Source organism: Enterococcus sp. CWB-B31 (assembly GCF_020567645.1).
Classification (GTDB): domain Bacteria; phylum Bacillota; class Bacilli; order Lactobacillales; family Enterococcaceae; genus Enterococcus_L.
Genome location: NZ_JAJDJW010000002.1, coordinates 115343 through 173013 on the forward strand (window position 1 = coordinate 115343; position 57671 = coordinate 173013).

The following is a 57671-nucleotide window of genomic DNA, read 5'->3' on the forward strand; positions in this document are numbered from 1 at the left end:
CTGGAAAAAGTTCAGGGTTCGAAATTTCACTGATTTTAAAGCGGGCATTTCTGCTAAAGGAGAAGGCCTGCTGACTAACTAAATTCACATAAAAAAATACTGTTCGTCCCTGCTTAATAATATTTTTATCCTGTGTTGAAAAGTAGGTAGTACTTTCAAAGGTAACTGTCTCTGACTTATCCAGATATTCCGAACCCCTGCCTCCTATCGTTAGATTCCTGCTGCCCAACAGGCGTTGACCGTTAATTGAGCCAGAAACTAGCTGATCCTGTTTGGAGGAAAGATTAGCGGATATCGTATCATCGACAATAATAATATAGTCGCCAGCAGTTAAAACCTCCTGTTTTCCATTACAGGCTGCTTTATCCGCTGCAGTTACATGGCTTTCTTCATTATTCATGTGAGTAGTTACTTTCTGACTGTCGGCAGCTGAAATAATATTTCCTGAAATGATATTATTTTCTCCTGCATTCAATTTTTCCTGCTTAAGATCCCATTCTGCTTTTTTCTCATCTGTTATATGCACACTAGAATCACTAAGATGCTCATCAAATTCAGCTTTCAATTCTTCGATGCCTAAATCTACTTGCAGTTCCGTCCGATCAAGATTTACCTGAACATTATGTGTGCCGCTTCCTGAAATCTTAATATACCCGTCATTGTTTCGGATGAGTGTTGGCTGACCGTTTCCGCTTCCACCTCCATTCAACTAAATCATTCCGTTTCCTTCATGATTTAGAACCCAGATAGATTCGTCCGGTGAAATATATGCGTGGTCACGGTTGACTTCTTTAACTTCTGCCAAACTGGTTACAGGTACCTCCCAGTAACTATCCTCACAATATTCAGGCAGCACCGGATTTTTCGAATTTAAATCACATATTACTGGTTTTACCATCATTAACTTCTTCCTTCTACTCATTCAAGAACTTTCGGCTTCTTCTTATTTTTTACACTAAAATCAATGGTCGTTCCTTCAGAATATCTGCAAAACAAGCAGCACACTCCGTCACTTCCACACCTAAAAATTTGGCGACTGAACGGATAAACAAATTATTCTTAGTTAAATAACCGGATAGCAGCGATTCATCCTCATCACTCACTTGCCAAGCTTCAAACGCCGTCATCATAGCAATTCCCAAATGCTTCATTGTGCACCACTGCTCTTTATCGCCAACCGCCCCATACAGATTAAATAAATACAACATGTCCTCACGACGAAGTGTCGCAAGTACCTGAATTTCTTCTTTCAATTCACTGATTTTGACAAACTGCTGCTCCAGAATTTCTTCCTTCTCAAGCGCAATAAGTCCATTTTCCAATTCCGAAATCCGTTTTTCCAGTAATGTCTTCGTGTGCATCTCCGCACTGGCAATCTGCACAAAGCTGCGGATAATATCTTCTGCAATCCCATCTGTGCTGTGCTTATTTTCCATTGGTTTCACCAGCCTTCCTGTATCTGGCAATTTCACGCTGCATTAACAGCTGTTTCTGCCTTTGTTCATATGCAATTGCTTCACTTTCCACCTTAAACAGCTGGATGATTGTCTGATAATCTTTCGGATGAGCGGTCAAGTGGACCTTCATCTTTCCGGCTTTTTCCTTGTACCTGTTCATTCCATCACCTGTTTACATGGGAGTATTTTAAATAATTGACAAGTGTCGTATTAAATACCCCCTGTCCTTTCAATTCTACTTTTTTGTAGCCGGTCGCAAGAATTTTTCCCCTCTGCCAGGCAGGTAAATAACCGGCTATTTTAAGAAGATCAAAATTCGTCAGTCCATCACTTGGATAAACACCTTCCCCATCAATCCATGATTCGGGATAGACTGCCTGAAAATAAGGAGTTAAATTAATTCCCTCAACCCAAATTTCAAAATCAGAGACACTGCTTGTAAACATTGAAATACCTGCATCCAGCGAATGATTATGCGGAACGGTTGAATGACTGTGCGGATTAGGTGAAATGGTGTTTTGATTCACTGTTAAGCCCGTATCTTTCACCTGTACAGCGGTTGAACCAGTCGCACCCCCGCCGCCAATCGGCATTGCAAACGGCTGAATAATAATTTTGAACTCAAATCGCTCGTAATAAATCAGATCCGGACTGACAGAGATATAAAAAGAAGCAGGATGATTGGTATCACCCTGCCGCGTAAATTCCATGCCGTAAACATCCACCACCTGATTTCTCCGCTGAAACTGATTTTGTCTGCTTTCAGCTGTTCGATCACCCACACGTTCAGCCAGCTGATTGAGGGCTCTATCATACGTCATATTCATTGTTGATCACTCTCCCTGTCAATTTTCAGGTATTTCTCCAGCGTCACTGTGTTGGTTTCCATGCCGCTTTGATCCATCTGATAACTGATTCCTGTCAGATAATACCAATCATCCATTTTCAATATCTTCTTCATATAACTTGAGCATTCTTCAAGAATCAGCTGCTGATTATCATAAAACAGCCGGACTCTATCCCCAACGTTTAAATCAGCGGGCAATTCCTCCACTTCAAATTCAATTTTATAAGAACGGCGGGATTGCTTCAGTTTATTCACTGCCGCATCATACGCCATTTTTGCAGCTTTAGCACGATCTTCATCAGTAATTTCTTCGCCATCAGTATTAAATGGAGCCAGATCATTAAACCCAAATGAGCCCTCAATTACTTTGCCAGATTCCAATGCGATACTCTCGGTATCAATCACTGTATATTCAATCTCATCATTAGGCGCCAGCTTGGTAAACTTGATATAGTCATACCCTCGCTCATTATTAATGGTATTTCTCAAAATATACACTGGAAAATTCGGGTCCTGAGCGCCTTCTTCCTCATAAATTTCCCGAAGACTCATACTGGACATACCGGAATCCGATTTTTCTCCATAGACAGTCACAACATTAATCACATTCCCAAAATCATGGGTAATCGAAGGTTCAGTAAGAATGCGGATGTTCTGTCTGCCTGTTGGCTTTGTGGAAAAAATATACGGCTTCTGTTCTCCAAATGTCCCAATCTCCAATGCTCTGCCAAATTGAAACCCTACCCGCCAAAACAAATCAGGCGTCAGCTCACACGTTTTTGTGAGCCCCGCCAGTTTATCCTGCCGACTGTAGACATAATCAATGACACGAGTCGCAGTGTTCTGCAGATAATTCATATTCCAGCCAGGATAACGAAAATCCAACGTACTGTAGATATCATTGACGGTTCTGTTTTTAGCCGCCAAATTCGTGGAAACCTGTCTGTATTCCCATTCAGAAATCACATGAGTAAGATCCACATCCAGCGTTTCATTGATTTTATCCAGACTATATCCTGTAACGATACCGTGAAACACTTTATTGTTAATATACAGCTTCATTTCTTCACGTCCATTGATCCATTCGATATATTCAATAGGCAACGTAATCTGAGTGGAAGGAACATACATCAGCTCATTGCTCCAGCTTAGAGTATTTAAAATCTTTGTTCCCCGCTTAATCACCTTGCCGCCTTCCAGTATTTCAAAAAAGAACGTTGTATTCCCGCGTGCAAAGGGATCAATTTCTATGTCAAATGCCTGCTCATAAATAATAATCTTGTCAAAAATCAGTTCATCTGTTGCCGAGCCATTTGTCCGTATTCCTTTAATGTACACAGCTGTTTCGTTCGGTACTTCAAAGGTCACACTAAAGCCTGATTTTTCCACTCCAATGACATTTGGATAGGCTTCTTTCACATCCGGACGATCAATCGCCGGTGCTTCCACCCTGTCCAGCTCCTCATCTGTTTCTGCATTGATACACGCAATATATTCAGTTCCCTTGTCCGAACTGAAATGCCAGCCGGACGCATAAATTTTTCCTGCCTTAATCCCCAGAAAGTCCAAGGAGCCAACATTAGTCATTGTTTCAAAGCTTTCCAATTCATCAAAATCGGAAGGCAAATCCATTAAAAAGCTGTACCAGCGATTGGCCGCGTCGATTCTTCTTTGCTGATGCTCGGTCCCTGCACGTTCAAAATTTTTCAGAAAAGCAAATGCAGCCTGTTCCACATCTCCGACATTTTTAAACCCTTCGACTGATTTTGGTTCTACCGCACCAATCCACTGACCATTAAACATGCACCAGTCAATTAGCCGAGTTTGAACCTCAGCATTTCGGTAATCCCCTGCGATTCCGGCATGACTGAGCAGGCGCTGAACGTATTCACGACCATTCCAAGTTGCTCCACCTACAAGAGGATATGCTGAACCGTCCCATTGCACCAGACCATACGCTGGTCCGCCGGCCATTTGATCAGTATCCGGATTCATGCTGGACGCTGTTTCAACATCAATATTTCCAAGGATGCCGGCAATCGCCATTTTGTTATAGCCCGCTTTATTTAGGATTTGTGCGATTGACCAGGATCGCCGTTCTTCAGCTGTTGTTAAATTAGGCGTTCCGCTTGCTCCTGATGCATTCCTGTAAATAACCGCCGGCGGGTTATGGTTGTAACTCAGGCTGCCAGAATAATTGTTCGCCGTAATCCCATCTGTATTGCAGTGAATGATAGTACTGTTATCTATAAAAATTCCTGTATGCCCTGCCGCTCCACCAGAGGCACCGCGAATTCCCCAGATAAAAATATCTCCTCGCTGCGGCGTATTCGCACTTTGCCAACCGGCATTTTCCAGATGACCAAACAGAGAATCTGTATTTCCCATTGTACCGGCAGCAAGAAAACCGCCGGCAATCAATGCAAAATAAACAGCAGAGCTGCAGTCATAGCTGTTTGGTCCCAGTCTGGCTGCCATACTGTAGGAAACTTTCCCTTTTCGCTGATCCATCCAGTTAATCATTGTTTCAATACTTGCCATTTTTTTCACCTACTTTCCAGTTTTAGATATACGGTGGTACAGATGTCTGATTTGCATTGACAAATTGGATCTGTACATTAGCAAGGTCATCCATAGTCGTTGCTACGTTGTCATTGAATACTTCAAAAAATTGTATCCAGCCACTATCCTGACCAGGAACTAAAGCGCCGTTCAATCCAAGTGGAACTGTTTTGTTGATAGTATCAGTAAAGGTAGTCATAGCTCTATGTGTGCGCTGATAAATCAGCTGTTCTCCACTGTTTTTCACAAATAAGTTAATGACAAACGTATTCACGTCACTTATTCCATCTGAAGTATAACTGCAAGTATTGATAGTAACACTTCTAATCTGCCACTTCGCATTCAAACCGTTTTCCTGTCCCATCCCAAAGTTAACAGTTCCAGTAACAGAACCTCTTCCAAGACGTTGTGTGAAAGCTCCGTCCAACCAGTCAGACCAATTAAACACGAAATTTCCAGTACTTCTGTCAATTGAAACATTCATCCCCGGTGTTGAATATTCTATATTATATCGAGCATTCACTTCCCAATTTTGAGCTGCCAAACCATCAAGTGCAGACTCAACTTGAGCCATTTTTTTCCATAATTTTTCAATTGAATCCTCTAATTCATGAATTTTTACCCACTGCCCGCATTCGCTGCAGATCATTGCCTTATTAACCAGCAGTAAATTTGTCATAAGCTGCTCCATAAACTCTTTCCAGTCGCAGACGTCATAAGAAGCTAAAGTATCTCCTAGTGCCCCAATCAGACAGTCGTTCAAATCATTTAAATCCTCACAATTTGTATGAAGAACAGATAAATCTGGATTCAATCCTGTATCTTTTTGCAGGCTACTGCATTCTTTTCCTGTTATTCCATTTATAATAAAATTTGCTGCATACTCCTTTAAATTCTCACAAGCTAAACAATAATCAGCCATTTATTCCAACTCCTCTTATTTATTGAAAGCAGCCATTTGTCCAATCGTCTGGAGAAATAGCTACTTTATTTTTTTTTATGAATAGTAGATATGAGCACATTTGAACCTACGATTATTCGACGTATAAAGTAACTGTATCAAGGTTCACAGTGAATAATTTAAGCATTATGCTTTTTCTCGAGTAATCGCCAATCAGTATGCATAAAATCGCAGATACAAATAGCGATTAATAATACAGTTCCTCTGTATTGTGAACCTGGGCAAACCAAACCCTGTAGATATAAAAAGACATTGATTTACTTATTCTGTATTCCTATTTGTTTGCGACTTCCTTCTTAACCTTTCAGCTTCTTCCACTAACTATTTCACTTTTTTGCGTCCAACAACGATAAAGGTTACCGGTACGCTATAAGGATATTGTGAATCAATTATCCCTTCAATTTCATACGTATCGAAGTTCACCTGATAGTTATCTCCGATCTTTACAGAACTCTGAATAGCTACTGTTACTGCATGAACCCGGTTTCCAACTACCTGCGGCTGAGCAACAACTGTATCAACAATGTCCATTTCTGATACTGGAATGTTAATGTAGGATTCACCCATATTTGGTGATCCCGACCAATAAATCTCATTTCCTCCGCCTGTAGTGATAAATTTATCAACTGGGACTGTATGACTGTACGTTTTCGTTACAGTCACGTAGCCTTCTCTATCTATAATAATTTTTTCAAGAGCTTCAATTCGCTTCAACAGCTCCCAGATCATCGCCCACTGTCCGCATGCATTGCAAACCATCGCTTTTTGGAATGTCTCCATATTTGTCATGTAGATTTCCATAAATTCTTTCCAATCACAAACATCAAAAGCAGGCAGCTTATCTTTGGGTACGCCCAATAAACAAGCCAGCATATCATTCAGATCCTCACAATTATTATGAAGAACCGATAAATTAGGATTTAATCCTGTATCCTTCTGCAGACTCTGACATTCTTTATCTGTTATTCCATTCGCAACAAAATTCGGTGCATATTCTTTCAAATTTGCACACGCTGAACAGTTTTCAGCCATTTATTCCAACTCCTTCTAGTTTTTTTACTAAATTAATTTCATCCTAATGCTACAAAGAAGAGCATAAACCAATTCTCAGTTTATGCCCTTCTTCTCTCATTTAAATTGTTACATTATCCTCTTTTACATAAATACAAGTCATATCGCAGCAATTGTTTGTTTCCACGATGATTCCGTTTGTTCCCTGATGAACAGTAAAGCCAAAGGTTGAACCTTCCGGAATTATCAAGTTATTAATATCAATCACCATTTCCTTGCAGCATTCATCTTCCAAATAGTAGATTTCTCCGCTGGCTGTCAATGTTAATTTGCCAGTGTACTCGCCTAAAATCTGCATCGTATTTCCATTTAATGTAATTAACGGGTCCTTCATTGAACCAATCAACGTAATGATGATATTTTCGGTATCTACGAGTGTATGACTGTAAAACTGCCCGGCAATAATATTTTTGCAGTTGTCTGACTTACAGATTTTATGCCCCAGCATTTTTTCTTCACCCCAGATTTTTTTTCCGGCTTCACAATTGTAGATTATTTTGTAGCTGTCTCCGCACTGACTATAAAAGTGTTGGGTAATTTCCTTCTTTAAACCACAGAGAGAAAACTCTTCCAACAGAAAATCACACTCACAAAGACACTTTGCACAGGACTGCTTCATTGGCTTCACGCAAGAAGCACAGCAATCTGTACACTCATCCTCTTCTCTGAAATCCAGACATTCCACAAAATTACAGGCCTGATACGGCTTCAAAAATACTTTTCTCGGATCAGCTTTGTGCCATATTCCTTCATAAAGAACCAGATCAATATCAATAGTGACACTGTACTTTTCCACTGCATATGTCTCACTAAAATCTTTGACGAAAGCATTTGTCCATAAAAGCTGTTCTCCTTCAATTGCCCAAAGCTTGCCCGGTTTCAGTATATTCAGAAAGATATAGTCCTTATAAAACTTCTGTTGTTCACAGCTTATTTTTCTTGTATCCAGTTTCAATGACATACTTAATGACTGCTCTGCCGAAAGATGCTGGCGCGCTTTAAACACAGCATAGCTTCCATGCCCATGACTGTAATCAGCCGTGGTCGCTTTAAAACTGCCGCTCAAATCCGCCGACTGCAGCATATCATAATTATCAATCACCAGATCATTGAACTGAATATATTTCCTCGTTAGTATTGTCATAATCGCCCTCCTTATATATTATATTTAAGGTTTTAATCTTCCGATTGTTGGAGGAGAACCTTATGAACCTGTGTTATTTTTATTGGTATTTCCTCAAATTCTTTGAGAAAATATACATGATGGATTGAGCGGTTGGATTATCTGCTCCTTGAGTCGTAGAACTTGTAATCGAAAGACTGATCCCTCTTTCTTAAAGAAGCAGCTATTTTATTTATTGAAAAATCAGGAAAATTCACCAAATTTAATCATTTATCAGCCTTTTGTTCCTATGGTAAAAATTGGAAGCTACCCAATTTTAGTCGACAAAAAAACAAGAGCTTGGATGGGCTCTTGTTCTGATTTTACATATTCTTTTCGTAATACCAATGGGCAAATTCCAATATTTCTTGATCTGAAAAATTTAAGCTTTCAAGGGTTTTAGCAATTTTTGTAATATCAGTAGCATATAAATTTGATTCAACTATTTTTTATCATAACACCATTGAGCAAACTCTAACATTTCTTGATCTGAGTAGTCTATACTTTCCAAAACTTCTGCTAATGCATTGATATCTGTATTGAGATGTGGATCCTCAACAATTCTTCCCATACTTAATTCATAATATAAAGTATCCTTTTTTTCACCATCTATATTGCCTTTCAAATAAAGTCTGATATCAAAAATTTCATTACTTTCAATGTCAAACACTAAATCCAATTCAAAGTAATCATAGTCTATACTTTTTTCTCTACTAAAAGTTATATGGTGGACAGAACCATAATCTTCTAAATTAACAAAGACAATTTCAACTCCCTTATCTTCTAAATCTTTTTGCATGGCTTCCATCTTTTTTGTTTCGTTAGCAGTTTTATCTTCAGTACTTTGTTTCGTTGATACTGCTGCTCCATCTTTCTCTTCTGACGAACCACAACCTGTAAAACCTAATACAGTGACCATTGCCAATAAAAATAATCCTATTTTTTTCATTTTGTTCTCCTCCAACCATTATAAAACGTAACTATTTGTAGTTTATCATAGTTTGTTCTTTGGAAGATATACAATTTTGGAATTTGAACTATACAAAAAAACAAGAGGCTCATTATCTCCTGTTCTTCGTAGAATACTTATTTGTTGTTTTCGTAGTACCATTGGGCAAATTCTAAGAGTTCTTTATCTGAATAACCTATGCTTTCAAGGACTTCAGCCAATGCATCAATATCTGTATCACGAATAGATGATTCTACTATTCTACCTTGACTTACCTCATAGTACAAATCATCTTTCTTATTCCCATCAATATTTCCTTTCAGTCCGAGAGTGATTTGAAAAATTTCATCTTCACTGAATTTAAAAATCATTTCAAAATAATCATAATCTATACTTTTCTCTCTTGTTACCCATAAATATCCATCATAATAATCAAACTTAACTCCTTTATCTGCTAAATCTTCTTCCATTTTTTTCATATTCTTATCTTCTTTTGACACAGTATCTTCCGTACTTTCTTTAACTAAACTAGATGCTGTTTCTTTAGTCCCTTCATTTGTACTTGTTCCACATCCAGATAAACCAAAAAATACTCCGAATACTAACAAACTTAACGCTAATTTTTTCATTTTATTTCCTCCTAAATCAAATAACTACGTCTAGCTTAACATAGTTTTCTCCTTGGAAGATATATTATTTTGGGTTATATTAAAAGAACAAGAGATGTTTTTTCTCTTGCCTTTAATTAATGAATTATTTGTTGTTTTCGAAATACCACCAAGCAAATTCAACAAGCTCTTTATCAGAGTATTCTATACTTTCAAGAACTTCAGCAAGAACAACAATATTACTTTTTAATTGTAATTCAATATCTAAAATTTCTAATGGACTATCACTAAATAGAAAAGTCATCTTAAAATATTCACAGTCAATCCCCTTCTCCCTAGTAAAGGTTAGTTCTCTGCGATCATAAATAACCTCTACACTTTCTTCACCTAACGAGTCTTCCAACTTTTTCATTTCATCTTCTTTTTTTTATTTCTTCTTCAATTGAAGTATCCTCAGTGATCGTTTCTAAAGAAACTGTCGTTGATGAGTCCTCCATTTTATTCCCACTTGAATTGGGTTAGATAACAAATAAAAAGACGGCTACTATTAATTACTTTTATTGTACCATAGAGCAAATTTAATCATATCCGTATCAGAATAATTAATACTTTCTAAAGTCTCTGCCAATAAATCAATATCTGTATTATAGACAGTAGATTCTACCATTCTTCCTTGCTTCACTTCGTAATACAAAGTGTCCTTCTTTTCTCCATCAATACTACCTTTGAGTTGAAGTCTTATCTCTCTGATTTCCGAAACATCTCTAAAATTGAAAACTAGCCAAAAATAATCATAGTCAATCCCTTTTTCCCTAGTAAATTCTATATCTTGATTAGCAGTATTTCTTCTAATTTCAACTCCCTTATCTTCTAAATCTTTTTGCATGGCTTCCATCTTTTTTGTTTCGTTAGCAGTTTTATCTTCAGTACTTTGTTTCGTTGATACTGCTGCCCCATCTTTATCTTCTGACGAACCACAACCTGTAAAACCTAATACAGTGACCATTGCCAATAAAAATAATCCTATTTTTTTCATTTTGTTCTCCTCCAAATATAATAATCACAACTATTTGTAGTTTATCACAAAACATTTGGTTGGAGAAAACTATTTTTGATGAAAATGAATAGAAGTAATAGTTATAAGCTTACACCCTTCAAAAAAACACACAAAAAGTCTATATTAGCTAGTGCCTGTAAACAATAGATTTAAAAATACAATTTTGGAAAGAATAAAGAACAAGAATCAAAAATAGACTCTTGTTCTCAAAAAAAATATTTTCTAATTATTTCCATGATACCATTGGGCAAACTCTAACATTTCTTGATCTGAGTAATCCAAACTTTCCAATACTTCTGCTAATGCATTGATATCTGTATTATCCAAGGAATGCTCAACAATTCGTCCTTTACTAACACTATAATACAATGACTCCTTATCCTGCCCATCAATATTTCCTTTTAACTCAAGCCCTACTTTAAAAATTTCTTGACCATCAAACTCAAATCGCATTAGAAAATAATCATAGTCTATACTTTTCTCTCTCTTAAAAGTTAGAAAATTCCCGTATTCATTGTATTCAATACTCACACCTTTTTCTTCAAGGTCTTCTGCCATATCTCTCATCTTCTCATCTTCTTTTGCAGAACTATCTTCCGTACTCTCTTTTGTACTTTGTTCTGTTGTTGAAGCTGAAGTTTTTTCTCCATTCGATCCGCAAGCTGAAAGTCCTACCGTTAGTCCTACAGCTAATATTGTTAACATCATTTTCTTCATTTCATTTCCTCCAAATACAATAATCACAACTATTTGTAGTTTATCATAGTTTGTTCTTTGGAAGATATACAATTTTGGATATCTTCCAAAGAACAAGAGAATTATCTCCTGCTCTTCATCCATTATTTGTTATTTTCGTAGTACCACAATGCAAACTCTACAAATTCCTGATCTGAATATCCTAGACTTTCAAGTACTTCTGCCATAGCTGTTATATCTGTATTTGAATAAGGGGCTTCCACAATTCTATTTTGGCTTATTCTATAATACAAACTATCCTTTTCTTTTCCATCTATATTTCCTTTAAGAGTAAGAGTAATTTCTAGTATTTCTTTATTCTTAGAATCAATAATGATAGTCATATCAAAATAATCATAATCTATTCCTTTTTCTCTATTTAACTTCAAAAAATCGCTAAATCTAGCTACTTTGACCCCTTTTTCTTCTAAATCAGCCATCATGTCTTCCATTTTCTTATCCTCTATAGAAGAAGAATCTTCTGTACTCTCAATAGTACTCGTTATAGCTGTTTCATTCGTAGAAGATGAGATATCAGTTTTATCTTCACTTGAATTACACGCCGCAAGACTAGCTACTGACCCAAATGCTAAAAAGCTCAGTATTATTTTTTTCATTTCATTTCCTCCAAACACAATAATTACAACTATTTGTATTTTATCATAAATTATTCTTTAGAAAAACTAACTTCTGAATCTTATAGACTGGTTCATAATCTTTTTTCAATACCCGACTACCTCAAATATCGGCTTGCTCGCTTCATCATATAATCAGGATTCCCTCCCACAACATTTTGCGTTACCCGATTCGCATTGTTTGTTGTGTGATTGACATTATTCACAATACTTGAAACAGCATGTGTTAGCATTCCTGATGTATTAAATCTGCCTGTCAGCGCATTGAATGCGCCACGGACATCAAGACTATTCACACGCTTCATAAAATCAAGCCCAAAGGTATTTACCGCTGCTTTTCGTTGTACAAACTCGCCCGGTGTCAGCATAGCAGGTACTGTATCAGTTCCTCTTTTCTTAAAAATACTCGCCAACCCGCCGGAAGCCAAATAGCTAGGAACTAATAGACGGTATATAATTCGGGTCATTGAAAAAGAACAGGAGAATAATATTCCTGTTCTTTATACAATTACTTGTTATTATCGTAATACCATTGAGCGAATTCCAATATTTCTTTATCAGAGTAACCAAGACTTTCAAGAACTTCTGCCAGTTCATTAATATTAGTATTAGAATATGCAGCTTCAACAATTCTTCCTTGGCTTATGTCAAAGTATAATAAATCTTTTTTTTCACCATCTATATTTCCTTTCAGTTCAAGTATAGTTCTAATAATTTTATCAGTCTTTTCGCTAAAAAGAAATCTCATCTCAAAGTAGTCATAATCTATGCTTTTTTCCCGATTAAAATACAGATAACCATGAGAACCAAACACCTTAAATATTACTCCTTTTTCTTCAAGATCTCTTTCCATTTCTCTCATTTTCTCATCTTCTTTAGCAGAAGAATCAACTGTACTTACAATTGTACTTGTTTCTTTTGTTGATGATAAGATGTTTGCTTTATCTTCACTTGAATTACACGCTGCAAGACTAACTACTGCCCCAAATACTAAAAAGCTCAGTATTATTTTTTTCATTTCATTTCCTCCAAACACAATAATTACAACTATTTGTATTTTATCATACATTATTCTTTAGAGAAACTAACTTCTGAATCTTATAGACTGGTTCATAATCTTTTTTCAATACCCAACTACCTCAAATATCGGCTTGCTCGTTTCATCATATAATCTGGATTACCCCCAACTACGGAAGATATACAATTTTGGAATTTGAACTATACAAAAAAACAAGAGACTCATTATCTCCTGTTCTTCGTAGAATACTTATTTGTTGTTTTCATAGTACCATTGGGCAAATTCTAAGAGTTCTTTATCTGAATAATCCATGCTTTCGAGGACTTCTGCAATTTTTGTGATATCCGTATTATATAAATTTGATTCAACTATTCTACTTTTACTAACTTCATAATATAAAAGATCTTTCTTCTCCCCATCTATATTACCTTTCAATTCAAGTGTAATTTCAAAAAGACCCTTCGAACCAAATTTAAATGTCATTTGAAAATACTCATAGTCTATTCCTCTTTCTCTAGTTAACCTCAAATAGCCATCATAGTAAGTGATATTTACTCCCTTTTCTTCCAAATCTTTCTGCATGGCTTCCATCTTTTTTGTTTTGTTAGCAGCTTTATCTTCAGTACTTTGTTTCGTTGATACTGCTGCTCCATCTTTATCTTCTGACGAACCACAACCTGCGAAACTTAACACAGTGACCATTGCCAATATAAATAATCCTATTTTTTTCATTTTGTTCTCCTCCAACCATTATAAAACGTAACTATTTGTAGTTTATCACAATTTAAAGATTTGAGGAATTGAATTTTCAACAAGTATTTTTTATTCTTCTATTTGTACTTCACTTAATAATTTTCTTTACTGATGTGTCTATCTTTTTATCTCAAATAACGACTTGCTCGCTTCATCATATAATCAGGATTCCCTCCCACAACATTTTGCGTTACCCGATTCGCATTGTTTGTTGTGTGATTGACATTATTCACAATACTTGAAACAGCAGGCGTTAGCATTCCTGAGGTATTAAATCTGCCTGTCAGCGCATTGAATGCACCACGGACATCAAGACTATTCACACGCTTCATAAAATCAAGCCCAAAGGTATTTACCGCTGCTTTCCGTTGTACAAATTCACCTGGTGTCAGCATTGCTGGCACAGTATCCGTACCTTTTTTCCTGAAAATACTCGCCAACCCGCCGGAAGCCAAATAGCTTGGAACAAGTCCACCAGTTGCAAAACCAACACTGTTTATAATATCAGACCCACTTCCATTAGTAGCACTTACCCTAACATACAAACTTTTTATCGCCAACTTGAACACAGCAACCAAGGCATTTCCAAGGGAGGCATCTACAGCTTTAAAGTTTGATATAGAGAATATATATTTTTTTAGTTAAACTAAAAGAACAAGAGTTGAATTCTCTCCTGTTCTTCATAGAATACCTATTTGTTGTTTTCGTAGTACCATTTGGCGAATTCTAATAGTTCTTTATCTGAATAGTCTATGCTTTCAAGAACCTCAGCTACATTTGATATATCCGAATCGGAAATTACAGAAGATTCCACTATTCTACCACTACTAATATCATAATATTGAGTATCTTTTTCTTTTCCATCAATATTCCCTTTTTGTACAAGTTCCACTTCGTATACTTCATCGGTATCATTGTTAAATACAAATCTCATCTCAAAGTAGTCATAATCTAAACTTTTTTCTCTATTAAAGTAAAGATATCCATATGAACTGCTTAAACTAAATTCAACTCCCTTATCTTCTAAATCTTTTTGCATGGCTTCCATCTTTTTTGTTTCGTTAGCAGTTTTATCTTCAGTACTTTGTTTCGTTGATACTGCTGCTCCATCTTCTGACGAACCACAACCTGCGAAACTTAATACAGTGACCACTGCCAATAAAAATAATCCTATTTTTTTCATTTTGTTCTCCTCCAACCATTATAAAACGTAACTATTTGTAGTTTATCACAATTTAAGGATTTGAGGAATTGAATTTTTAACAAGTATTTTTTGTTCTTCTATTTGTACTTCACCTAATAATTTTCTTTAGCGATGTGTCTATCTTTTTATCTCAAATACCGACTTGCCCGTTTCATCATATAATCCGGATTTCCTCCGACTACATTTTGCGTCACTCGATTCGCATTATTTGTGGTGTGATTAATATTATTCACAATACTTGAAACAGCTGGCGTCAACATCCCCTGAGTATTGAACCTTCCTGTCAACGCAGTGAATGTCCCTCGAATATCAAGGTTGTTCACACGTCTCATGAACTCAAGTCCAAAGGTGCTTACTGCCGCTTTCCGTTGTACAAACTCGCCCGGTGTCAGCATAGCAGGTACTGTATCAGTTCCTCTTTTCTTGAAAATACTCGCCAACCCGCCGGAAGCCAAATAGCTTGGAACTAGTCCACCAGTTGCAAAACCGATATCATTTATAATATCAGACCCGCTTCCATTTGTAGCACCTACTTTGACGTACAATCCGTCTACTGCCGATTTAAACCCTGCCACCAATGCATTCCCAAGGGTAGTTCCCATTGACCTAAAAATTGTGTTGGTCGAAGATCCGCTTAAATTCGTTTGAACAGCGTTGGCTGCCTCACCCAATCTTGAAGAAATTTCTTTTAAGGCTTCACTAAAACCTTCCTGAAGTTTATTCCCATAGAATTTTCCAACTTCATAGAATTGTGTCGAAACGGATCCGCCTCTAAGAAATAGTGCTAAAGCAATCAGTTTAACTGTAAGTACTGCTGGTATACCGACACTGTCAAATCCTTGAAGCAGTGCTGTGGCATAGTTTGTTCCAACAGTTTTGAACTCTTCTAAAAGTCCGTTAATCGCTTCAGTCATAAGTTTGATCTTATTAATTCCTTCACTGATCAAATCAAGCTCTCCAATTTCCGGTGCTTCTGTAATAAATTCCTGAATTGAAGCTAAACATTGGGTTATATTACTCAATGCTGTTCCGAATGTTTCTGGGGCAATCGCATTATCAGTTATTTTTTTTAATTCAGCTTGAAGTTCAACTATTTTTTTTATTTTATTAATAGTGTTACTAACTTTTGATTTAAAACCCTCATTATTCGCTTTTGTACTAGATGACTGAATATTAGCTTCTGGCAGTAAATTATCACCTAAGAGAGGTGCTGCCCATTCAGTAGATTCATTACTGTTTCCCGTATCTGCAAACATATCCATATTCAAGTCAAAATTTGTAACCATTTGATACGCACTTTTCAATTGTCCCAATGTCATTTTGAACTTTTCGATATCAAAATCAAAGTTCAAATTTTCATCTAATTGTTTACCTAGGTTATTCAACTCTGTCAATTTATCGATTGCATCTAAAATAGGCTGCTTAATCTCTTCCCAATTGTCAAACTCAAGTTTATTTCCATCTGAATCTTCTGGAGCAAAATTTGTTGTCAGAACTTCCCGCATAACATCTTTTATTAGTTTTATAGTAGTTTGAAAAGCAGTTAAATTGTCAGCGTTAAATTTAAATTGAAGTGCATTTGAAATTTGTGTTCCCAATAGATTCAGCTCTGTAAGTTTTTCAATTGCTTCATCTACTTTAGCCTTCATTGCTTTCCAACTAGGAATTTTAATTTCTTTTCCATTATTTTCTTTAGGAACAAAATCCGCAGTCAATATTTCTTTAATGGCTATAGCTACATTTTTCATTGTTTCCTTGAATTTATCCAATGCTCCTGCATCAAATGTAAAGTTCAATGCCGTTTCAAGATGATTGATTAGATCATTTACAAGTCCAGCTTTCGTAACTGCATCATTGAGTGAGTCGCTGTCTAGATCCATTTTAAGATCAATTTTTGCAAATTCTTTTACAATATCCTGAATGTTTTGAAGCTTTGTTTTAACATCGCCAAAAATAAGTTCCGCATCTTGAATTTTCGCCAATTCTCCCGCAATCGCCGCCAGATTAGTCACATATTCTTTGGCTGTTTTTACAAGCCCAGTGTCTATACTGTTTTCACCTGTAAATAACGACTTGAATCGATCTACAATATTCCCTTTTTCCAAAAATAAGTCAAAAACGCTTTGAATACCTTCAATTTTTGTTTTTACAGTATTTATATTAAATTCCGCATTTTCTAATTTTTCGAATGACGTTGCGATATCCGCTATTGATTTGACATAATTCTTCGCATCTTTGGCAACACCAGTACCAATGTTTCCACCCTCAAAAAACTCTTTAAAATTAGTTTTCAAGCCTTTAGTCTTTTCAAACATACCAAAGAGACCTTGAATTCCCTGAATTGTTCCATCAACATTTTCCAGTTCATCCATATTCACTCCAGTAAGCTTCTTGGCTGCTTCCGCTACGTCAACTAGGTTACTGATTGCCTGAGAAGCTTTGTCTCCGATCTTAGTATCAATTCCTCCACCATTGAAAAATTGATTCAGTTCGCCAATCAGACCGACACCCTTTTTCAGATAGCCAAAAACATCCTGAATTGCATTAATTTTCGCTTCTACATTTTCTGGTATAGTGATTCCATCAAGCTTCTCTAATTCCAGTCCAACTTCTACCAGCTTCTTGATTCCTTCAGCTGCTACTGCGGTATTTAAAGCTCCGACTGCATTTTCTAATAAGTCCAGAACCCCGCCAAGATCGGCTGCTGTGAAATAGCCTACAGCTTCGGCAATGCCTTCAATCTTTTCTTTTACTCCAGTCATCTCTTCTGGTACATTTTGATCCATCTCTTTAATTGCCTCTGATATGTGAATTAATTCTTCAGCTACCAGATAAACTGTTGCCAGCCCTGCTCCGGCAATTAATGCACCTATTCCAGAAGCCACTAAAGCTCCAACGACTCCGACTAAAACACTCATACCGCCAATCGCAATCCCAATATTTGCCAGCTTAGATGCCACTTTGTCGATATTCCCAGGAACTTTTTTGTCAATCTGTTTCATTGCTTCTGCTGATTCCATTAGCAGTCCAATTACTTCGTCAACAACAAATAAACCAGCAACTGCTGCTGCAGGATTACTCTCAGAAAACTTACCGACAATTAGCACCAGAGCACTCATACCTCCAATAGCTATACCCATACTTGCCAGCTTAGATGTCATGGCACCTAAATCTGATGGTACTTTTTTATTAATCTGCCCCAGTGCATTCGCAGCATCCAATAGTAAAACATTAACCTCACTAATCATTGCCAGACCGGCTTTTGTTTCTTTAGAAAATTTCTTATTCACAGCTCCGGCAATAACTACTAGGGCTCCCATACCAACAATAGCAATCCCCATGCTCGCAAGGCGGGAACTCATCGCTCCTAAATCTGACGGGATTTTCTGGGCGATTTGACCCATTGTTTCTGCTGCCTCTTGCAACAAAATATTGATATCAAGAATCATATCCAAGCCGGCTTTTGCTTCTTCCGGCGCTTTCTTTGCAAAAGCTCCTGCAATTCCTACTAAAACTCCCATACCCAGAATTGCTATACCCATGCTTGCCAATCTGGAACTCATCGCTCCTAAATCTGACGGGATTTTCTGGGCGATTTGACCCATTGTTTCTGCTGTCTCTTGCAACAAAATATTGATATCAAGAATCATATCCAAGCCAGCTTTTGCTTCTTCCGGTGCTTTCTTTGCAAAGGCTCCAGCGATGCCTACTAAAATACCCATTCCCAGAATTGCTATACCCATACTTGCCAATCTGGAACTCATCGCTCCTAAATCTGACGGGATTTTCTGTGCTATTTGTTCCATTGTTTCAGCCGTTTCCTGTAAAACAATGTTAATATCTAAGATTTTACTAAAACCTTCTTTGGCTTCTTCTGGGAACTCTGTCGCTAATTTTCCGGCTATACCTACTAATGCGCCCATTCCTAAAATTGCAATTCCCATACTTGCTAATCTGGAGCTCATTTCACCTAGATTAGATGGAATCTTTTGTGCTATTTGTTCCATTGTTTCAGCAGTTTCCTGTAAAACAATATTGATATCTAAGATTTTACTAAAACCTTCTTTGGCTTCTTCTGGGAACTCTGTCGCTAATTTTCCAGCTATGCCCACTAATGCGCCCATCCCTAAAATTGCAATTCCCATGCTTGCCAATCTGGAACTCATTTCACCTAGATTAGACGGAATCTTTTGTGCTATTTGTTCCATTGTTTCTGCTGTTTCCTGTAAAACAATGTTGATATCTAAAATCTTACTAAATCCTTCTTTGGCTTCTTTCGGGAATTCAATTGCTGCTTTTCCAGCAATTCCTACTAACAACCCCATACCACCGATAGCAATACCCATACTTGCCATTTTTGACGCCACTTCACCAAAGTTTGATGGTACCTTAGTTGCCACTTCACCAAGAGCTTCTGCAGATTCGATCATCACTTTACTGATTTCACTTATTGTTTTAAAGCCTGCTTTCGCTTCTTTCGGAAACTTCGTTGCAGCGGCTCCAGCAATTCCTGCTAACAACCCCATACCACCAATCGCAATGCCCATGCTTGTCATTTTAGCTGCAACATCACCGAAATCTGATGGTAGTCTCCCTGAGATTTCTTCTATTACCTCAACAGATTCAACCAAGGCTTTACCGATTTCTCGGATCATTTTAAATCCAGTTTTTGCTTCCTTAGGAAACTCAGTTGCAGCGGCTCCAGCAATTCCTGCTAACAACCCCATACCACCAATCGCAATGCCCATGCTTGTCATTTTAGCTGCGACTTCACCGAAATCTGATGGTAGTTTCCCTGAGATTTCTTCTATTACCTCAGCAGATTCAACTAAAACTTTACCGATTTCTCGAATCATTTTAAATCCAGTTTTTGCCTCTTTTGGAAACTCAGTCGCTGCCGCACCTGCTGCTCCAACCAACACGCCCATTCCTACGATAGCTGCCCCCATGGCTGTCAACTTAGGGATAATTGAATCTATATCTGCCGGCAGCTTATCGCTGGCAGTTTGTAGAGCTGCAGCACCTTCTTCAATAACTGCAGTAATATTTTTAATCAGCTTAAGCCCCTGATCCTGCAATTCACTACCAATATTCTCCATATTTAAATCAACATCACTTAAACGAATCGAGATATCTGTCTGAATTTGAATACTACTTAGTTGTTGGATATTCTTGTGCAGTTTCCCCAGTGCATTTGCAGCTTCATTGATGTCTCCAGTATCGACTTCAATGATCGCTTTTTTTATGGATAGTCCACTTAGCTTTGTATTCAACTTGTCTAGTTTCTTTTCTGCAGCATCCAATTTCTTTGTATCTAATCGAATATTTATTTTTTCTTTTTCCAGCTTTTTGATTTGAGAATTGATTTTGGCGAGTTCTTTTTCCACTTCTTTTGCGTTACTTCTTATATCTATTGATATTTTTTCAATTGCCACTCTGCCGCCTCCTTTCTTTCTTTGTAATCAATGTGCAGCTATTTTCCTGCACTCCGCTGTTTCAGATAATAAAAAAAGCATGAGTGAAAACTCATACTTTTATCTATACTTATTTAGATAGAAATAATTATTCATTCCCCTTGTACCACTGGGCAAATCCTAACATTTCTTTGTCATCATATCCTATACTATCCAACACTTCAGCAATTCCGCTTATATCATGTCTATATAATGACGACTAAACTATCTTTCCTTCGCTTACATCATAACATAAAGTGTCCTTCATCTTACCATCGCTGTTCCCTTTTAGTTGAAGATTTACTTGTGAGACCTCGTTTATTTCACGATCAAACTGAAATTTCATTTCAAAATAATCATAGTCGATACCTTTTTCTCCCAAAGCTTCTTCCATTTTTTTATATTCTTTTGCTGATTTTTGCTCTGTTGACGTTTTACCACTTGAAGTATCCCCATTTGATCCACACCCAGCTAATTCTATTGTTACTATTGACAGCAAACATACCATCTATACTTTTTTCACTTTTTTTCCTCCTAAAATACTATTACATTACTAATTTCAATTTAACATAACTTACTATATAAGGGAAATACATACTTAGATAATTTATCTCACAGAAAACTGAAAAGACAGATGCTGCCAATTGTTTCAGTAAAAACTACTCCTTTTTAAAAGTAAGAAAAAAATTATGATATTTTTATGTTATACTATATCTGATTTTACAAACAACTATCACAATATTCAACTAAGGAGTATTTCACATGAAAAAAATAACGTTATTGGTACTTTCTATCATTTTTTTATCTGCCTGTAATTCACAAACTGCATCAACAACAAATTCTTCAAGCAGCCAGCCATCTTCAGAACAGAATGCAAACTCTTCGACAACAAATACTGCTGTAAAAACATTGACAGGTGATCTTACAGTAGGTAAAGACATCATGCCAGGAATTTATAATATCAAGGCAATTGGTGATGGCTATGGAACTGTAAGTTTGCTTTCTGCTGATGGTGAAGAAATGCCGTTTCGTGAATATATGGCCTCTACTGAAGGAAAAGAAAGACTTCAAAAATTCCCTGAAGCTGGTGATCCTGAAAATTACAGTGAGGAAATTCTTGGATTAACATTACGTGATGGTGAAACAATTAAGATTCGTGAACTTTCAATCAGTTTTTCAAGCGTTCAATATTCTGAAACTGACAAAACAAAAATACTAACAAGTAACCTATCAGTTGGAGAAAATGGTGATTTAACTCCAGGTACTTATGACCTTAAAGCAGTTGGTGATGGTTATGGCACTGTTAGTGTACTTTCTGCTGATGGTGAAGAAATGCCGTTTCGTGAATACATGGCCTCTCCTGAAGGAAAAGAACGTGTTAAAGTATTCCCTGAAGCCGGTGATTCTGAAATTTACAGTAAAGCAAGACAAGGGTTAACCTTACATGAAGGCGAAACACTACGTATACGTAGTGTTTCCATCGAATTCACCAAAGTAGACTAATCATTTTTTCACCATACACAAAAACCGCATCCCCATGCGGTTTTATTTTTATCTTCACTTTTAAACTACTCCTTCAAATCCTCATTCGTATAGAACAGCACCGCATATTCTTTCGGCTTTTTCACTTTGTTCTTCGTGCTGTTGCTCAGTGATTTCCACTCGAGAAAGTTTTTATAGCTTTCCTCATTGGCATACTGACCATAGGCAACCAGTAATTCTGCAACGCCCCAATAATCCAAGATAGCATTCGGGCGCTGCTTTAATACTTTGGCTACATAATGAGCCATGTAGTTATAAAGATTCAGACTGGCGAAAAACGTTTCGCTTTCCTGTGCTACCGATGTGTCATTTTCACAGGCTTTTCGATAGATTAACCGAAAAAAACATCAGCTTCATTAAAGACTTCCGGATGACTGTCCATGATCTTATTCAAGTTTTCGATGACAGAAAATGGCAGCATATACTCGCCTAACTGATCATCGATCCCCAGGAATGTGGCAACCAGGTTATAGATTGCCAGGTGAACATCATCGCCTGCATTCACAAAGATAGAAAGAAGCTCTTCCTTGTCAAAAGCTTCCACCTCTCCGTTTTCTCTCAGCTTGTTGAAAAACGGAATGATTTTCATAATCGCATCAACAATTTTCAAGTCTGAACGAGGAGTAATCGTTACACCCTCAAAGTCAACGTTAAATACGTAGAAAGAACCAACTTCTTTGGCCCCCTCCGGAGCTTCCTCAAAAAATGTTTTGGGTACTCTGAAGCGTACGCTGTAATTCGCCTGTTTGATTTCCGTCTTGTTGGCATCGCCAATCACTGAAACTTCCTGATCTTTGACAATTGCAAAAGGAGTGTCATCCTCATTTGTCTTTTTCAATTTATCGCTGATTGCTAAAAAGTCAGCGGCTTTCATGCCTTTTTCTTCCATTTCTGTTCCTCCTAATTTGTGATCAGCTGGTCCGGAACAGTAAGAGCTCCGGACCCGACAGTCACTTTATTTCTGAATGAATCATTTTTGAAGCTGTTTTAATAAAATCAGCTCCTATTGAATAATACCGTTGAATAGTGTACATTTTAGATTTCGTTACACCTATTAACGCAGCTTTTCTTCAGCTAGATTGAAGAGGTTGTGACAGCCTTGCTTGTCTCAAGTTGACAGTCCTATTGTGGAAAAATCATGTATCTACGAGTCTCACTACAACTACACTACACTTCACTTCGTTTCGATCTCATCACTTTCTAAATGGCAGAGCCATTTAGAATTGAAGGCCCTTGTTTGATTCTCGATACAAACGCATCTACTTGAAAAACCGGCTAGAATATACTACCGTCACTTCTCCTCTTCTTTTTAAATCTTATTCTGCTACACGATACATTTCAAAGAAGTTGCCGTTTTTATCACGCTGCACAGAAATCGTGAAGCTGAATGTTGTTTCTTCTTTGTTGACAGTTCCAGGGAATGATGTGATCAGTACGTTATTGTACACGTAGTTTTGTTTCACACCATCTGTCTGTTCCTGAGTGAAGGACATGCGTACTCTGCGGGAATCCAGAGAATCTTCGTTGCCGACAAAATGCTCCACATCCACTTTCTTCGGATAGCTGACAACCAATTCTTTTCCAATCAGAGAAGAATGGAATAGAATTTTTCCTGCTTCCAAAACGATAAATTGTTTTTCGTTAATATCCACAACAACCGGTGTATTTACACGGCTCAGCAATGCGTCTGTAATGTTGCAGCTGTCTGCCATTGCCGCTGTAGTGAAGGCACATTCTTCCATATTCATATCAGGAAGCTGAATTGATCCGTAGCTTACGCCGTCGATCACTGTTTCAGCCACTGTTTTTTCTGTTGTCTGGATTAACCAGCCGGTTGTTTGGCTGCCTTTAGACATTAATGGATTTAATTTCCAGTAGTTCGCTGACACGCTCTTACCAGTCAAGGTGCGCTCGATCGCAATACTTGTCGCATCGTAGCCGCCGCCGAAACAGCTTGCTTCCACAGGATCAACTGTTAAATCACCCGTAAATTCGTCCAGACAGCCGATTTTAACGACATCGTTGACTTCAAAATCTTCGATACTGTTGTACACATAAATTGACGAGAAGCCAATAGTGCTCAGAACCGTTTCTTCTGGAGTTGCTTCAATATGAACGATAATACCGCTCTCAGTTGCAGACCAGCCTGTTCCTTTTTGTTCTTCAGGAAGCTTAGATAAATCAACAACGACTGGATAGAAGCCTTCAGCAGCCGCAATGATTGTTTTTTGGTAAACATCTGCATTTGTTTGCCCCTTGTCTGCTATATCGGAAACAGTCAGTGCCAGTTCATAGGTTCCGGCAGCAGGTACATGCACGTAATGAGTGATGACCCCCGCAACAAATTCTGTTGCATCTGCAGCAACCGCAAATGATGCACCGGAAACAGCACCTACTCCATTTGTAACAGTCAGCGTTCCAGAGTTTTTGCATCCTTCCGCCAGACAGTTGAACATATCTTCCGGAACATTGTACGTATTGAACGTTGCACTTGTCCCAGTATAGTCAATATAGTTTTTCGTATTTACTTTCACGCAGCTGTCAATATCTGCTAATACAGCAAAGTCAACCTCTACCAGTTTGTCTAATGTTTTCATGCCGATTTTCGAAATCAGCGTATCATTTGTACATCTTGTCATTTGTTATTTCCTCCTCTTATTGATTGTTTTGAACGACACGTGTTGCATCTCGTTCATATCTTCCACCATTTTTTTGATTCAATGTTTGAAGCTTGCCCTGAATAAATGCCTGAGCATTTACTGCACTTTTTTTAGCTGCTTCTTTTGTCTTTTTCTCTTTTGCCATTTTTTTTCCTCCTTTTATTTTGACTGCCTTGACAGCTCTGTGTTGTGAACGAACCAACCGTTTGAATAGTGTTCGAACAACATATATGATATGAACTTCTCCGTCATCACTGATTCAGTCTGATGATCTCACCTGTTTTTGCCCTGATCGCAGACGGAAGATGTCCATTATGATAAAAAGATGATTCCCTGTTCATTGATAAATGGCGCAGTTTTCCACTGCCTCTTTCTCATCTGAAGCAGAATAATCCTCTTTTTTTCCGATTTTAAGCTGCTGAGGAACTCAATCTTTTGACATCAACTAGTGTGAATGCCTGTTTTCATCACTCAGCAAATAATACTGTTAAAAAAATGTTATACTTCTTTGAACAGGACAACAGAGGTTCCATTCAGTGTGTACGTTTGTTCGAGTAAAAATTTCCCGACGACCTCATTCACTTCATACGTCTCTCCTGCATAAAATGTCTTTGTCTGTCCACCAGGCAAAACCATTCGTGTTTCTCGCTGAAAGGTATGCTTTGATACTTGTCTGCCGCCACAAGAAGAGCAGCCTCTTTTCCTTATCTGATTTTTTATACCCAGAAATTGGATGTTCATCTCATCTATCCCCACCTTTATCTATACTTTATTTATTGGAAAATGATTTTAGAGTATGCAATCATTAGGACGTGTCTGAAAACTCAAGCGGTAAATAGTTTGATGATTTTTATCGAACTCCTCGTCATAAATACTCACTTATGACCCACATAAGCTGTGTTTTCTTCCTTGATTTCAACAAAAATCACTGAAAAATTCGAATCCCGCTAACTTTTCAGGCACGCCCTAGTCAATCTGCTTTATTCTTCAACGATTTCCACAACCTTATAAGAAATCTGCTTCACTTTTCCTCCACAGGATTTACAGCTTGATTCTTTATAAGAAATGCCCAAAGCATCCAGTTCATTGACAAGCGTTTTCGAATACTTCCTTTTAATTTCTGCATTTTTCAATGACTGGATAAATAATGGATCCTCCTCCAGTTCATAGCTCTGAGCTGGAAACAGAGTAACATGCTCATACTTCACTGCACCATTATGGTTGCGGGCAACATTTAATGTGGTTCGTGTATGAACTGAATCAATCAGCTTATACTGTTTACTCATACGTTCTGTCCCTACCTTCGGAAAATTATTTGTACCTTGCAGTATGCTTTTGCTTTTTACAAAACCTCCTGCTGTTCTCTTACTGTTTTTAGTTTAAATGAAAACCAGTAGTCAAAATTCCGTACTTTTTCCGCAAATAATTCTATCTATTTTTTCTTAATCAGGTGATTTCTCCTATTTTATCTATTTTTAGCCTATTCAAAATCAAGCTAAACAGCCGGACAGAAGAACCTTCTTCGACAATAAGCAGAAATTATTAAGAATCACTAAGGGGTGTCTGAAAACTCAAGCGGCAAATAGTTTGATGATTTTTATCGAACTCCTCGTCATAAATACTCGCTTATGAACCACATAAACTGCGCTTTCTTCCTTGATTTCAACAAAAATCACTGAAAAATTTGAATACCACTAACTTTTCAGACACGCCCTAGTTTATTGAAAAATAGCTGATGCATGTTCCCTACCTGGTGTTTGAATCTGAATACTTCTGTCTCTGCAGTTAGCTATCTCCTATTTAAGATTGAAGTCTACACATTCATTGGAGCTGCGCATATAGCATGTCTTGTATGACCAAAAGACATGCGCCGAGCATTCGTAGAAGCATGTTTTTACATACCCCTCAGACATGCGACGATCATCCGAAAAAGCGTTGGAGCATGTTCTTACATACCCTAAGACATGCGACCAGCATTCGTAGAAGCAAGCTTTTAATACAGGAATGAATGAGTGCTAATGCATCAGATTGGCGGTTCGCATACCACCTCACTAGTTTATTTATCTTAGTGAGACTGGCAATCACACTAGCTGTTCCTGAAACAGTGGAATTGGCAATTAACTGTTAACCCGAGACAAACAAAGATTGTCCCACCCACTGCTGATAATACTAGTTTAGGCTAAAAACAGGGCTCAAAATTCCGCATTTTTTCCGCAACATTTTTCTTATTTTGTTATAACCTGCAAATTCATATTAATGAGTCTGCTCATGTAATCAGATCTTAAAGAGCTAAATACAGCTGCAATTAAAACACTATGATTTTTCTTCATACACTTTATAACGCAGATCGATGCTTTCCTGATACTATCAGTTTAGTGCAGAAACACCCGTCAAAATTCCGTGTTTTTTCCGTCAATAGATTTCCAATTCATCTGCAATCGTCTGGAAAAAAAGATTTCTCAGTTCGTAGGCCTTTGTTTTACTGACAAAGATTTTTTGCTGCTGGATGAGCCCAGCCAATGTATAGTGTGAATACTTCTTCATATACAGCTCCTGAATAATCACTCTAGTATTTTCATCTGCTTCTTCAAGCGCTTCTGCAATTACGCGTTTGTTTCGTTCAAGCGCATATAAACGTTTATCCTGTTCGATCGTAATCATCAAGTTATCTTGAACATGGTACCCCGCTCTTGTCCCCTTGATTCCTGCATTCAAGTCGCTTTCTCTATGAGGATAACGAAGTTCTTCTTCCCGTTGTTTTATGTACTCATCTGTTTTGTAGTAATCCCCCAAAATATCCTTAATATAATTAAATGTTGACTTTCTCACAGCCTTCTCCTCCTCACCTAAATAATTGTTTCTCCCAGCTCCTGAACCCGACGAACAATCGCTTCATCTTCCATCCAGCTGTCATCCACTATAAGCTGATAAATCCGTGCCATCTTTTTAGCTGTTTCCGGATTCTTAATAATTACTTCCTCCGGTTCAAAATTATTGCCGGTCATTAGATAAAACAGATTAATCCCCAACAGTTCCTGTATATGAAGAAGCTTGGTCAGTGTAGGATTCATTTTCCCGGCAGCAGCTAGTCCTGCATTGGCACCCATTAATTTTTTCCAGGAAATGCCTCTCGTTTGTCTGTATTCATCAATTGCTTTCCAAAAATCTTCTATCGTCTTAATTTGTTCCATTTCTCTTCCCTCATCTCAATAATTATTGGTTTTATATAATCGTTCATAGTTTATAAAAGTACGACTGGTCAAATTAATTTCAAAGAAACTCGGATTGCTGCTGAGTGTCCGATGTCCTCCTGTTCAAATGGTCATCCAGTCTTTCCGCTGTAGAAATTTACTACTTTCATTTTTCTGGATTATCCGCTGGTATATCCTGCTTTTCTATTCTTTCAATAAATTGCCGGATTCTGATTAATGGCTCATAAATGTGATACCAGTAATCTGCTGCAGCCTTTCCTTGTAGTAGTCCTTCTTCTCTTTCTATTGCTCTACTCGTTTTAGAAATAATTTGCTTATCAGCAATAGTCAAGTTTTCTTGATTTTTGATGTAAAAAAAATAATCTGCTATCTCACTGTTTTCAATTTTTAGTACGTCACAAATTGTGGCAATCTCAGATTGTCTGAAAAATGTACCCTCGTTTATCCGTCTGTACCAGCACTCTCCATTCATCTGAATACGCTGAAGAAATTCATCAGATGAGTCAAAACTCTGAGCGGCTTTCTTTTCCAGTCTTCCATAATCAAATTTTAACTGCTGCAAGTCATTCCCTCCATTTCACTCTAAATATAAATCAAGTTTTATTGACAAACAGAAGTTTAACATCAAAAAAAAATCTTGTCAAGAAAAACTGAATTATATTGAAAATCTCTTGCTTTAAAGTCCAGTTTTCTTTATAATCCACTATAGGAGGTAGTAAAAATGAAAAAAGTTTCATTTGCTCAACGCTTGCGGCAGGCACTCGAAATGCGAAATATGAAACAAATCACGCTTTCTAAAAAAAGCGGCGTATCTCGTGCTCTGATTAGTGCCTATTTAAAAGGTGATTATGAAGCAAAACAAGACAAAATCTTTTTGCTTGCAAAAGCATTGGATGTTAACGAAACCTGGCTGATGGGCTATGAAGATATCTCGGCAGAGCGGTCTGATGAAATAAAATCTGAGGACCTGTTGATGGAGGCTGCGAGTGATTTCCTACTTGGCAATTCCAATAAGCATAATGACTTGATGAAAAAAATAGCATTGCTTGATGATAAAGACTTAATCGTTGTTGAGAATCTGGTTGATTCTCTGCTAAAAATAAAAGATTGAGAAACTATTTTATTAGAGAGTTTGGGACGGAAATAAAGTTCCAAACTCTCTTCATATCTAAACCTGAATAAACGGCGGGACAAAAGCAAATCCTTCACCGAGTAGATAACAGGACTTCCTCTAATCTGCTAAAGCAATCCTAGTGAAGCCTGTCAACTCTAGTATGTTCATACGTAGAAGTTGAGGTGATCGAAGCGCAGCGGAGTGTATCAATTCTCAGCTATTCATTTTATAAATAGTGTTCCTTAACTATTTTTGGATATTCCTTTTTAATTCTCGGAGCTGATCGCTTTTGACCCGACCTCATTTTGTGTACTTAAGGCTTCATTTTTTAGTTACTTCAGCTGATCTGATAATTTCTATAAATACAACTTACTTTTCAGGGCAAAAAAATAGTTTGTTTTCTATTATCTCCTAATGTATTCTGAGTGATTCAATCTTTCTTTTCTGACTTAATTTTTACCAGCAGCAGCATCTTATACACCCTTTCCAGCAGAGCTGCATTGGAAATTTCCTGAATCAGAACACAAATCTCTTTCTTGTAATCCACCATGCAAACGTCCCTTTCTTTTCCCTTTTTTTGGGTCTGGTTAAAAGACAGGACGAATCCTACAAATGATACCTCCTCTCTTAAGAACAATACATTCAACTTCCCACTTGCGTAATTTACAATTACGTTTTATAATAGATTCAAGAGGAATAGAGTAATTATCAGTTACAAAAACTATTCTATCATGTAACTAATAATTACGCAACTGCTTTTAATTATTTCTTAAAAGTAAATGTTATTCACCAATAATTGAGGAAAACAGTACCTTAAAAAAGAGAAGAAGCTTTTAATCTGTTGCGTTTGCTTCCTGTTCTATCAGGCACTCCAGATGCAGAGATTACACGGAAGCCTGTGAAAGACTTCTTCAAAATTGAATAGAGGAGAAAAAATTATGGGTTCTTTAGCTTCGAGAATTAAAGAATTACGAACCGCCAATAAAATGTCTCAACAAGAACTTGCAGACATTCTCGGTATGAAAAGAGAAAACATTTCAAATTATGAACGAGGCACCATCACAAATGTCCCTAGTGAAGTTCTTGACAAGCTGGCGGACCACTTTCAGGTATCCATTGACTATTTATTGGGTCGAACAGACTCACTTGATGAGTCAGCTGTTGATGAAGAATACGCAGATTTACTGATGATGTTCAGAAAGGGTGAGAAGGTCGTCGGTGAGGCAAAGAAGGAACAGTACAAAAAACAAGTTAAGAGCTTAATGAGCTATATCGCCCAATCGATGAATGAAGATGAAAACGAAAACGATTAGGAGTTTTGTATGATGGACGAGGCTGTAAATATTCGCTATATTTTAACAAATTTATTGATTAACCAGTATATTTTAAAACATAATCTGGAGCCTGCCAGCTATACCTTTGATATGTTTGTATCTGATTATTTAAAAAGAGAACGAATTGCTGTCGACACTAATATTCCTGTGATTGAAGAGGAGTTTTTTCTTGGAGTAACTGTTAAGAAAAAGAATAAGATAAAAATATTTATCAATCCGCGTATCTCTAAAAACCGGTTTAATTTCAGTATTTGTCACGAGGTAAGCCATTGTCATTATGATGTATCGAAAACAGAAATCTCTCAAACTTTCTTTAACATGGACGAGAATCCAACTTATTATAATGAGAATGAATTATTCATTGAAGAGCTGGCTAATTTGGCAGCCGGTATCATCATGCTGCCAGACATCACCTTACTGAAAAAGCTGCATACAAAAAAATCTTTTCATACAATTGCAGAAGAAGCAAAAATGAGTCGTGCAGCCTTATGGAAAAGAATGGTAAACTTTGGTCAGATCAAATGTGACATGAATGAAGCTTTGGCACACGATTCTGCCACACGATTTCAAACAACGGGAAATAGGGATGTCTATCATAAATTTATGTCCACCTGGGGCTCTAATATCGAAAATCAGATTATCATGGATTTCGAAAATAGTTTATAGTCACTGAAAAAAACAGCCTGAACTGTTTTTTTCAGTACTTATATTAAAATAGGCCACACACGTTCAGCTCAATGCTGGCAGTGTGTGGTCTATTTTAGTATTCTATCTTATTTATTTTGTACCAAACAAACGGTCCCCGGCATCGCCCAGTCCAGGCACGATGTAGCCTTGATCATTTAATTTTTCATCCAGCGCTGCAGTATAGATATCAATGTCCGGATGTGCTTCCTGCAATGCTTTAACACCTTCCGGAGCTGCAACCAGACAGACAAACTTGATGTTGCTGCCGCCGCGTTCTTTCAGTGAGTCAATAGCCATAATAGCAGAACCGCCTGTTGCCAGCATCGGATCTACAACAAAGAGCTGACGTGCATCAATATCTTCAGGCATTTTCACAAAATATTCTACAGGTTCCAGAGTATCATGATCCCGGTACATCCCTACATGTCCAACTTTTGCTGCAGGAATCAATTCCAAGATACCGTCCACCATTCCAATTCCAGCTCTTAAAATAGGCACGATCGCCACTTTTTTACCAGACAGAGTCTTTTGAGTCGTTTTACACATTGGTGTTTCAATAACAACATCTTCCAATGGCATATCTCTGGAAACCTCATACGCCATTAACATGGCAATTTCGTTGACAACTTCGCGAAAGACTTTTGTTCCGCAGTCTTTATCCCGGATGATTGTTAATTTGTGTTGAATCAGAGGATGATCAATTACTTGAAATTTTCCCATTTTCTATCTCCTAACTATTCATTTTCTTTTACTATTGTAAAACAAAAAGAGGCGCCGGTCAAAACAAATTCTCCATTCTGCCCTATGCTTTGAAATGCGATTTACAACAGTTGAATAGCTTTTGAATCAGGTCGGTAAAATCTACAAAAAAATTTTTACAACTATTTTTTATTCCTTCTATTTATTCAAAATTTTACTCTTCCTTCAGACCTTCTTCAGTTTATTCTTCATACTCATCCTCATCAAGAGTAGGTAGTTCAATCATTGTTACAGCCTCTTTTCCAACAGACAAAAGAGATGAGACCAACATATCCAGCTCTTCTACAGGGGAAAGAACTGCCTCTAAAACCATCGCCAAGTTTAGTCCCGAGATAACCCGCATGTTTTCTTTCATTCCCATTGCCATCATGGCAACATTACATGGCGTTCCTCCTTTTAAATCAGCTATCACCAGAACAGGAGCATCTCCTGCTTCATTTAAAAGAGCTGTGAGCTTCTCCTGAGTTCCTGCCATTCCATCTTGCTCCTGCATGGATACAGCAGCTATATCAGCAAGCTCTCCAACAATCATTTTTGCTGACTGATAGGTCTCATAGGCCATCTTTCCATGGCTCATTAGTATTAGTTTAGGTTTCACTGTCCGTGCCTCTCTATTTACATATTTCCGGGATATAAAAATCTCAGATGATTGATTCGTTCGAATATTTTTAAATAATTATCTTTCCGCTCTGGTCAGGATTTTTTTTGCAGCTCATTAATTGCTTGAGCAATCCGGTCATTGTTTTCTTTCAGCGACTGTTCACTTTCAGACAAACTCCTACCGGTTTCGATCATAACGATTGCAGCTGCTACATGATTCTCAGCTTTTCTTAAATATTGTTCTGCCGTTTCAGCGTCACTACCTGTTGCTTCTCTAATAATTGAGATGGAACGCTGAATTAATTTCAAGTTGGTTGGTTGTACATTCACCATCAAATTTTGATAAACTTTACCGGCTTTAATCATTACGCCTGTAGACAGCATATTCAAGATCATTTTCTGTGCAGTACCAGCCTTCATCCTTGTTGACCCTGTAATTATTTCCGGTCCAACAACAGCCGCAATACCTATTTGAGCAAGCTGATTCATCACACCGTCTTTATTACAGGTAACTGAGACTGTCAATGCACCTAGTTGATTTCCATATTCAACAGCAGATATCGCATAAGGGGTTCTGCCGCTAGCTGCTATGGCTATGACTACATCCTGATCCGTTAACTGATGACTCTTCAAATCGTTAACTGCCAACTCTTTTGAGTCTTCTGCTCCTTCAACAGCTTCGTACATAGCTTCCTTTCCTCCGGCAAGAATACCAAAAGCCTGTTTAGGAGAAACACTGTAAGTAGGTGTCAGTTCAATTGCATCCAAGGTACCTAATCTTCCTGATGTGCCGGCACCGCAGTATATCAATCTGCCGCCTTTTTTAAACCGCTCGGCTATTAAATCAATTGCCTTCGCAATCTCCGGCAAAGCTTTTTCAACTGCTTCCGCTACTTTTTTATCTTCATTATTAATAATTTTGACCATCTCAGCAGTTGTCAAACGATCAATATGCTGACTATTTATATTTCTGGTTTCTGTTGTCAATTGATTTATTTCCATCATTCCATTACCCTTCCTTCAAGCTACTTACCAATGTATTGGTTCCAATCATTCGTTCTGCAAGATCTTCATCAATATGATCCTGGATAAATCCAAGGTATAAAATATCACCTACAGCCATAGAGGAAGAAATTGAGGAAATAGCTCCTACTCGAACTAGGTGTTCATTAGCCGGTACCAGCAGAAGAATGTCACTTAATTTCTGAATTCGTTCTCCATCATTTCTTGTAATAAAAATAATGGGTGTCTGATTCGTCTTTGCAATTTCACATGCCAATAATACTTCTTTACTTAAACCACTGTATGACACAGCAATCAACACATCTTTTTCAGTCGAATAATTTAAAAATTCCAGATTCATATGCGGATCAAAATTAAACATCGCCTTTTTCCCTGCACGATTAAATTTATGATAAAGATCATACGTAGTCAGTGAAGAAGCACCAATCCCAACCAGATAAATTTCACGAGCCTTCCTTATCTTTTTAACTGCCTTTTCCACTTCATTTTTATCAAGAGAATACATCAGCTCATCAAGAGTGGTGCTCACCAGCGCAGTAACTTTCTCACACAGTTGCTCTACTGAATCCTCTTTAGAAATAATCGGATCTACATTTTTCTTATTATTTTCTCCGCCCTGGGAAGCAGCAATAGACATCTTTAATTCATCTAATCCCTCGTATTCAATGGATCGTGCAAAGCGTGTAACCGAAGCTGGGGATGTCTGACTATGCATCGCAATTTCACTGGCTGTCATTTTTAATAACTCTGAAGGATTTTTCAAAATAAGATCTGCAATTCTTCTATTTACTTTCGAAAAATTCTTGTATTTTTGTTTAATTAGTGTGACTGCATCCATATTCAGACACCCTCTCCTTCTATTTAATAAAATTTAAGATTGACTCATCTGATTCTGAAGGAATCATTTGTGCCGTTATTTTTATTTTATCTTCAACTAAACGCTGAATAATTTTTACATCTTCATCTGTCAAAGCAACTGATTTTTTTATCGGTCTGCTGTTTGGTTTTTGAGAAATGTTACCTACATTAAACGATGTCAGTTGGACACCATGATCGATCAAATATGCCATGTCAGGTATATCTTTTGTTATCAGAAAAACTTTTTCTTCATTATAATTACCAGCTGTTATTTTCTCTACAGCCTTTCTTTTTGACAGAATAGACAACTTTACTCCTGCCGGCTTTGCCATTTTTAAAGCTCCAATTTGCATTTGATCTTTAACAGCAGAATCACTAACCACCATAATCCTTTGTGCACCCAGACTATTTGTCCAGACAGTTGCAACCTGACCGTGAATCAGTCGTTCATCTACTCGTGCATGAATAATCGGCATAATAAAACTTCCTTTCCCTTTGATCCTTTATTTTTAGATAAGTCCGCCAATCCAGTTAAACATTCCCTGAAGATTTCCTAATACCATTCCCAAGAGAATCAGCACAAAAATCAACCGAGTAGAATTCATTTTCTTTTTCCCCAACAGCCAATAGGACAACCCCACAATAGACAAGGGTACTAATGCAGGCAATATTTTATCCAGCATTTCCTGAACGGACAGAGTAACTTCGCCCATTTTATAGGTTATATCCAGTTTATAATTGATAACTGCAGGAATCAACCCGCCGACAACAGTTAATCCTAAAATAGCCGCTGCATCAGTAAACATTTTCATCTTATCTGCGAATTCTGTTGCCAGTCGTTTCCCCTGATTATACCCCAGATAGGTAAACTTATAACGAACCCCTATCACCGCTGTTCCTGCAATTAAAGGGATTAGAAGTCCAAAAGCCTGCCCGCCCTGTGCTAAATAAGCAGCGATAGAAAATACGATAGCCCGATAGATAGCAATAAAAATAGTATCCCCCACACCGGCAAACGGACCCATCAAGCCTGTTTTAAGTCCAGTAATTGCCATATCATCTTCAATACCGATTTCTTCTTCCAAAGCCATATTTGCCCCTATAATTAAATTGGACATAGCAGGTGTCGTGTTAAAAAAACCGAGATGTGTCTTCAACGCCTTTTTCATTTTTTCCTGATCATCTTTATAAAAGCGCTTCAGAGCCGGCATAATAACATAACAATAGCCCAACCCCTGCATTTTTTCATAGTTCCATCCCCATTGAAATCCAAACAGATTACGGACAAAGACTTTATTGATATCTTTTTTTGTTAATTTCTCAGTCATCAATTTCTACCTCCTCATCATCTTCATAGATCACGGAACCAGATGTTGCGATTGAACGATTATTTTGATTCATAACATAAAGTGCCGCTAAAGCCAAACCAACCAATGCTACTCCAAGAACAGAAAACAGTTCAGCGAAGTATGCCATTAGGACAAAACCGATAATGAAATACGGCCAATATTTTTTTATTGGAAGATAGCGCATCAGGATAGCGATACCCATTGCCGGTAAAATCGCTCCAGCTGCTTTTAACCCATTCATTACCCATACTGGGATTAATTCGTTGATCACATTAACAACTTGCTCTCCAAAAGCCAGACCAATAAATACTGGAATCACTCGAGAAATCGTCCATGGGAAAATACCCAGTATATTACAGCGCTCTACGCCCTTATAATTACCTTCTTCTGCGTATTTATCCGCTTTATGCTGGAAGAATGTATTTGTCATTCGCCCCAAAATATCAAGCTGTGTCAACAGAAGTCCAATAGGAACTGCAACGCCGATTCCATACTCCGCACCTTTTCCTGAAAGGATCGCATACGCTGTACCCATGATAGCCCCTGAAAGAAAATCCGGGACTGTAGCGCCTCCGTAAGTAGCAACTCCTAAAGTCATCAACTGCAACGTCGCACCGATTTCCAGACCAGTCTTTAAATCCCCCATCATCAATCCTGTAACAGCAGCAGCAAACAATGGGGTATATGGGCCGATTTGAATTGAGATTTGATCTAATACCCCTACAGCAGTGTATAAACATAAAATCAGAATAATACCAAATGATATTTCCATTCTCTTTTCCTCCTTGTATACGTTTTCTATTTGGTGATATAACTATACCATCTATGAAATAATATTTCAAGTTATAAGAAAAAAATACTTTTAATGAAATTTTGTTTCCAAAAATATATTTCATGTTATAATAGAAAAAAAGAAAGGAATACTATTATGAGAGTCCTTATCATCTACTTTATTACGATCTTTCTATCAAACACAGTTGGTGCTGCTTCTGGAATGGGCGGCGGTGTGATTATTAAACCGGTTCTGGATTTCATTGGACTTCATTCTTTAAGTGCCATAGCCTTTTATTCCAGCACAGCAGTATTCACCATGTCTGTTTCTTCAACTTATAAACAGCTGAAAAACGGAGTTCAAATTAATTTGAGAGATGCATTAAGTATTTCAGCCGGTTCACTGATTGGAGGAGTTCTGGGAGATTATGTATTGAGCTTTCTATTAAAATTTTTTCAAGCAGATAGGCAAGTACAAATTATTCAAAATATCTTTATGATTGTGACTTTGGTTTTGGTTCTGCTTTATAATCAGCGAGGGAAAATACAGTTTAAATTATCTGGAATATTCCCATTCTTTATTGTGGGAATCACCTTAGGCATGCTTTCCACATTTCTGGGAATCGGAGGCGGACCGATTAATGTAGCTGCACTTATTTTATTCTTTGGTATGGAAATCAAACTGGCAACTGTGTATTCCATTATTACTATCTTTTTCTCCCAAATTGCCAAACTGTCAGCAATCGGATTAACCACTGGCTTTCATGTTTATGATCTGACTATTCTCTGGGTAGTCATTCCGGCTGCGTTACTAGGCGGGTATGCCGGCGGTCTATTAAGTGAAAAATTAACAGACCAACAAGTTAAAAAGCTGTACAGCCTAATTATTTTGCTGGTGCTGGTTATCAATGGATACAATTTGTATATGGCAGCCGGTCTCAAATAAATGACAAGGACCTGTGATAAACACTCATCAGATAAGTACACTGAGTACTGTCTCAGAGCTGAAAAACTACAAAAAGAGAATCTCCGTCATCAAACAGATTTGTTGATGACGGAGATTCTCTCCAGTTTTCCTGCTGAGCAATTCCTGAAAATTTATTCAGAAGCTGTTTCTGCATCCGCAACTAGATAGCGTTCAAGCATATTCTTCGTCAGCTCTTTGCCATGATGACAAATCGGACAAAGCATATAATATGTTGAAGATGTCGTAAATAATGGAATCCAGAAAAGTGTAAATTTTCTGCCAACCTGTTTTGCCTGCATTACCACATCGTTATTACAATTTCCACAGGTACAACGAACAACTGTCTCACCTAAATCCTTTTCAAATCCTCTTGAACCCCATACAATGAACATAGCTTTTCCTCTTTTCGTTTTTCTCCTTTTTAGATTATCAAAATTTCTCCAGATAATCTTTCTCTATTATACCTGTTAGCAGTACAAAAAAGAAACTTAATTTTGCATACAGAAATGAATATTTCTGAACAATCTCCTGAATTTAAAACCATATAGAGCAGTGAACCTCTCCAAAAGTACTGAGTCCCGGAGAAGAATCAACTGTCGATTCAACGAAATCCGGTTTCTTGTCTATTGGTGAAATTGAAAAGAGTTTGGGACAGAATCAAAGTTCCAAACTCTCTTCATATCTAAACCCGAATAAACGGCGGTACAAAAGCAACTCCTTCGGAATTAAGCCGAACTATCTTGAAAATATGAAGACCTATTTTCGGATATTCCTTCTTAATTCTCGGAGCTGATCGCTTTTGTCCCGACCTCTATCAAAACCTATCTGAAAACTATTGAAGAAACGAGTTTTCAAGAATTTTGGCAGAGATCCAGGAAAAATCCACAGCTTATTTGTACAACGGATGTTTTTTTGTCAATTCTTTTACAGCTTCTTTAACTTCCGTCATCATTTCTTCGTTTTCACGATTTTTCAGTGCCTTAACAATCAGTTTTGCCACTTCAACTGAATCTTCTTCTCTGAAGCCGCGGGTTGTAATTGCCGGGGTTCCAACACGGATACCGCTTGTTTTAAATGGACTCAGCTGTTCAAATGGAATGGCATTTTTATTCACTGTAATATTCACGCTATCTAAGATTGTTTCAGCTTCTTTTCCATTGATACCAAAACCAGTTACATCTATCAGCAGAAGATGGTTGTCTGTTGCTCCACTTACCAAGCGTGCTTCCGGAGCCTGATTAAAGACCTTTGTCATTGCTTTGGCGTTTTCTATCACTTGTTCGCTGTAATCTTTAAAATCAAGATCCAATGCTTCTTTAAACGCTACTGCCTTGCCCGCAATAACATGTTCCAATGGACCACCCTGAATTCCAGGGAAAATATTGCTGTTAATTTTTTTAGCCAGCTCTTCGTCATTTGTCAAAATCAACCCTCCACGAGGACCGCGTAAGGTTTTATGTGTTGTTGATGTCGTAATATCTGCATAAGGAACTGGGTTTGGATGTAAACCAGCCGCAACCAGTCCGGCAATATGAGCCATATCAACCATTAATTTTGCGCCCACTTCATCAGCAATTTCACGGAATTTTTCAAAGTCCAGTGTTCGCGAATATGCACTTGCACCGGCTACAATCAGCTTAGGCTGATGCTCGCGTGCCAGAATACGAACGACATTGTAATCAATTACTTCCGTTACAGGGTCGACACCATAACTAACAAAATTGTATGTCTTACCGCTAAAATTCACTGGTGATCCATGTGTTAAGTGTCCACCCGCAGACAAATCCATTCCCATCACTGTATCACCAGGCTCAATTAATGAAAGATACGCTGCTGTATTTGCCTGCGAACCAGAATGAGGCTGAACATTGGCGAATCCTGCACCGAATAATTCCTTGGCACGTTCAATAGCCAGACTCTCAATCACATCAACAAATTCACACCCGCCATAGTAGCGTTTCCCAGGATAGCCCTCCGCATATTTGTTTGTCAGAATACTTCCCTGGGCAGCCATGACCCCTTCTGAGACTACATTTTCCGATGCAATCAATTCCAGATTGTTTTCTTGGCGCTCTTTTTCTTTTCCAATCGCTTCCCAAACTTCAGGATCAAATGTTTCATAACTCATTTAGACAACACCTCATTATAATTTCTTGTTTCGATTGTATCATACTTAAATCCAGTCTACTCAAAAAAGCGATCAGATTTTCAAAAAATTTTGCCCCGCAGCTTTTTTTAGCCGGTTCATATAGGCTTCACCTAAACCATTTTCTGGAAATGACGGTGCAAAAATGATATCCACCTGTGCATCATCCAGCTTACGCAACCCTGAAAACAGCTGCTTCGTTGCTTGTTCCACTGTATTCTCACCAAAAGAGAAGATTTTTGTTACCTGATTCCCTAGTCGCTCAGCCGTCTTCCGATCTGTAAATATTCCGGCTTTTTTATTCTGAGCGTTCGCCCACTCCACTGCTTTCAGCCAGTCTGTCTCTGTATTTTCAACAATCCAGACTGGGGTATCCGGAGAATAATGTTTGTATTTCATTCCCGGTGCCTTAGGTGCTTCTTTCTCCACCAGTAAATGTCTATCCACTCTTACCGTCCCAATCACTTGCTCCAGCTCCTCTTTTGTCACCGCTCCCGGACGTAAAATCATTGGACCATTAATTGAATCCGACAAATCAAGGACTGTTGACTCCACACCAATTTGAGTAGGACCGCCATCGACAACACCCTCGATTTTTCCTCGAAGATCATGAAACACATGATCCGCTGTTGTCGGACTGGGTTTTCCAGAGGTATTGGCACTTGGACCGACTAATGGAATTCCTGCTTCTTCAATCAGCTGCAGTGTCAATGGATGGTCCGGCATTCTAAATGCAACAGTGGTCAGCCCGCCAGTTACAACAGAAGAGAAGCTTCCTTCCTTCATTGGTAAAATCAGTGTCAGCGGTCCAGGCCAAAAATGATCAATCAATGTTTCTGCCATCCCCGGCAAATTTTCAACATATTGTTCCATCATTTTTTTTCCATTTACATGAACAATTAGAGGATTGTCGCTCGGACGCCCTTTTACCTGATAAACCTGTTTCACAGCGGATTCAGAGAGCGCACTGGCACCCAACCCGTACACCGTCTCTGTCGGAAAAGAAACAAGTGCGCCTTTTTTCAGGAAGTCCGCTGCCTTTTTTATATCCTCAATAGTAAATCGTTGCGTTTCCACTGCCTCTCCTCCTCTGTTTAATCTGCAATAACCATTCGATCTTTCCCTGAAAGGTCTTTTTTTATTCTAATACGTTTTTCCGGGAAAGCTGTCTGAATCATTTTTTTGACGGCTTCTCCTTGTTGAAAACCAATCTCAAAATAAATTTTTCCGTTTGAAACCAGGCAGCTTTTCGCTTCCTCAATCAACTGCCTGTAGACAGCCAAACCGTTCTCTTCAGCCAGCAAAGCCAAATGGGGCTCATATTTCCGTACACTTTCGTCCATCAATGCCCACTCCTCTGTACTGATGTACGGCGGATTGGAAATCAGAATGTCAACACTATGCCCATTTACCGGAGTCAGCCCGTTGCCCAAAAAGAATTCAACTGCTGCTCCCAATCTTTCACTGTTTTTTTCTGCAACTTTTAGCGCTTCTTCTGACAAGTCAACTGCTTTTACCTGCCAGGCAGGACGGGCTAATTTCAGACTGACTGCAATAGCTCCTGTTCCAGTCCCTACATCAACTACCGTTAATTCTTTGTTGCCATTTTCCTCAAGACAGTATTCCACCAGCTCTTCAGTTTCCGGTCTTGGGATTAATGTATGCTCTGTAACACTAAACCGATGTCCGTAAAACTCACTGTATCCGAGTAAATACTGCGGGGGATAATCTGTCAGAAGCTGCGCCAGATCTGCCTCTAGCCTCTGTTCCTCCTCAGCTGAAATCGCATCTCTCATATGCAGCAGCCAGTCTGTTTTGGACCAGCCTTTTCTTTCCAGAAAAAGATACTGGATGGCATAGCCTTCTTTGCCGGCTTCTTCTAAAAAAGAAGAAGCCCGTTTCAGGACTTCAAAATAACTTCTACCCATTCTGCATCTCTTCCAGCTTCGATGTCTGATCATACATTACCAAGGCATCAATGATTTCATCCAGCTTGCCGGCAAGAATTTGATCCAGTTTCTGAATGGTTAACCCAATACGATGATCTGTCACACGATTCTGCGGGAAATTGTAGGTACGGATTCGTTCAGAACGATCTCCGGTGCCCACTGCTGATTTACGGTTGGCATCATATTCGCTTTGTGCTTCCTGCTGAATAATATCATACACTCTGGCACGCAGAACCTTCATTGCTTTATCCCGGTTTTTAAGCTGCGAACGTTCATCCTGCATCGCAACAACCACTCCGGTAGGAATATGTGTCAGACGAACGGCAGAAGCAGTTTTATTGACGTGCTGTCCGCCCGCTCCGCTGGCATGATAAATATCTGTACGAATATCTTTTTCTGCGATATCAATTTCTACTTCTTCTGCTTCCGGCATGACAACAACCGTCGCTGTAGACGTATGGATACGCCCCTGTGACTCTGTTGACGGCACCCGCTGTACGCGGTGTGCGCCGCTTTCATATTTCAGCTTGGAGAATACATTGTCTCCGCTAATCATCATGATCACTTCTTTATAACCGCCGATTCCTGTAATATTGGCTTCAAGCACTTCCACTTTCCAGCCCTGAGATTCAGCATATTTCTGATACATGTTAAATAGGTCGCCTGCAAACAGTGCAGCTTCATCTCCGCCGGCAGCTCCCCGGATTTCCATGATAATATTTTTATCATCGTTAGGATCTTTTGGCAAAAGCAAAATTTTAATTTTTTCTTCCAGTTCTTCTTTTTCCTTTTTTAAATCTGACAATTCTTCTTTGGCCATTTCAGCCATTTCAGCATCCAGATTTTCACCCAGCAATTCTTCGGTATCTCTAATACCGTCAACCACAGTTTTATAACGGCGATAAGTCTCTACTGTTCCCCTTGTATTTGCTTCTTCCTTTGAAAGCTCCATAAATCGTTTCGTGTCAGTGATGACTTCCGGATCACTTAACAGCTCGCCCAGCTCTTCATAGCGATCTTCTATACTTTGCAACTGATCGTACATGTAGTTAAACTCCTTCTTTGCTTTTATTAATTACTCCACGAGGCAGTCTTTTCTGCTCTCTTGTACTATTACTTTTTATGTTCCTGCCTTATCTGTTTATCTACAGCTTCACTAAGATTCTTTTCTTTCCATTGGATGAAAGTAATGATGTCTGCACACAGGATAATACGCTTCATTGCCGCCAATCTGCACTTGATCACCTTCATAGACCGGCTGACCGTCGATATAGTGAAGATTCATGATGGCCTTTTTGTGGCAGAACCAGCAAATGGTTTTCAGCTCTTCAATTTTATCTGCATAAAGCAGCAGATATTTTGATCCTTCAAACAGCTCATTACGAAAATCGTTCTTTAATCCGAACGCCATTACAGGGATGTTCAGCTCATCAACGACTCTGGCAAATTCGATGACATGATGCTTGCTCAAAAACTGAGATTCATCAACCAATACACAATAAGGTCGATCCTTCAAACCATTAACCAATTCAAACACATCTGTCCCTTCAAAAATCGGCAGTGCTTCTCTTTTTAAGCCAATTCTGCTGGACACATTCCCGACACCATCTCGGGTATCCAGACCGCTTGTCATAATCACTACAGGCTTGTCCTGTTCTTCATAGTTATGTGCTACTTTTAAAATCTCAATTGTTTTGCCGCTGTTCATCGCGCCATATTTAAAAAAAAGTTGTGCCATCGCTCACAGTCACCTTTCATTTCATTCCTTTCGTATTTTACTATATTTTCCGCAAAATTGCAGTATATTTGAAAAAATGCCTGTGATTTTGAGCGCATTGAAAAAAAGCAGCAAGTGATGACCTGTGCCAAAGAGAGAGTTCACACACTGAAAAATGATCCCTGAGCTGCTAAAATCGTCGACCTCCTTAATCCATTTATTCGATTAATGCTTCTTCCTCAAAAATTCTTTCTGATTATTGATTTGAGTTTTCGGCTTTTCCTGTTCCGTATTCTGTATTTTCTGCTATACTTTACTTATTGAAATTCAGGAGGCATTTTATGACCTACAGTCGTTTTCTTTGGCGTGCTCAGAGAAAAATTCGCCATTATATTATGGATCACTTTTCATCTATTCAAATTATTGTTTCATATTATATTCTCATGACAGTGATTTCACTGTTCTTATTCTATCTGCCGGTCTTCAGAGTCCCGGGATCAAAAGTTCCTTTCATGGACATGCTCTTTATGGCGATCAGTACGGTTAGTGTAACCGGATTGACTACTTTTGATATTCATACAGTGTTTAACGACAGAGGAATTATTTTGCTGGAAGTTCTTTTTCAGGTTGGAGGTTTAGGTATCATGATGATCTCCACTGCCTTTTTTATCCTGTCAAAGCGTCGGATTACGTTAAAGCAAAGACAGCTGATTATGACCGATATGAACCAGCCTAAGCTGAGCGGAATTGTTCGTCTGATTCGAATCACCTTCTCCATTATCTTGTGGTTCCAACTGCTGTTCGGTGCATTCTTTTCCATTTATTTTCATGCTGCCGGCTATTATGACAATTGGCGGGATGCGATTTTTTACGGTTTCTATCAGTCGATTTCTGCTGTCACGAATTCGGGCTTTGACGTTACAGGCGATTCCATTATCCCTTTTGCAAACGACTATCTCTTTTTGATTGTAATCATGTTTTTAATCTTCATAGGAGGGATTGGTTTCCCAGTCTTGATGGAGATTCGTGAATGGTTTTTCTTTAAAAAGAAAAAAAGAGGTCTGCCGTTTCGCTTCTCTCTTTTCAGCAAGCTGGCACTACTTTCATTTGTCTTTTTATTTATCGGCGGAACAGCTATCATCTATCTGCTGGAAAGGAATCACTTGTTTACAGATATGACAGAAGTAAATCGCTGGATCACTTCCATGTTCTATTCAATAACTACCAGAAATGCCGGACTGCAGATTAATCATCTGGGTGATTTTCAGGTTACTACACTGATTATCTTTTCCATGCTGATGTTTATCGGCTGCAGCCCCAGCTCCGTGGGCGGCGGGGTCCGGACAACAACCGTCATGATTCTTGGCTTGTACCTGTATGCATTTATTAAAAGTGAAGACAATGTCAATGTTTTTGGTCGCAGAATTGATGACGATGATGTAAAAAAATCAGTCGTAGTTTTCATGCTGTCTTTACTGATGTGCTTCTTCTCCGTCATTCTTTTATCAGCCACGGAGGAGCATTCACTGATTGCGATTATTGTCGAAGTTGCTTCTGCATTTGGAACAACAGGTCTATCGCTGGGTATTACAGATGATTTAAGCGGTATTGGCAAAATCATGATTTCATTGCTGATGTTTATCGGACGGATTGGCATGTTGTATACACTGATGCTGTTTATTCCAAAAGAAACTCGTGATTTGGGTTATGAATATCCTACCGAGAAAATTATTATTGGTTAACAGCTTTGTTAAAGCCGCAGAAAGACCGGATTGACCTGACAGTCCGGTCTTTTTAATTTGTCGCAGCTTTAAACAGACTGCACGCATCATAAGCTGTAGAGCTCAGGCGAAATCTTCTTCCTTTCCAAGTATTCCTTCCATTTGTTTAAGAACACCGAAAAATCAGAGAAAATAAATTAAACTTTCTTTTTAATTATGGTATGATAGGTTGAGTTTACAGAGATCAAACTTATTATTTACATAGATGGAGGAAACCATATGAGTGTTAGAAGTCAACTTGCTATTGCAGCTGGAAAAACCTCACAATGGGTTTTGCAGACCTTTTTCAAAGGGGGCAGCAGCTACCCCGGGCAGCTTGCGTTAAAAATAGATCCGAATATTTTGGATACTCTGGCAAAGGATTATGAGATTGTCGTAGTAACTGGAACAAACGGAAAAACTCTGACAACTGCTTTAACTGTCAATATTCTGAGACAGGAATTTGATCATGTGCTGACCAATCCAACCGGCGCCAATATGGTTCAGGGAATTGTTTCGACCTTTCTATCGGCTAAACAAAAAAAGAACCAGAAGAAATTTGCTGTTCTGGAAATTGATGAGGCCAGCCTAAGTAAAGTGACGGAATATATTAAACCAAAGCTGTTTCTTTTTACCAATATCTTCAGGGATCAAATGGACCGATACGGAGAAATCTATACAACCTATCGTATGATTGTCGAAGGAGCAGCAGCTTCTCCTGAAGCTCCGATTCTCTGCAACGGCGATTCACCTATCTTTAATTCTGTTGATACAGTAAATCCCCGGAAATATTACGGCTTCAATCACTTGCCTGATCTGGAACAGCTGGCTCACTACAATACAGATGGTATTCTTTGTCCAAAATGTCATCATATCCTGCATTACAAAATGATTACGTACGCAAATCTTGGAAAGTACTACTGCCCAAACTGTGATTTTCGCAGACCTGAATTAGACGTTCAGCTTACTGAAATGGTTCACATGGATAATGTTTCGGCTGAATTTATCATTGATGGAAATACTTATGATATTTCAGTCGGCGGCATGTATAACGTGTACAATGCGCTGGCTGCGACAGCAGTTGCAGAGCATTACGGCGTAGCCGGAGACAAAATCAAAGCCGGGTTAAGCTATGATGAAAAAGTATTCGGTCGTCAGGAAGTGATTCAAATCGGCGACAAACGTTGTACACTAGTGCTTGTTAAGAACCCTGTAGGACTGAATCAGGTTGTTGATATGATTAATCTGGCTCCTTATCCGTTTTCTTTGGTCTCTCTGCTTAATGCAAATTATGCAGACGGTATTGACGTCAGCTGGATTTGGGACGGGAATCATGAAGCATTCGCTGAAATGGATATCCCCGCTGTTATTGCTGGAGGCGATCGTCATAAGGATATGGCCCTGCGTTTAAAAGTGGCTGGAATCCCTGAAGATAAGCTGAGCGAAATTAAAAATCTTGACGAAGTAATACAGGCAATCAAAAGCCTGCCGACTGAAAATGTTTATATACTAGCCACTTATACGGCTGTTCTGCAGTTGAGAAAAGCTTTAACTGCTCAAGGCTATATTCAAGGAGGGATGAACGGTGTCTAAAGAACTGCACGTCTGTCACCTTTATGGAAATTTGTTAAATACCTATGGGGATAACGGAAATATGCTGATGCTGAAATATCTGGCTGAAAAAGACGGAATTGCGTTTCACTCCGAGATAGTCAGCATTTATGAACCCTTTGATCCTGATAAATATGACTTAGTCTTTTTCGGAGGCGGGCAAGACTTTGAACAGGTGATTGTCTCCCATGATATCCAATCGAAAAAAGACGATCTGACTGCCTACATCGAGAATGATGGCGTGATGCTGGCTATCTGCGGCGGATTTCAGCTGTTGGGTCATTACTATATCGGTGCAGATGGTGAAAAAATCAAAGGCATCAGCGCACTGGATCATTACACGCTGAGTCAAGAAAACAGCCGTTACATCGGCGATATTGTCATCCATAACGAAGAGTTTGACGAAACTTATTATGGATTTGAAAACCACAATGGACGAACGTTTCTTGGAGAAGGAGAAAAACCTTTAGGGAAGGTCATCGAAGGAAAAGGAAACAATGCGGAGGACGGCACTGAAGGTGTCCATTACAAAAATGTATTTGGTTCTTATTTTCATGGGCCTATTCTTTCCCGCAATGAAAATCTGGGCAAACGTTTGATTTATACAGCGCTTGAACGGAAATACGGAGAAAACAGCTGACAGCTGGGAACAAATAATAAAAAAATAAACTGTAGACCACATGATCGAAAAGAACAGGTGTCTGCAGTTTTTTATTCGAAACAGCTTTTCATTAATCAGACGCCCATTGAAGTTCTAAAAATAATTATGCTATTTCAGTTCTAAAGTTTCAGATTTTTATCAGATCAACCTTTTCTCAAAAGTATGCTCTTTTAAGATAATCAATGGGATTGATTTTTTAGAATAAAAAAATTGCTATGTTCAATTATCACAAATTTTTCATCATTTACTTCTGTTTCATTCTCCCATAGAAAAACTTATAAATACATTAAATGAGGGTAAAAATACAACTCTGCCAGTATAATAAAGACAAGTATAGTCCAAAACCTTTTTATACGATAACAGCTCTATTGTATGTGCTCCTCTTTGAAAAATAATCCACCCTCTGGAAGTATTAAGTCTCACCTGAAACTGACTTAAATCTGTCCCACTATCATTAAACAGATATAATAAAAATTTAATAAAGAGCATTGGAGCAAGCAGCACTGCCCAAAAGATTGTACTTTTATTAAAATAGGTCTTTCGTGTCATAAAAACAACCCCCTCTTTTTCAATTCGAATACTTATATCATATTCAAAATTTCCAGTTTTATATGACTATTCTTCCCTCTATCTCTTTTTATCCCATTACACTAATGTTTCTCATCCTCCTTTCAAAATCAAGGAACCAGACAGGTATTTACTCATTTATTCTGAAATAAAAAAACTTGCAGACAAGAACTATTCGGCTTTGTCTGCAGGCTAATACTGGGTAAAATAGTCCCTTTTTACGCTCCAGGTTCTGAAGCTATAATCAGCAAGTCCCCTTCAATTCGCCATTTTTCCACACCATCAGGAAGAATGAAGCTTGTACCCTTTTTCAGTTCGTAGGACTCATTTTGGGTGGGCAGTTCTTTTTCAATAATCAGCGTACCGATACCCTCAATCACTGTAGCCAACGTATAAGGAGCCTCCTTTTTCAGCTGCAGACTCCCTTTTACCAGCCATTCATACACATTGAAAAATTCTGTTTTAAGATACGTAGTCACGCTTGACTGTCCCTGATTATGCTGTTGAATCTTCAGTGCAGGCTCTTTAGCCGGAACTGTTGTCACATCAATAGACTGCTCAAGATGCAGTTCTCTCGGCAGACCTTTGTCGTCTTTCCGATCATAGTCATATACACGATAGGTTGTATCACTACTTTGCTGCGTTTCAAGAATCATAATTCCTTTACCGATGGCATGAATAGTGCCGCTTGGAACATAGAAAAAATCACCTTTTTTTACAGGAACCTTTTTCAGCAGAGTATCCCATTTCCCATCATGAATCATTTCAGCCAGCTCTTCCCTTGTCTTTGCGTGATGACCATAAATAATTGAAGCTCCCGGTTCTGCATCAATAATATACCAGCATTCAGTCTTTCCAAGTTCTCCCTCGTGCTTCAAGCCATACGCATCATCAGGATGAACCTGTACAGATAGATCATCTTCTGCATCTAAAATTTTCACCAGCAACGGGAATACATCTCCAGAGACATCGCCGAATAATTCTCGATGATCGGACCAAAGCTCATCCAGCTTCTTGCCGGCAAATTTTCCATTTACTACAGTACTTACACCATGAGGATGTGCGCTGATTGCCCAGTCCTCTCCTATTTTTTCGTTAGGTAAATCGAAACCAAAAGCTGTATGCAGTCGATTGCCCCCCCAGATTTTCTCTTGAAAAACAGGTTCTAAAAATAACGGTTGATTCATAGTATTTGACTCCTCCTGCTGTTTTTTCTGAATTTAAACTTGCCACACTTACCTACATAATTTTAGCTGTCTTTCTCTTCCAAGTAAAGCTGTAACAGCTGATCTCTTTTTGCAATATACTCTTCCCGTCTATCTGAGGGATGAACCCTGTTGGATAAAAAAATAAATGCTTCTTTTTTTAAGATATCCATCAGTATAAATGTACCAGTATAGCCGGTGTGAAAAAGATAAGGCGTCTGCTCCCGGCTCCATTTCAAATCCCAGCCCAGCGAACGTTTGTGATTCTCAACAAAGGAATGATCTTGAAGTAATTCCAAGATGGTTTCTTCCTTTAACATTCTTTTTCCGTTATAAACGCCCCGATTCAAGTACATGCTGACAAATTTTTCCAGATCTTCCAGATTGGTAAAAAGACCAGCATTCCCGCTATGCTCAGCTAATACAAAAGCTTTGGGATCATGCACCTGTCCTCGAATCAGTCCTCTAACAGGATGATCCTCTGTCGGCACTGTTTTGAACGGATCATCAGGCAAGAAGCAGCTGTTCGTCATTTGAAGCGGAAGCAAGACACGCTCCTTAAATATCTCGATAGCTGGCTTCCCCAGCAGTTCTTCCAGCATAAATCCCAGTAATATCGTTCCAGCATCTGTATATTTTGATTCTTTGCCCAATTTTTCACCAGATTGAATCCTAGTGTATGCCTCTATCAATTCCTTTTGAGAAAGCTGATCCCGATTTGGTATAAATGTGTTGATATCGCTGGTATGTGTCAATAAATGCCGAATAGTCAGTCTGCCATCCTGAAAAAACGGATAGTATTTTTTCAGAGTTTCATCAATACAGAGCTTCTTTTCCTCAACAAGCTGTAATACGACCGTAGTTGTACAAATTACTTTGGTGAGTGAAGCCACATCAAAAAGCAGAGCTGCAGTCAGTTTTTCTCTTACAGGAAAAATCTGTGCAGCTCCAATTGTCGTTTCTTCAATACTTTCTCCCCGAATAAATGCAAATGAAGCTCCGGGAAAAACCCCTTCATCCAAATAATGACTAATTAATTTCTTCGTCCGCTCATACATCGCACTCAATCCTTAATACGCAGATTATTTTACTGTAAACCACCATTCAATACCATTTGTATCAAAGATTGAAAGAATGGTATGTTTGTTATCTACAAAAAAGACCTTCTCTTCTTTTTCCAGATGCTTCTTTAACTTTTCAATTTCTTCTGAACTTTTCACATTGATCGAAATGAAACTCCATCCTAAATCAGTCACACTCCCATTCACTTCCTGCTCACACAGGAAAAGAACCAAATTTCCATTACTTAAACCAAATTGATTTTCTCCAAGAGCCTCTAATCCTAAAATCTTTTCATAAAAAATTTTACTTTCTTCTTTATTCCACGTATTCACACAGAATTGAATAACTTTGCATGTTTCCGTCAATTTATTGGAATAGTCAATTGGCAGAACCTCTAAGTCATCCTCATCGACAGCTTTTTTTATTGGGACAACACTCTCCGGCTCTACCTCTGCTGTGACAAGCAGATTTTCTCTAATAAACAGTTCTACTTTGTTTTCTTCAGGATCTGTAAAAACAATACCTTTCTCTTTCTTTTCAAACGGATAGTCATGATCTGTAAAGCGTTTTACAGCTTTTTTCAGCTCTTCTTCGGATGGCAGCCCCACAGAAAAATGAACATTAGGATGCTTTACTTTTATTTCGGTTTCTTCCAGGACCAGCTGTTGATTTTTTAGCTTAGCCGTTCCGAAATAAGACAGTCCATTTTCTTCACTTTTTAAAACAAATCCAACAATATTCTTATAAAAGTTGACCATTTCATGGTTGTCGCTGATCTTAAATGCAATCGTCTTCAAAGATGCGTTAGCTGTTAACTGAAAATTTCCCACAAATTTTCCTCCATTTCGCAATAACGTTTCCTCTATATTGTATCATTTGTTTCAAATTGAGCAACTGATATAGTAAATACTGAAGCATTAATAACATAACAAAACGAATCTGTTTATCACTTTTAAAAATCTTTGTTTTTATTGTATGAAAAAAGATATTTAAAATTGATAAAAAAAATAAATAACAGCTATTATATCAATATTTCTTAAAACCTTCTTTGAAATTGCCAGTCCTGCTTTGTCAGTTTCACTTGTGTAGGAACATCTGGTGAAATGATATGCGTAGCCTCGATAAGTATTCCTTGAATAGAGGCTAGCTCATCTAGGAGCATTAGCAGGATGGTATGCGTACTGAATATAAGATTGATTTTATAAAATAGAATCAATACATTAAATTGAAGTAGCCGCCAGTCCTGCTTTGTCAGTTTCACTTGTGTAGGAACATCCGGTGAAATGATATGCGTAGCCTCGATAAGTATTCCTTGAATAGAGGTTAGCTCATCTAGAGGCACTAGGCATACAAAAAGAACTTGCTCCTACGCTTCTTTGAATGCTCGTCGCATGTCTTATGGCTCTTTTTACACAACTTGCTCCTACACTTCTTTGAATGCTCGTCGCATGTCTTATGGCTTTTTTTTACACAACTTGCTCCTACGCTTCTTTGAATGCTCGTCGCATGTCTTATGGCTTTTTTTTACACAACTTGCTCCTACGCTTCTTTGAATGCTCGTCGCATGTCTTATGGCTTTTTTTTACGCAACTTGCTCCTACACTTCTTTGAATGCTCGTCGCATGTCTTATGGCTTTTTTTTACGCAACTTGCTCCTACACTTCTTTGAATGCTCGTTGCATGTCTTATAGCTTTTTACACAACTTGCTCCTACACTTCTTTGAATGCTCGTCGCATGTCTTATGGCTTTTTTTACACAACTTGCTCCTACGCTTCTCTTCAAATGCTCGTCGCATACCGGATGGTCATGCTCCTATCTTCTGTCGAATGTTCATCGATGTTGGGACAAAAGCGGTCAGCTCCGAGAATTAAGAAGGAATATCCGAAAATTGTCAAGGAACACTATTCATAGAATGACTGGCTGTGAATTGATACTTACCTGGAGCTCCTCATATTTTCAGGATCGTTCAGCTTAATTCTGAAGGAGTTGCTCCTGCGGTTACTCGTCGCAAAAAGAATTTTTGCTTTTGTACCGCCGTTTATTCGGAGGTAGATACGAAGAGAGTATGGAACTTATTTCTGTCCCACACTCTCTTCTATCACTGACTGGATGATTTTCTTCATTTCAGCAACTACTTTATTGATACCTTGATTCCCGTCAATCTCATGAAAATTCGGATAGCTTTCCAGCACTTCTTTTATCCTCATATCTTTTTCATAAATTGCTGCTCTGTTTTTAATTGTTTGAGCATCCTCATTCCTCTTTTTCAAGCGTTTCATGATATTCTCTTTTGAAACATTCAGAAAAATCGGAATCACTTTATCTCCAAACCTCTGCTCAGCTATCTGGAACCCTTTTAATGTCAAAACATTATAGGCAAATTGCTCTTTTGTTTTCTCAATTATTTCTGCTTCACCAATTCCATAAAGATTTCCCGCATATGTATCATGTTCAACCAGCTGATCATCTCCAATCAGCCGTTCAAATTGGTCTTTGCTCACGAAATAATAATCAACGCCTTCCTGCTCCATTCTTCTTTTTTGTCTCGTCGTAAAAGAGACCAGCTTACTGCCTTTGGGAAATGCCAGCTCCGTGATTTTTGTCTTCCCTGATCCACTGGGGCCCATAATGACAAATAATGGATTATTCAGTGCTGTTATCTTCATTTCGATCACCCTATCCGTTTATTTCCATTATTATACCTTGACAAATACATGATTCCCACTATTTACTATGTACTAAAGAAGCAACAGTCGGTTTTCTCAAATGATCATACTTCTTCTAAATACAAAGAAAAAACGAGAGTGGAACAGAAAAAAAGTTCCGCTCTCTCTTTGTATCTACCTCCGAATAAACAGTGGTACAAAAGCAAAAATTCTTTTTGCGACGAGTAACCCCAGGAGCAACTCCTTCAGAATTAAGCCGAACAAGCCTGAAAATATGAGAACCTCCAGGTCCTTCACTGAGTAGGTAACAGGACTTCATCTACTCTGCCAAAGCAGTTCTAGTGAAGCCTGTCAATGTCGGCAGACCTTTCGGCGGATAGACAACAGCTGATTTAGCCACCTCCACAGCATGCTTCAAGCTATCCTCTTTACCAATCAGTTCAAATATTTGCTCATCCTTCTGTTCAACTTTTTCCAGAAAGGCCTCACTAAGCTGATTCACAGTATCATGATATACTTTTTTTGAGAAAATAGACGAAAAAATTTCTGTCACTAAAAACAGAACCGGTTTCCCTTTTGTTTTAAGCGTTTTCTTTAACCAGCGGATTCAGTTCTTTACTCGCATTCACACAGGTAATCTTTAAATGATCAGCAATTTCCTGTGCAGTGATACCGGAAAGATTCTCCTTATGCATTTCATACTGATCTCTCGTCAACTGCAAAAGGAGATGGAGTACCCGATCCGATCTTTTCGCAGCATTCTCAGGTTACCGCCTCACCCTATATTTGAGGTTATTATGCCACGTAAAAACTTATTGATGTTATCTTTTTAAGGACACTGAAGTCCAAGTAAACTGTTGCAGACAAAGAGAATGTAAATCTTAATTTAGAGTGTGTTCCTACAATTACTCATCACATGTCTGAGAGTCGCATATTTCCAAATAGGCACGTTTATATCGGTAGAGATGAGGATTTTCTACTGAAATAGAAACTTTTATCAGGATGGCATACGAAGCTCAAATGAGGATAAATTTTTCAGAATTTATTCCATATACAAAGAGATAGCTACTCGCAGAGGTATGGAGGAGCTTTAGAATACCACTTATTTGATTTTAGAAAACAGGATATACTAATGTCTCCCCCAATATTATTATATATATTTTTCCCCGGAAAGGATTAATGATTATTTTTCAACAACAGCATGTCCGCCGAAGCCGTTTCTCAGAGCTGAAACAACTTTTCCAGAAAAGCTGTCTTCTTCTTGAGAACGATTGCGCATCATGAGACTCAATGCAATAACCGGTACAGGTACTTCCATATCCAACGCTGTTTCCACCGTCCATTTAGCTTCTCCAGATGCTGAAACAATTCCCCGGTAATTTTCCAACCCAGGGCTTTCCTCAAACGCATTTTGTGCCAACTCCATCAACCAGCTTCGAATGACTGATCCATGATTCCAGACTTTTGCTACTTTAGCCAAGTCAAAATCGTAGTCGCTGGCTTCCACTAGCTGGAAGCCTTCTCCTATTGCCTGCATCATGCCATACTCAATCCCATTATGAATCATCTTAAGAAAATGTCCGCTTCCAGACTTGCCAGCATATAGAAATCCATCTTCAACTGTTACATCTTTGAAAACCTGTTCCATTGCATAAACAGCTTCGACAGCACCTCCAACCATTAGACAGGCATCGTTTCGTGCACCAGAAATTCCTCCTGAAGTTCCGCAATCCAGATAATAGACCCCTTCTTCAGCAAATTTTTCAGCCCGTCTAATTGAATCCTTATAATTGGAATTTCCGCCTTCAATCACAATATCATATCGACCCAATTGTGGAAGCAATTCATTCAGCACTGCTTCTGTTGGTTCACCTGAAGGCAGCATCAGCCAAATGATTTTTCGTTCCTGCTCAAAAGATCCTATCAGAGCTTCACTTTTTTCGTAAACAGTGATATTATTCTTCTCCGCCTCTTTTACAACAGCTTCAGAAAGATCCACTCCACGAACATCGTACCCATGATCCTTTAAATTAAATGCCAGATTCATGCCCATCTTACCTAATCCAATAATTCCTATCTTCATTCTCTGCATCCTCCTGTTCTATTAACTCTATTATACAAAAAAATATTTTTTTGTAAACTATAAAAACAAAAATATTTTTTCTTTTGATTTTTTCTTTCTCAAAGTATAAGCTATTACTATATAGATAAAGAAGGAAACGGAGGCGATTTTTTGGAGAATATCCCGATTCGTTTAAGTATAAAAACCCTTATGCCTAATTTAAGCCAAAAAGAGCAGACAATTGCTCAATACATTTTAGATCACCCAGAAAAAGTCAGTCACAGCAGTATCAGCGACCTGTCTAAGGAACTAAATATTGCAGATTCCACTTTTTTCCAGTTCACAAAAAAGCTGGGCTTTTCCGGCTTCAAAAATTTTAAGCTTGCTTTATTAATGCAGGAAAGTGATTCAACCATTCTCTCAATTCATGAAACGATTGAACAGAATGATAATGAGCTGACAATGAGTCAAAAAGTTTTCGATTCAAATATTCAGGCGTTAAAAGATACTCGTCAGCTGCTGGTAGAAACAGACTTAGTTAAGGCAGCGGATTTATTCACCCAAGCTCATAAAGTTTCTTTTTTTGGAATCGGCGGTTCAAATGTTGTAGCACAGGATGCCTTTCATAAATTTCTAAGATCTCCTATCTCTGTCAACCAATACTCTGATTACCATATCCAATTGATGGAAGCTTCTTTGCTGAATAAAACAGACTGCGCATTTGTCATTTCACATTCCGGACAGACAAAAGAAACAATCAAGCTGGCAGAGGTCGTAAAAAAATCAGGAGCTGCATTAATTGTTCTGACCAGTCGTCCAAATTCTAAACTGGCAGAAATGGCCGATCTGACCTTCCTTTCCATTGCAGAGGAAATCGAATTTCGTTCTGAGGCTCTTTCTTCGAGAATCTCTCAATTAAGTATTATTGACTGTCTCTTCGTTATTTGTATGTTTAGAGAAAAAGAAGCATCTCAAAAATCTATTCAACGTGTACGCAATACAATTTCTCCAACTAAATAACTGATGAAAAAGTCTTGGTCTTCTATTTTTTCAATCTCAGAAAAAAACAGAAATTTTATCAGGCAAATAAATTGATTCTCTTACTTTTTATTAGTAAAATGATACTGTTATATTTTTCACTACTATTTTAAAACGAAAATCAGGTTCTGCAGAAGCACTGACTCATTAGATTTCTTTTTAGAAATAGCTATTCCGTCCTGTCTGTTGTCGAGCCTAAAGAAGAGGAGAAACTACATGTCAAAATTATTAGTTGTTAAAGCCCATCCGCTAACAAAAGAGGAATCACGTTCAGTACGTGCGTTGGACTCATTCTTAGAAAGTTATAAATCAGCAAATACAAATGATGAAATTGAAGTGCTTGATGTTTACAATGATTTCATTCCCGAAATTGATGAAGAACTATTGTCTGGCTGGAATGCATTGCGTGCCGGTGCAGAATTCACAAGTCTGAATGAATCTCAACAACAAAAAATTGCCCGTTTTAATGATCTTACAGAGCAATTTATTGATTCAGATAAGGTTGTAATTGCCAATGCTTTATGGAATTTGAACGTACCGACTCGTTTGAAAGCATGGATTGATACAATCAATGTTGCCGGAAAAACATTCAAATATACTGAAGAAGGACCTAAAGGCTTAGCTGCCGGAAAAGATGTTTTGCATATTCAGTCAAATGGGGGAGTTTACGAAGGCAATGACTTCTCTTCTCAATATGTAAAAGGGATTTTAAACTTTATTGGAATTGAAAATGTACAGCAGTTATTTATTGAAGGCATTGATTATGCACCTGAGCGTGAGGAGGAATTGATGAACCAAGCACTGACAAAAGCAGCTGATTTTGGTAAAAACTTCTAAAAATTACAGTAACGGGTCTGTGACATAAGATTGAGAAGAGAAGTCATTGCCAGTGAGCTGATTCATGTTATAATTTGTATGCATGATTTTGATCCTTTCGGGGATTGAATGATTTAGAGTACGGTGGCTACCGTACTCTTTTACTTTACCCAAAAAACTCCAGAAATGAGCGGTTTCCCGTCATTTCTGGAGTTTTTTTCATAGACTTATGTCACAACCTCATTTATTTTACAAAAAAACATCAATGCAGAAACTAAAGGATATTCAGCCCATTAGTGTTCAAGCATAGTGGTATGTGAAGTATTTCCATCTTTTTCATTATGCTGTGCCATTAATTTTTTATAAGTGTAGAAATCAATCTGATTTTCAGCAGATGCCAAAACTTTCTCTTTAACAAACTCAGAAATTGTCTTGTTATTGAACTTAGCAACCTTTTTCAGGAAATCTTTTTCTTCCTCTGTCACTCTAAATGTAATAGTAGCTATTTCACTTCCCCCCTCTTCTTTAAAACAATTGGTTTACGAAAAATAGTTTAGCACACTTCTACTTGTTCATACAAGAAGTCATTCTCTTCTAAAGCATCCTCTCTAATGAGCAAAAAAATATTCATCTATACAATATTTATCATTGTAAGCAGAGTTCTACCTTTATTAAACAGCCCAATTGCTGTTAAAGATAGACAGATTGAAAATAAGCAGTGTTTTACAAAAAAACACCAATGGAGCAAACTTTTCCAGCTCATTCATTGGTGTTTTTAGATTGTGTAATATTATTTTTTTATTAATTGAAACGTTCAGCATTCGGCTATTTAACTAAGAATCATTTTTTAATCAGGTTTCAATATCATTTTCTTTTTCATCATAATATAAGCTTGAAACTTCTTTATACCATTCAAAAATATTTTTAATCAATACTTTTGCTGCAGCATAGACAGGAATACCTAAAATTACTCCTGTAATACCAAACAGTTTTCCTGAAGTCAGAAGAACCAGCAAGATCGTCACTGGATGAACATCCAGCCGACTTCCCAAAACAAGCGGC

Annotated in this window: 63 protein-coding genes (2 of these 63 running past the window's edge); 10 read left to right on the plus strand and 53 right to left on the minus strand. The window is 38.1% G+C overall.

Annotated features, from left to right (window positions below; translation table 11 throughout):
• The 22 genes from LI954_RS03185 to LI954_RS03290 all read right to left on the minus strand — a co-directional run.
• Positions 1-709: the 5' portion of a hypothetical protein gene (locus LI954_RS03185; protein ID WP_229443582.1), read on the minus strand. It extends 188 nt beyond the left edge of the window; only the first 709 of its 897 coding nucleotides appear in the window; the start codon lies at positions 707-709; its stop codon lies off the left edge, out of view.
• Complete coding sequence (locus LI954_RS03190; RefSeq protein WP_229443584.1) at positions 710-901, minus strand: hypothetical protein; 192 nt, start codon at positions 899-901, stop codon at positions 710-712.
• Positions 902-950: 49 nt separating this feature from the next.
• Entirely contained in the window at positions 951-1436 is a 486-nt protein-coding gene (locus LI954_RS03195) for a hypothetical protein (protein WP_229443586.1), read from the minus strand.
• Positions 1426-1617 (minus strand): hypothetical protein, encoded by a 192-nt coding sequence (locus tag LI954_RS03200; RefSeq protein ID WP_229443588.1) that lies wholly within the window; start codon positions 1615-1617, stop codon positions 1426-1428. Before LI954_RS03200 ends, LI954_RS03195 begins: the two co-directional genes overlap by 11 nt.
• A gap of 4 nt (positions 1618-1621) precedes the next feature.
• Positions 1622-2284, minus strand: a complete 663-nt coding sequence (locus LI954_RS03205; RefSeq protein WP_229443589.1) for a hypothetical protein — start codon at positions 2282-2284, stop codon at positions 1622-1624.
• Positions 2281-4845: a phage tail tip lysozyme gene (locus LI954_RS03210; protein WP_229443591.1), complete on the minus strand. Its 2565-nt coding sequence runs from the start codon at positions 4843-4845 to the stop codon at positions 2281-2283. The genes LI954_RS03205 and LI954_RS03210 overlap by 4 nt, the downstream gene beginning before the upstream one ends.
• Positions 4846-4867: 22 nt before the next feature.
• Positions 4868-5788: a hypothetical protein gene (locus tag LI954_RS03215; RefSeq protein WP_229441694.1), complete on the minus strand. Its 921-nt coding sequence runs from the start codon at positions 5786-5788 to the stop codon at positions 4868-4870.
• A gap of 360 nt (positions 5789-6148) precedes the next feature.
• A complete protein-coding gene (locus tag LI954_RS03220) occupies positions 6149-6859 on the minus strand; it encodes a hypothetical protein (protein ID WP_229443593.1) in 711 nt (236 codons plus the stop codon).
• A gap of 100 nt (positions 6860-6959) precedes the next feature.
• On the minus strand, positions 6960-8042 hold the full coding sequence (locus LI954_RS03225) for a hypothetical protein (protein WP_229443595.1): 1083 nt from the start codon (positions 8040-8042) through the stop codon (positions 6960-6962).
• Between the two features lie 460 nt (positions 8043-8502).
• Positions 8503-9009 carry a hypothetical protein gene (locus LI954_RS03230; RefSeq protein ID WP_229443597.1) on the minus strand — a complete coding sequence of 169 codons (507 nt, stop codon included), beginning with the start codon at positions 9007-9009 and terminating at the stop codon, positions 8503-8505.
• Positions 9010-9146: 137 nt separating this feature from the next.
• Positions 9147-9638 carry a hypothetical protein gene (locus tag LI954_RS03235; protein ID WP_229443599.1) on the minus strand — a complete coding sequence of 164 codons (492 nt, stop codon included), beginning with the start codon at positions 9636-9638 and terminating at the stop codon, positions 9147-9149.
• A gap of 124 nt (positions 9639-9762) precedes the next feature.
• Entirely contained in the window at positions 9763-10029 is a 267-nt protein-coding gene (locus LI954_RS03240; RefSeq protein ID WP_229443601.1) for a hypothetical protein, read from the minus strand.
• A gap of 135 nt (positions 10030-10164) precedes the next feature.
• The gene (locus tag LI954_RS03245; protein ID WP_229443603.1) at positions 10165-10653 is read right to left on the minus strand and encodes a hypothetical protein; all 489 of its coding nucleotides are present in this window, start codon (positions 10651-10653) and stop codon (positions 10165-10167) included.
• Positions 10654-10896: 243 nt separating this feature from the next.
• The gene (locus tag LI954_RS03250; protein ID WP_229443605.1) at positions 10897-11514 is read right to left on the minus strand and encodes a lipoprotein; all 618 of its coding nucleotides are present in this window, start codon (positions 11512-11514) and stop codon (positions 10897-10899) included.
• Entirely contained in the window at positions 11514-12026 is a 513-nt protein-coding gene (locus LI954_RS03255; protein WP_229443607.1) for a hypothetical protein, read from the minus strand. Before LI954_RS03255 ends, LI954_RS03250 begins: the two co-directional genes overlap by 1 nt.
• A 116-nt stretch (positions 12027-12142) precedes the next feature.
• Positions 12143-12511: a hypothetical protein gene (locus LI954_RS03260; protein WP_229443609.1), complete on the minus strand. Its 369-nt coding sequence runs from the start codon at positions 12509-12511 to the stop codon at positions 12143-12145.
• Between the two features lie 41 nt (positions 12512-12552).
• Positions 12553-13062, minus strand: coding sequence for a hypothetical protein (locus tag LI954_RS03265; RefSeq protein ID WP_202064563.1), 510 nt, complete (start codon positions 13060-13062; stop codon positions 12553-12555).
• Between the two features lie 249 nt (positions 13063-13311).
• Entirely contained in the window at positions 13312-13794 is a 483-nt protein-coding gene (locus tag LI954_RS03270) for a hypothetical protein (RefSeq protein ID WP_229443611.1), read from the minus strand.
• Between the two features lie 146 nt (positions 13795-13940).
• A complete protein-coding gene (locus tag LI954_RS03275; RefSeq protein WP_229443612.1) occupies positions 13941-14360 on the minus strand; it encodes a hypothetical protein in 420 nt (139 codons plus the stop codon).
• A 146-nt stretch (positions 14361-14506) separates the two neighbouring features.
• Positions 14507-14998 (minus strand): hypothetical protein, encoded by a 492-nt coding sequence (locus LI954_RS03280; RefSeq protein ID WP_229441697.1) that lies wholly within the window; start codon positions 14996-14998, stop codon positions 14507-14509.
• Positions 14999-15144: 146 nt separating this feature from the next.
• On the minus strand, positions 15145-20454 hold the full coding sequence (locus LI954_RS03285) for a hypothetical protein (protein WP_229443613.1): 5310 nt from the start codon (positions 20452-20454) through the stop codon (positions 15145-15147).
• Between the two features lie 238 nt (positions 20455-20692).
• Complete coding sequence (locus LI954_RS03290) at positions 20693-20971, minus strand: hypothetical protein (protein WP_229443614.1); 279 nt, start codon at positions 20969-20971, stop codon at positions 20693-20695.
• A gap of 263 nt (positions 20972-21234) precedes the next feature.
• Between LI954_RS03290 and LI954_RS03295 the strand changes: the two genes are divergently transcribed.
• Positions 21235-21975, plus strand: a complete 741-nt coding sequence (locus LI954_RS03295; RefSeq protein ID WP_229443615.1) for a hypothetical protein — start codon at positions 21235-21237, stop codon at positions 21973-21975.
• A gap of 65 nt (positions 21976-22040) precedes the next feature.
• Here the strand turns inward: LI954_RS03295 and LI954_RS03300 are convergent, their stop codons facing one another.
• From LI954_RS03300 to LI954_RS03340, 9 genes are all read right to left on the minus strand, one after another.
• The gene (locus LI954_RS03300; protein ID WP_202064578.1) at positions 22041-22262 is read right to left on the minus strand and encodes a hypothetical protein; all 222 of its coding nucleotides are present in this window, start codon (positions 22260-22262) and stop codon (positions 22041-22043) included.
• Positions 22263-22345: 83 nt separating this feature from the next.
• Positions 22346-22903: a hypothetical protein gene (locus tag LI954_RS03305; RefSeq protein ID WP_202064580.1), complete on the minus strand. Its 558-nt coding sequence runs from the start codon at positions 22901-22903 to the stop codon at positions 22346-22348.
• 427 nt (positions 22904-23330) lie between these two features.
• Positions 23331-24653: a hypothetical protein gene (locus LI954_RS03310; RefSeq protein ID WP_202064582.1), complete on the minus strand. Its 1323-nt coding sequence runs from the start codon at positions 24651-24653 to the stop codon at positions 23331-23333.
• 16 nt (positions 24654-24669) lie between these two features.
• A complete protein-coding gene (locus LI954_RS03315) occupies positions 24670-24819 on the minus strand; it encodes a hypothetical protein (RefSeq protein WP_202064584.1) in 150 nt (49 codons plus the stop codon).
• Positions 24820-25172: 353 nt separating this feature from the next.
• Positions 25173-25415, minus strand: coding sequence for a hypothetical protein (locus LI954_RS03320; RefSeq protein WP_229443616.1), 243 nt, complete (start codon positions 25413-25415; stop codon positions 25173-25175).
• Positions 25416-25654: 239 nt separating this feature from the next.
• Positions 25655-25960: a hypothetical protein gene (locus LI954_RS03325; protein ID WP_202064587.1), complete on the minus strand. Its 306-nt coding sequence runs from the start codon at positions 25958-25960 to the stop codon at positions 25655-25657.
• A gap of 1126 nt (positions 25961-27086) precedes the next feature.
• Positions 27087-27503 (minus strand): transcriptional regulator, encoded by a 417-nt coding sequence (locus tag LI954_RS03330; RefSeq protein WP_202064589.1) that lies wholly within the window; start codon positions 27501-27503, stop codon positions 27087-27089.
• Positions 27504-27520: 17 nt separating this feature from the next.
• Positions 27521-27865 carry a hypothetical protein gene (locus tag LI954_RS03335; RefSeq protein WP_229443617.1) on the minus strand — a complete coding sequence of 115 codons (345 nt, stop codon included), beginning with the start codon at positions 27863-27865 and terminating at the stop codon, positions 27521-27523.
• A 166-nt stretch (positions 27866-28031) separates the two neighbouring features.
• Positions 28032-28448 carry a hypothetical protein gene (locus tag LI954_RS03340; protein WP_229443618.1) on the minus strand — a complete coding sequence of 139 codons (417 nt, stop codon included), beginning with the start codon at positions 28446-28448 and terminating at the stop codon, positions 28032-28034.
• A 159-nt stretch (positions 28449-28607) separates the two neighbouring features.
• On the opposite strand from LI954_RS03340, the gene LI954_RS03345 reads away from it, so the two are divergent.
• The 3 genes from LI954_RS03345 (at position 28608) to LI954_RS03355 (ending at position 31000) form a co-directional block, all read left to right on the plus strand.
• On the plus strand, positions 28608-28997 hold the full coding sequence (locus LI954_RS03345; protein WP_202064593.1) for a helix-turn-helix domain-containing protein: 390 nt from the start codon (positions 28608-28610) through the stop codon (positions 28995-28997).
• Positions 28998-29938: 941 nt separating this feature from the next.
• A complete protein-coding gene (locus LI954_RS03350) occupies positions 29939-30313 on the plus strand; it encodes a helix-turn-helix domain-containing protein (protein WP_229441708.1) in 375 nt (124 codons plus the stop codon).
• Between the two features lie 9 nt (positions 30314-30322).
• Positions 30323-31000 (plus strand): ImmA/IrrE family metallo-endopeptidase, encoded by a 678-nt coding sequence (locus LI954_RS03355; protein ID WP_229443620.1) that lies wholly within the window; start codon positions 30323-30325, stop codon positions 30998-31000.
• A 111-nt stretch (positions 31001-31111) separates the two neighbouring features.
• Here LI954_RS03355 and upp read toward each other — a convergent pair whose 3' ends face one another.
• The 7 genes from upp to LI954_RS03390 all read right to left on the minus strand — a co-directional run bounded on the left by upp (position 31112) and on the right by LI954_RS03390 (position 36382).
• Positions 31112-31741 carry a uracil phosphoribosyltransferase gene (gene upp / locus LI954_RS03360; RefSeq protein WP_202064600.1) on the minus strand — a complete coding sequence of 210 codons (630 nt, stop codon included), beginning with the start codon at positions 31739-31741 and terminating at the stop codon, positions 31112-31114.
• 220 nt (positions 31742-31961) lie between these two features.
• The gene (locus LI954_RS03365) at positions 31962-32378 is read right to left on the minus strand and encodes a PTS sugar transporter subunit IIA (RefSeq protein WP_229443622.1); all 417 of its coding nucleotides are present in this window, start codon (positions 32376-32378) and stop codon (positions 31962-31964) included.
• Positions 32379-32473: 95 nt separating this feature from the next.
• The gene (murQ, locus tag LI954_RS03370) at positions 32474-33382 is read right to left on the minus strand and encodes an N-acetylmuramic acid 6-phosphate etherase (protein WP_202065034.1); all 909 of its coding nucleotides are present in this window, start codon (positions 33380-33382) and stop codon (positions 32474-32476) included.
• 7 nt (positions 33383-33389) lie between these two features.
• Positions 33390-34241: a MurR/RpiR family transcriptional regulator gene (locus tag LI954_RS03375; protein ID WP_202064601.1), complete on the minus strand. Its 852-nt coding sequence runs from the start codon at positions 34239-34241 to the stop codon at positions 33390-33392.
• Positions 34242-34260: 19 nt separating this feature from the next.
• Complete coding sequence (locus LI954_RS03380) at positions 34261-34737, minus strand: PTS system mannose/fructose/N-acetylgalactosamine-transporter subunit IIB (RefSeq protein WP_229441713.1); 477 nt, start codon at positions 34735-34737, stop codon at positions 34261-34263.
• Positions 34738-34770: 33 nt separating this feature from the next.
• Positions 34771-35589 (minus strand): PTS system mannose/fructose/sorbose family transporter subunit IID, encoded by an 819-nt coding sequence (locus LI954_RS03385; RefSeq protein ID WP_229443624.1) that lies wholly within the window; start codon positions 35587-35589, stop codon positions 34771-34773.
• Positions 35582-36382 carry a PTS mannose/fructose/sorbose/N-acetylgalactosamine transporter subunit IIC gene (locus LI954_RS03390; protein WP_229441715.1) on the minus strand — a complete coding sequence of 267 codons (801 nt, stop codon included), beginning with the start codon at positions 36380-36382 and terminating at the stop codon, positions 35582-35584. Before LI954_RS03390 ends, LI954_RS03385 begins: the two co-directional genes overlap by 8 nt.
• A gap of 156 nt (positions 36383-36538) precedes the next feature.
• Between LI954_RS03390 and LI954_RS03395 the strand changes: the two genes are divergently transcribed.
• On the plus strand, positions 36539-37327 hold the full coding sequence (locus LI954_RS03395; protein WP_229441716.1) for a sulfite exporter TauE/SafE family protein: 789 nt from the start codon (positions 36539-36541) through the stop codon (positions 37325-37327).
• A 152-nt stretch (positions 37328-37479) separates the two neighbouring features.
• On the opposite strand, the gene LI954_RS03400 is transcribed toward LI954_RS03395, so the two are convergent.
• The 6 genes from LI954_RS03400 to LI954_RS03425 all read right to left on the minus strand — a co-directional run bounded on the left by LI954_RS03400 (position 37480) and on the right by LI954_RS03425 (position 43181).
• Entirely contained in the window at positions 37480-37740 is a 261-nt protein-coding gene (locus tag LI954_RS03400; protein WP_229441717.1) for a zinc-ribbon domain-containing protein, read from the minus strand.
• Positions 37741-38237: 497 nt separating this feature from the next.
• Entirely contained in the window at positions 38238-39476 is a 1239-nt protein-coding gene (gene glyA / locus LI954_RS03405; RefSeq protein WP_229441721.1) for a serine hydroxymethyltransferase, read from the minus strand.
• Between the two features lie 72 nt (positions 39477-39548).
• Positions 39549-40571, minus strand: a complete 1023-nt coding sequence (locus LI954_RS03410; protein ID WP_202064610.1) for an L-threonylcarbamoyladenylate synthase — start codon at positions 40569-40571, stop codon at positions 39549-39551.
• Between the two features lie 17 nt (positions 40572-40588).
• Positions 40589-41422, minus strand: a complete 834-nt coding sequence (gene prmC, locus LI954_RS03415) for a peptide chain release factor N(5)-glutamine methyltransferase (RefSeq protein ID WP_229443626.1) — start codon at positions 41420-41422, stop codon at positions 40589-40591.
• Positions 41415-42488, minus strand: a complete 1074-nt coding sequence (gene prfA, locus LI954_RS03420) for a peptide chain release factor 1 (protein WP_202064613.1) — start codon at positions 42486-42488, stop codon at positions 41415-41417. Before prfA ends, prmC begins: the two co-directional genes overlap by 8 nt.
• Before the next feature lie 111 nt (positions 42489-42599).
• Positions 42600-43181 carry a thymidine kinase gene (locus tag LI954_RS03425; protein ID WP_202064614.1) on the minus strand — a complete coding sequence of 194 codons (582 nt, stop codon included), beginning with the start codon at positions 43179-43181 and terminating at the stop codon, positions 42600-42602.
• 320 nt (positions 43182-43501) lie between these two features.
• On the opposite strand from LI954_RS03425, the gene LI954_RS03430 reads away from it, so the two are divergent.
• The 3 genes from LI954_RS03430 to LI954_RS03440 all read left to right on the plus strand — a co-directional run bounded on the left by LI954_RS03430 (position 43502) and on the right by LI954_RS03440 (position 47171).
• On the plus strand, positions 43502-44902 hold the full coding sequence (locus tag LI954_RS03430; RefSeq protein ID WP_229443628.1) for a TrkH family potassium uptake protein: 1401 nt from the start codon (positions 43502-43504) through the stop codon (positions 44900-44902).
• A gap of 258 nt (positions 44903-45160) precedes the next feature.
• Positions 45161-46513, plus strand: a complete 1353-nt coding sequence (locus LI954_RS03435; protein WP_202064644.1) for a Mur ligase family protein — start codon at positions 45161-45163, stop codon at positions 46511-46513.
• Positions 46506-47171: a type 1 glutamine amidotransferase gene (locus tag LI954_RS03440; RefSeq protein WP_202064646.1), complete on the plus strand. Its 666-nt coding sequence runs from the start codon at positions 46506-46508 to the stop codon at positions 47169-47171. The genes LI954_RS03435 and LI954_RS03440 overlap by 8 nt, the downstream gene beginning before the upstream one ends.
• A 276-nt stretch (positions 47172-47447) precedes the next feature.
• Here LI954_RS03440 and LI954_RS03445 read toward each other — a convergent pair whose 3' ends face one another.
• From LI954_RS03445 to gnd, 7 genes are all read right to left on the minus strand, one after another.
• Positions 47448-47741 carry a hypothetical protein gene (locus LI954_RS03445; protein WP_229443629.1) on the minus strand — a complete coding sequence of 98 codons (294 nt, stop codon included), beginning with the start codon at positions 47739-47741 and terminating at the stop codon, positions 47448-47450.
• A 236-nt stretch (positions 47742-47977) separates the two neighbouring features.
• Positions 47978-48946 carry a mannose-6-phosphate isomerase, class I gene (gene manA / locus LI954_RS03450; protein WP_202064650.1) on the minus strand — a complete coding sequence of 323 codons (969 nt, stop codon included), beginning with the start codon at positions 48944-48946 and terminating at the stop codon, positions 47978-47980.
• A gap of 62 nt (positions 48947-49008) precedes the next feature.
• Complete coding sequence (locus LI954_RS03455) at positions 49009-50022, minus strand: serine hydrolase domain-containing protein (RefSeq protein ID WP_202064652.1); 1014 nt, start codon at positions 50020-50022, stop codon at positions 49009-49011.
• Positions 50023-50046: 24 nt separating this feature from the next.
• Positions 50047-50856 (minus strand): VOC family protein, encoded by an 810-nt coding sequence (locus LI954_RS03460; protein ID WP_202064655.1) that lies wholly within the window; start codon positions 50854-50856, stop codon positions 50047-50049.
• A 1243-nt stretch (positions 50857-52099) separates the two neighbouring features.
• The gene (locus LI954_RS03465) at positions 52100-52693 is read right to left on the minus strand and encodes a guanylate kinase (protein WP_229443631.1); all 594 of its coding nucleotides are present in this window, start codon (positions 52691-52693) and stop codon (positions 52100-52102) included.
• Between the two features lie 319 nt (positions 52694-53012).
• On the minus strand, positions 53013-53246 hold the full coding sequence (locus tag LI954_RS03470; protein WP_229443632.1) for a hypothetical protein: 234 nt from the start codon (positions 53244-53246) through the stop codon (positions 53013-53015).
• Positions 53247-53876: 630 nt separating this feature from the next.
• Positions 53877-54776 carry a phosphogluconate dehydrogenase (NAD(+)-dependent, decarboxylating) gene (gnd, locus tag LI954_RS03475; protein WP_229441732.1) on the minus strand — a complete coding sequence of 300 codons (900 nt, stop codon included), beginning with the start codon at positions 54774-54776 and terminating at the stop codon, positions 53877-53879.
• Positions 54777-54965: 189 nt separating this feature from the next.
• Here gnd and LI954_RS03480 point away from each other — a divergent pair, with 189 nt between their 5' ends.
• On the plus strand, positions 54966-55775 hold the full coding sequence (locus LI954_RS03480) for a MurR/RpiR family transcriptional regulator (protein ID WP_229443732.1): 810 nt from the start codon (positions 54966-54968) through the stop codon (positions 55773-55775).
• 234 nt (positions 55776-56009) lie between these two features.
• Positions 56010-56630, plus strand: coding sequence for an FMN-dependent NADH-azoreductase (locus LI954_RS03485; protein WP_202064672.1), 621 nt, complete (start codon positions 56010-56012; stop codon positions 56628-56630).
• A 272-nt stretch (positions 56631-56902) separates the two neighbouring features.
• Here the strand turns inward: LI954_RS03485 and relB are convergent, their stop codons facing one another.
• Both relB and LI954_RS03495 read right to left on the minus strand, forming a co-directional pair.
• On the minus strand, positions 56903-57115 hold the full coding sequence (relB, locus tag LI954_RS03490; protein ID WP_324254744.1) for a type II toxin-antitoxin system RelB family antitoxin: 213 nt from the start codon (positions 57113-57115) through the stop codon (positions 56903-56905).
• A 345-nt stretch (positions 57116-57460) separates the two neighbouring features.
• On the minus strand, positions 57461-57671 hold the end of the coding sequence (locus tag LI954_RS03495; protein ID WP_202064674.1) for an AI-2E family transporter. Its footprint extends 971 nt past the window's final position; the window shows 211 of its 1182 coding nt (coding positions 972-1182); its start codon lies beyond the right edge, outside the window — the gene reads right to left on this strand; the stop codon is at positions 57461-57463.

Coding starts and splice junctions, on each gene's coding strand:
- LI954_RS03190 (WP_229443584.1), bottom strand. CDS start 901: ATGATGGTAAAACCAGTAATATGTGATTTAAATTCGAAAAATCCGGTG.
- LI954_RS03195 (WP_229443586.1), bottom strand. CDS start 1,436: ATGGAAAATAAGCACAGCACAGATGGGATTGCAGAAGATATTATCCGC.
- LI954_RS03200 (WP_229443588.1), bottom strand. CDS start 1,617: ATGAACAGGTACAAGGAAAAAGCCGGAAAGATGAAGGTCCACTTGACC.
- LI954_RS03205 (WP_229443589.1), bottom strand. CDS start 2,284: ATGAATATGACGTATGATAGAGCCCTCAATCAGCTGGCTGAACGTGTG.
- LI954_RS03210 (WP_229443591.1), bottom strand. CDS start 4,845: ATGGCAAGTATTGAAACAATGATTAACTGGATGGATCAGCGAAAAGGG.
- LI954_RS03215 (WP_229441694.1), bottom strand. CDS start 5,788: ATGGCTGATTATTGTTTAGCTTGTGAGAATTTAAAGGAGTATGCAGCA.
- LI954_RS03220 (WP_229443593.1), bottom strand. CDS start 6,859: ATGGCTGAAAACTGTTCAGCGTGTGCAAATTTGAAAGAATATGCACCG.
- LI954_RS03225 (WP_229443595.1), bottom strand. CDS start 8,042: ATGACAATACTAACGAGGAAATATATTCAGTTCAATGATCTGGTGATT.
- LI954_RS03230 (WP_229443597.1), bottom strand. CDS start 9,009: ATGAAAAAAATAGGATTATTTTTATTGGCAATGGTCACTGTATTAGGT.
- LI954_RS03235 (WP_229443599.1), bottom strand. CDS start 9,638: ATGAAAAAATTAGCGTTAAGTTTGTTAGTATTCGGAGTATTTTTTGGT.
- LI954_RS03240 (WP_229443601.1), bottom strand. CDS start 10,029: ATGAAAAAGTTGGAAGACTCGTTAGGTGAAGAAAGTGTAGAGGTTATT.
- LI954_RS03245 (WP_229443603.1), bottom strand. CDS start 10,653: ATGAAAAAAATAGGATTATTTTTATTGGCAATGGTCACTGTATTAGGT.
- LI954_RS03250 (WP_229443605.1), bottom strand. CDS start 11,514: ATGGATGAAGAGCAGGAGATAATTCTCTTGTTCTTTGGAAGATATCCA.
- LI954_RS03255 (WP_229443607.1), bottom strand. CDS start 12,026: ATGAAAAAAATAATACTGAGCTTTTTAGCATTTGGGTCAGTAGCTAGT.
- LI954_RS03260 (WP_229443609.1), bottom strand. CDS start 12,511: ATGACCCGAATTATATACCGTCTATTAGTTCCTAGCTATTTGGCTTCC.
- LI954_RS03265 (WP_202064563.1), bottom strand. CDS start 13,062: ATGAAAAAAATAATACTGAGCTTTTTAGTATTTGGGGCAGTAGTTAGT.
- LI954_RS03270 (WP_229443611.1), bottom strand. CDS start 13,794: ATGAAAAAAATAGGATTATTTATATTGGCAATGGTCACTGTGTTAAGT.
- LI954_RS03280 (WP_229441697.1), bottom strand. CDS start 14,998: ATGAAAAAAATAGGATTATTTTTATTGGCAGTGGTCACTGTATTAAGT.
- LI954_RS03295 (WP_229443615.1), top strand. CDS start 21,235: ATGAAAAAAATAACGTTATTGGTACTTTCTATCATTTTTTTATCTGCC.
- LI954_RS03300 (WP_202064578.1), bottom strand. CDS start 22,262: ATGGCTCATTATGTAGCCAAAGTATTAAAGCAGCGCCCGAATGCTATC.
- LI954_RS03305 (WP_202064580.1), bottom strand. CDS start 22,903: ATGGAAGAAAAAGGCATGAAAGCCGCTGACTTTTTAGCAATCAGCGAT.
- LI954_RS03310 (WP_202064582.1), bottom strand. CDS start 24,653: ATGACAAGATGTACAAATGATACGCTGATTTCGAAAATCGGCATGAAA.
- LI954_RS03315 (WP_202064584.1), bottom strand. CDS start 24,819: ATGGCAAAAGAGAAAAAGACAAAAGAAGCAGCTAAAAAAAGTGCAGTA.
- LI954_RS03320 (WP_229443616.1), bottom strand. CDS start 25,415: ATGAACATCCAATTTCTGGGTATAAAAAATCAGATAAGGAAAAGAGGC.
- LI954_RS03325 (WP_202064587.1), bottom strand. CDS start 25,960: ATGAGTAAACAGTATAAGCTGATTGATTCAGTTCATACACGAACCACA.
- LI954_RS03335 (WP_229443617.1), bottom strand. CDS start 27,865: ATGGAACAAATTAAGACGATAGAAGATTTTTGGAAAGCAATTGATGAA.
- LI954_RS03345 (WP_202064593.1), top strand. CDS start 28,608: ATGAAAAAAGTTTCATTTGCTCAACGCTTGCGGCAGGCACTCGAAATG.
- LI954_RS03350 (WP_229441708.1), top strand. CDS start 29,939: ATGGGTTCTTTAGCTTCGAGAATTAAAGAATTACGAACCGCCAATAAA.
- LI954_RS03355 (WP_229443620.1), top strand. CDS start 30,323: ATGATGGACGAGGCTGTAAATATTCGCTATATTTTAACAAATTTATTG.
- upp (WP_202064600.1), bottom strand. CDS start 31,741: ATGGGAAAATTTCAAGTAATTGATCATCCTCTGATTCAACACAAATTA.
- murQ (WP_202065034.1), bottom strand. CDS start 33,382: ATGGAAATAAATCAATTGACAACAGAAACCAGAAATATAAATAGTCAG.
- LI954_RS03375 (WP_202064601.1), bottom strand. CDS start 34,241: ATGGATGCAGTCACACTAATTAAACAAAAATACAAGAATTTTTCGAAA.
- LI954_RS03380 (WP_229441713.1), bottom strand. CDS start 34,737: ATGCCGATTATTCATGCACGAGTAGATGAACGACTGATTCACGGTCAG.
- LI954_RS03385 (WP_229443624.1), bottom strand. CDS start 35,589: ATGACTGAGAAATTAACAAAAAAAGATATCAATAAAGTCTTTGTCCGT.
- LI954_RS03390 (WP_229441715.1), bottom strand. CDS start 36,382: ATGGAAATATCATTTGGTATTATTCTGATTTTATGTTTATACACTGCT.
- LI954_RS03395 (WP_229441716.1), top strand. CDS start 36,539: ATGAGAGTCCTTATCATCTACTTTATTACGATCTTTCTATCAAACACA.
- LI954_RS03400 (WP_229441717.1), bottom strand. CDS start 37,740: ATGTTCATTGTATGGGGTTCAAGAGGATTTGAAAAGGATTTAGGTGAG.
- glyA (WP_229441721.1), bottom strand. CDS start 39,476: ATGAGTTATGAAACATTTGATCCTGAAGTTTGGGAAGCGATTGGAAAA.
- prmC (WP_229443626.1), bottom strand. CDS start 41,422: ATGGGTAGAAGTTATTTTGAAGTCCTGAAACGGGCTTCTTCTTTTTTA.
- prfA (WP_202064613.1), bottom strand. CDS start 42,488: ATGTACGATCAGTTGCAAAGTATAGAAGATCGCTATGAAGAGCTGGGC.
- LI954_RS03425 (WP_202064614.1), bottom strand. CDS start 43,181: ATGGCACAACTTTTTTTTAAATATGGCGCGATGAACAGCGGCAAAACA.
- LI954_RS03430 (WP_229443628.1), top strand. CDS start 43,502: ATGACCTACAGTCGTTTTCTTTGGCGTGCTCAGAGAAAAATTCGCCAT.
- LI954_RS03435 (WP_202064644.1), top strand. CDS start 45,161: ATGAGTGTTAGAAGTCAACTTGCTATTGCAGCTGGAAAAACCTCACAA.
- LI954_RS03445 (WP_229443629.1), bottom strand. CDS start 47,741: ATGACACGAAAGACCTATTTTAATAAAAGTACAATCTTTTGGGCAGTG.
- manA (WP_202064650.1), bottom strand. CDS start 48,946: ATGAATCAACCGTTATTTTTAGAACCTGTTTTTCAAGAGAAAATCTGG.
- LI954_RS03455 (WP_202064652.1), bottom strand. CDS start 50,022: ATGTATGAGCGGACGAAGAAATTAATTAGTCATTATTTGGATGAAGGG.
- LI954_RS03465 (WP_229443631.1), bottom strand. CDS start 52,693: ATGAAGATAACAGCACTGAATAATCCATTATTTGTCATTATGGGCCCC.
- gnd (WP_229441732.1), bottom strand. CDS start 54,776: ATGAAGATAGGAATTATTGGATTAGGTAAGATGGGCATGAATCTGGCA.
- LI954_RS03480 (WP_229443732.1), top strand. CDS start 54,966: ATGCCTAATTTAAGCCAAAAAGAGCAGACAATTGCTCAATACATTTTA.
- LI954_RS03485 (WP_202064672.1), top strand. CDS start 56,010: ATGTCAAAATTATTAGTTGTTAAAGCCCATCCGCTAACAAAAGAGGAA.